Origin of the sequence: Salipiger thiooxidans (genome assembly GCF_900102075.1) — a bacterium.
Lineage (GTDB): Bacteria > Pseudomonadota > Alphaproteobacteria > Rhodobacterales > Rhodobacteraceae > Salipiger > Salipiger thiooxidans.
The window spans coordinates 1-45,166 of the sequence record NZ_FNAV01000027.1; the positions used below are offsets into that span (position 1 = coordinate 1).

General features: G+C 64.5%; 44 protein-coding genes and 2 tRNA genes. 22 read left to right on the forward strand and 24 right to left on the reverse strand.

Annotated elements, in window-relative coordinates; genetic code table 11:
• Positions 1 to 64: 64 nt before the first annotated feature.
• Positions 65 to 481, reverse strand: a complete 417-nt coding sequence (locus BLQ77_RS25285; protein ID WP_089963845.1) for a ribbon-helix-helix domain-containing protein — start codon at positions 479 to 481, stop codon at positions 65 to 67.
• An 849-nt stretch (positions 482 to 1,330) separates the two neighbouring features.
• Here BLQ77_RS25285 and BLQ77_RS28530 point away from each other — a divergent pair.
• From BLQ77_RS28530 to BLQ77_RS25330, 9 genes are all read left to right on the forward strand, one after another.
• Entirely contained in the window at positions 1,331 to 2,182 is an 852-nt protein-coding gene (locus BLQ77_RS28530) for a hypothetical protein (protein WP_131822059.1), read from the forward strand.
• A complete protein-coding gene (locus tag BLQ77_RS25295; protein ID WP_089963849.1) occupies positions 2,175 to 3,110 on the forward strand; it encodes a pentapeptide repeat-containing protein in 936 nt (311 codons plus the stop codon). Before BLQ77_RS28530 ends, BLQ77_RS25295 begins: the two co-directional genes overlap by 8 nt.
• 445 nt (positions 3,111 to 3,555) lie before the next feature.
• A complete protein-coding gene (locus BLQ77_RS25300) occupies positions 3,556 to 4,920 on the forward strand; it encodes a DUF3696 domain-containing protein (protein WP_089963852.1) in 1,365 nt (454 codons plus the stop codon).
• Positions 4,921 to 5,409, forward strand: a complete 489-nt coding sequence (locus BLQ77_RS25305) for a PIN domain-containing protein (RefSeq protein WP_089963854.1) — start codon at positions 4,921 to 4,923, stop codon at positions 5,407 to 5,409.
• Positions 5,410 to 5,873: 464 nt separating this feature from the next.
• The gene (locus BLQ77_RS25310) at positions 5,874 to 6,125 is read left to right on the forward strand and encodes a FitA-like ribbon-helix-helix domain-containing protein (RefSeq protein ID WP_375360217.1); all 252 of its coding nucleotides are present in this window, start codon (positions 5,874 to 5,876) and stop codon (positions 6,123 to 6,125) included.
• Positions 6,126 to 6,350: 225 nt separating this feature from the next.
• Positions 6,351 to 6,938 carry a tyrosine-type recombinase/integrase gene (locus BLQ77_RS25315; RefSeq protein WP_089963857.1) on the forward strand — a complete coding sequence of 196 codons (588 nt, stop codon included), beginning with the start codon at positions 6,351 to 6,353 and terminating at the stop codon, positions 6,936 to 6,938.
• A 31-nt stretch (positions 6,939 to 6,969) separates the two neighbouring features.
• On the forward strand, positions 6,970 to 7,311 hold the full coding sequence (locus BLQ77_RS28535) for a hypothetical protein (protein WP_131822060.1): 342 nt from the start codon (positions 6,970 to 6,972) through the stop codon (positions 7,309 to 7,311).
• A 4-nt stretch (positions 7,312 to 7,315) separates the two neighbouring features.
• A complete protein-coding gene (locus BLQ77_RS25320) occupies positions 7,316 to 9,211 on the forward strand; it encodes an AAA family ATPase (protein ID WP_165617210.1) in 1,896 nt (631 codons plus the stop codon).
• Positions 9,212 to 9,447: 236 nt separating this feature from the next.
• A complete protein-coding gene (locus BLQ77_RS25330) occupies positions 9,448 to 10,722 on the forward strand; it encodes a Shedu immune nuclease family protein (RefSeq protein WP_089963862.1) in 1,275 nt (424 codons plus the stop codon).
• A gap of 401 nt (positions 10,723 to 11,123) precedes the next feature.
• On the opposite strand, the gene BLQ77_RS25335 is transcribed toward BLQ77_RS25330, so the two are convergent.
• From BLQ77_RS25335 to BLQ77_RS25345, 3 genes are all read right to left on the reverse strand, one after another.
• The gene (locus BLQ77_RS25335) at positions 11,124 to 11,663 is read right to left on the reverse strand and encodes an AAA family ATPase (RefSeq protein ID WP_089963864.1); all 540 of its coding nucleotides are present in this window, start codon (positions 11,661 to 11,663) and stop codon (positions 11,124 to 11,126) included.
• A 169-nt stretch (positions 11,664 to 11,832) separates the two neighbouring features.
• Positions 11,833 to 11,908: transfer RNA gene (locus tag BLQ77_RS25340), tRNA-Ala, on the reverse strand.
• Positions 11,909 to 12,030: 122 nt separating this feature from the next.
• The gene (locus BLQ77_RS25345) at positions 12,031 to 12,351 is read right to left on the reverse strand and encodes a TIGR02300 family protein (protein ID WP_008884329.1); all 321 of its coding nucleotides are present in this window, start codon (positions 12,349 to 12,351) and stop codon (positions 12,031 to 12,033) included.
• Positions 12,352 to 12,458: 107 nt separating this feature from the next.
• On the opposite strand from BLQ77_RS25345, the gene BLQ77_RS25350 reads away from it, so the two are divergent.
• Positions 12,459 to 13,151 (forward strand): M48 family metallopeptidase, encoded by a 693-nt coding sequence (locus BLQ77_RS25350; RefSeq protein WP_008884230.1) that lies wholly within the window; start codon positions 12,459 to 12,461, stop codon positions 13,149 to 13,151.
• A gap of 33 nt (positions 13,152 to 13,184) precedes the next feature.
• Positions 13,185 to 13,835, forward strand: a complete 651-nt coding sequence (locus tag BLQ77_RS25355) for a GntR family transcriptional regulator (protein WP_008885758.1) — start codon at positions 13,185 to 13,187, stop codon at positions 13,833 to 13,835.
• A gap of 15 nt (positions 13,836 to 13,850) precedes the next feature.
• Here BLQ77_RS25355 and BLQ77_RS25360 read toward each other — a convergent pair whose 3' ends face one another.
• From BLQ77_RS25360 to BLQ77_RS25400, 9 genes are all read right to left on the reverse strand, one after another.
• Positions 13,851 to 15,083, reverse strand: a complete 1,233-nt coding sequence (locus BLQ77_RS25360; RefSeq protein WP_089963867.1) for an efflux RND transporter periplasmic adaptor subunit — start codon at positions 15,081 to 15,083, stop codon at positions 13,851 to 13,853.
• Between the two features lie 4 nt (positions 15,084 to 15,087).
• Positions 15,088 to 17,451, reverse strand: coding sequence for an ABC transporter permease (locus BLQ77_RS25365; RefSeq protein ID WP_089963869.1), 2,364 nt, complete (start codon positions 17,449 to 17,451; stop codon positions 15,088 to 15,090).
• Positions 17,445 to 18,152, reverse strand: a complete 708-nt coding sequence (locus BLQ77_RS25370; protein WP_089963872.1) for an ABC transporter ATP-binding protein — start codon at positions 18,150 to 18,152, stop codon at positions 17,445 to 17,447. The genes BLQ77_RS25365 and BLQ77_RS25370 overlap by 7 nt, the downstream gene beginning before the upstream one ends.
• Positions 18,153 to 18,211: 59 nt before the next feature.
• The gene (locus tag BLQ77_RS25375; RefSeq protein WP_089963874.1) at positions 18,212 to 18,436 is read right to left on the reverse strand and encodes a formate dehydrogenase subunit delta; all 225 of its coding nucleotides are present in this window, start codon (positions 18,434 to 18,436) and stop codon (positions 18,212 to 18,214) included.
• Positions 18,426 to 19,244 carry a formate dehydrogenase accessory sulfurtransferase FdhD gene (fdhD, locus tag BLQ77_RS25380; RefSeq protein WP_089963876.1) on the reverse strand — a complete coding sequence of 273 codons (819 nt, stop codon included), beginning with the start codon at positions 19,242 to 19,244 and terminating at the stop codon, positions 18,426 to 18,428. Before fdhD ends, BLQ77_RS25375 begins: the two co-directional genes overlap by 11 nt.
• Entirely contained in the window at positions 19,241 to 22,162 is a 2,922-nt protein-coding gene (gene fdhF, locus BLQ77_RS25385; protein WP_089963879.1) for a formate dehydrogenase subunit alpha, read from the reverse strand. Before fdhF ends, fdhD begins: the two co-directional genes overlap by 4 nt.
• Before the next feature lie 133 nt (positions 22,163 to 22,295).
• Complete coding sequence (locus BLQ77_RS25390) at positions 22,296 to 23,816, reverse strand: formate dehydrogenase beta subunit (protein ID WP_089963881.1); 1,521 nt, start codon at positions 23,814 to 23,816, stop codon at positions 22,296 to 22,298.
• Positions 23,813 to 24,280, reverse strand: coding sequence for a formate dehydrogenase subunit gamma (locus tag BLQ77_RS25395; RefSeq protein ID WP_008884820.1), 468 nt, complete (start codon positions 24,278 to 24,280; stop codon positions 23,813 to 23,815). The genes BLQ77_RS25390 and BLQ77_RS25395 overlap by 4 nt, the downstream gene beginning before the upstream one ends.
• A 93-nt stretch (positions 24,281 to 24,373) precedes the next feature.
• Positions 24,374 to 25,264, reverse strand: a complete 891-nt coding sequence (locus BLQ77_RS25400; protein WP_008884205.1) for a LysR family transcriptional regulator — start codon at positions 25,262 to 25,264, stop codon at positions 24,374 to 24,376.
• 243 nt (positions 25,265 to 25,507) lie between these two features.
• On the opposite strand from BLQ77_RS25400, the gene BLQ77_RS25405 reads away from it, so the two are divergent.
• From BLQ77_RS25405 to BLQ77_RS25430, 6 genes are read left to right on the forward strand one after another with little or no spacing between them, the layout of a single operon-like run.
• The gene (locus BLQ77_RS25405) at positions 25,508 to 28,393 is read left to right on the forward strand and encodes a monovalent cation/H+ antiporter subunit A (RefSeq protein WP_089963883.1); all 2,886 of its coding nucleotides are present in this window, start codon (positions 25,508 to 25,510) and stop codon (positions 28,391 to 28,393) included.
• 1 nt (position 28,394) lies between these two features.
• A complete protein-coding gene (locus tag BLQ77_RS25410; protein ID WP_008885815.1) occupies positions 28,395 to 28,742 on the forward strand; it encodes a Na+/H+ antiporter subunit C in 348 nt (115 codons plus the stop codon).
• Complete coding sequence (locus BLQ77_RS25415; RefSeq protein ID WP_089963885.1) at positions 28,739 to 30,310, forward strand: monovalent cation/H+ antiporter subunit D; 1,572 nt, start codon at positions 28,739 to 28,741, stop codon at positions 30,308 to 30,310. The genes BLQ77_RS25410 and BLQ77_RS25415 overlap by 4 nt, the downstream gene beginning before the upstream one ends.
• A gap of 4 nt (positions 30,311 to 30,314) precedes the next feature.
• On the forward strand, positions 30,315 to 30,806 hold the full coding sequence (locus BLQ77_RS25420; protein ID WP_008884442.1) for a Na+/H+ antiporter subunit E: 492 nt from the start codon (positions 30,315 to 30,317) through the stop codon (positions 30,804 to 30,806).
• Positions 30,803 to 31,072 (forward strand): K+/H+ antiporter subunit F, encoded by a 270-nt coding sequence (locus BLQ77_RS25425; protein ID WP_008885183.1) that lies wholly within the window; start codon positions 30,803 to 30,805, stop codon positions 31,070 to 31,072. Before BLQ77_RS25420 ends, BLQ77_RS25425 begins: the two co-directional genes overlap by 4 nt.
• A gap of 10 nt (positions 31,073 to 31,082) precedes the next feature.
• Positions 31,083 to 31,475, forward strand: coding sequence for a Na+/H+ antiporter subunit G (locus tag BLQ77_RS25430; protein WP_089963888.1), 393 nt, complete (start codon positions 31,083 to 31,085; stop codon positions 31,473 to 31,475).
• Positions 31,476 to 31,478: 3 nt separating this feature from the next.
• Here the strand turns inward: BLQ77_RS25430 and BLQ77_RS25435 are convergent, their stop codons facing one another.
• The 11 genes from BLQ77_RS25435 to rpmH all read right to left on the reverse strand — a co-directional run bounded on the left by BLQ77_RS25435 (position 31,479) and on the right by rpmH (position 40,457).
• Positions 31,479 to 31,979, reverse strand: coding sequence for a SixA phosphatase family protein (locus BLQ77_RS25435; protein ID WP_207545900.1), 501 nt, complete (start codon positions 31,977 to 31,979; stop codon positions 31,479 to 31,481).
• The gene (locus BLQ77_RS25440) at positions 31,976 to 32,689 is read right to left on the reverse strand and encodes a ferredoxin (RefSeq protein ID WP_089963890.1); all 714 of its coding nucleotides are present in this window, start codon (positions 32,687 to 32,689) and stop codon (positions 31,976 to 31,978) included. Before BLQ77_RS25440 ends, BLQ77_RS25435 begins: the two co-directional genes overlap by 4 nt.
• A complete protein-coding gene (gene argB / locus BLQ77_RS25445) occupies positions 32,686 to 33,579 on the reverse strand; it encodes an acetylglutamate kinase (protein WP_089963893.1) in 894 nt (297 codons plus the stop codon). The genes BLQ77_RS25440 and argB overlap by 4 nt, the downstream gene beginning before the upstream one ends.
• A 129-nt stretch (positions 33,580 to 33,708) precedes the next feature.
• The gene (gene yihA / locus BLQ77_RS25450; RefSeq protein WP_089963895.1) at positions 33,709 to 34,362 is read right to left on the reverse strand and encodes a ribosome biogenesis GTP-binding protein YihA/YsxC; all 654 of its coding nucleotides are present in this window, start codon (positions 34,360 to 34,362) and stop codon (positions 33,709 to 33,711) included.
• Entirely contained in the window at positions 34,359 to 35,099 is a 741-nt protein-coding gene (locus BLQ77_RS25455; protein ID WP_089963898.1) for an MOSC domain-containing protein, read from the reverse strand. The genes yihA and BLQ77_RS25455 overlap by 4 nt, the downstream gene beginning before the upstream one ends.
• Complete coding sequence (yidC, locus tag BLQ77_RS25460) at positions 35,096 to 36,919, reverse strand: membrane protein insertase YidC (RefSeq protein ID WP_008884990.1); 1,824 nt, start codon at positions 36,917 to 36,919, stop codon at positions 35,096 to 35,098. Before yidC ends, BLQ77_RS25455 begins: the two co-directional genes overlap by 4 nt.
• Before the next feature lie 174 nt (positions 36,920 to 37,093).
• Positions 37,094 to 38,623 carry a GGDEF domain-containing phosphodiesterase gene (locus BLQ77_RS25465; protein ID WP_242661867.1) on the reverse strand — a complete coding sequence of 510 codons (1,530 nt, stop codon included), beginning with the start codon at positions 38,621 to 38,623 and terminating at the stop codon, positions 37,094 to 37,096.
• 76 nt (positions 38,624 to 38,699) lie between these two features.
• Positions 38,700 to 39,560, reverse strand: a complete 861-nt coding sequence (ttcA, locus tag BLQ77_RS25470) for a tRNA 2-thiocytidine(32) synthetase TtcA (protein ID WP_089963905.1) — start codon at positions 39,558 to 39,560, stop codon at positions 38,700 to 38,702.
• 57 nt (positions 39,561 to 39,617) lie between these two features.
• Positions 39,618 to 39,854 (reverse strand): membrane protein insertion efficiency factor YidD, encoded by a 237-nt coding sequence (yidD, locus tag BLQ77_RS25475; RefSeq protein WP_008885350.1) that lies wholly within the window; start codon positions 39,852 to 39,854, stop codon positions 39,618 to 39,620.
• Positions 39,851 to 40,219: a ribonuclease P protein component gene (gene rnpA / locus BLQ77_RS25480; protein WP_242661868.1), complete on the reverse strand. Its 369-nt coding sequence runs from the start codon at positions 40,217 to 40,219 to the stop codon at positions 39,851 to 39,853. Before rnpA ends, yidD begins: the two co-directional genes overlap by 4 nt.
• A 103-nt stretch (positions 40,220 to 40,322) precedes the next feature.
• Complete coding sequence (gene rpmH, locus BLQ77_RS25485; RefSeq protein ID WP_008884025.1) at positions 40,323 to 40,457, reverse strand: 50S ribosomal protein L34; 135 nt, start codon at positions 40,455 to 40,457, stop codon at positions 40,323 to 40,325.
• A 257-nt stretch (positions 40,458 to 40,714) separates the two neighbouring features.
• Between rpmH and BLQ77_RS25490 the strand changes: the two genes are divergently transcribed.
• The 5 genes from BLQ77_RS25490 to BLQ77_RS25510 all read left to right on the forward strand — a co-directional run.
• On the forward strand, positions 40,715 to 41,479 hold the full coding sequence (locus tag BLQ77_RS25490; protein WP_242661869.1) for a TVP38/TMEM64 family protein: 765 nt from the start codon (positions 40,715 to 40,717) through the stop codon (positions 41,477 to 41,479).
• A gap of 3 nt (positions 41,480 to 41,482) precedes the next feature.
• Positions 41,483 to 42,901, forward strand: a complete 1,419-nt coding sequence (locus tag BLQ77_RS25495; RefSeq protein ID WP_089963911.1) for a dihydrolipoyl dehydrogenase family protein — start codon at positions 41,483 to 41,485, stop codon at positions 42,899 to 42,901.
• A 19-nt stretch (positions 42,902 to 42,920) separates the two neighbouring features.
• Entirely contained in the window at positions 42,921 to 44,303 is a 1,383-nt protein-coding gene (locus BLQ77_RS25500) for a sensor histidine kinase (RefSeq protein ID WP_089963913.1), read from the forward strand.
• Positions 44,304 to 44,378: 75 nt separating this feature from the next.
• Positions 44,379 to 44,455: transfer RNA gene (locus tag BLQ77_RS25505), tRNA-Arg, on the forward strand.
• Between the two features lie 155 nt (positions 44,456 to 44,610).
• A partial coding sequence (locus tag BLQ77_RS25510; protein ID WP_242661870.1) for a TniQ family protein occupies positions 44,611 to 45,166 on the forward strand: 556 nt, incomplete at its 3' end.

Sequence of the window (45,166 nt, forward strand, 5' to 3'; positions counted from 1 at the left end):
GTCGCCGTGCGCCATGCGCCGGCGTTGAGCTTGATCATCTGTTCCGTCCTTGTGAGAGCCGACGCTACAGGATGCGGTCGGCGAGGGCCTTCTTGATGTCCGCGGACGCCTGGAGGCTGCCGAGAACGGTGATCGAGCCGATGGTCGCCCGGGCGAGGTCGGGCGTGACGTCTGAGCCGATGCGGGCGAGGCCCACGACCTTGATATGCAGGACCTCGCCCGCCGCACGAAGCTGCTCAAGCTCCGTCCGACCGAAATCCCGAAGGCCGAGCTCCATGGTGTGGCGCTCGATGGAGCGGTCGACCGCCTCTCCATGCGTATCCAGTTGCTTACGGATCGCCGCGCGGATGAAATCGCTGCGGTTCGAGTAGAACCCCTCCTGCACCAGCAGATCGATGCGACCCAAGTCAACAAAGCCGAGATTGATGGTGATCTTCTCGTTGTCGGGCTGCTTGTCCCTGAGCTGTCTTATCTCGGCCATCTTCCATTCTCCATCTGTATGGATGGTATATGGATGTTATCTTGCGGAGCGCAAGGGTCCAGGACAGTCTGCCTGTCTGTGGAGCGCAACTTCGCCAGGAGCGTGGTGAAGCCCGCTTCCGAAAAAGGCGGGTGTGGCCTGAGTTTTCAGCCCTGACCTGACACTCGCCTGAGCGTCGATGCCGCGTCCTGAAATTGTCGTCGGCGCTGTCTCGCAGCATCTGCCGCACCTTCGAGATCTGCTATGCGGACGCAGATGCTATTGCGAACAGCGCGTTCTCCCCGTCTACCAAGCTTGCGTCGCCCCGGAATGCGCCTCATGGTCGGATCATAAATCTGGAGGGTTCGATGTCTGAGAATTTGTGTATTTGCGGCTGCGGTGAGGTCACACGCAGCGGACGCTTCCGCCCAGGTCATGACCAGAAGCTTCGCAAAGCGATTGAAGATGCCGCCGGCGGATTGGAAAGCCTGCGCTCACTCGTCGAAGCCCACGTCAAACGTCCAATAACGACCAACATGCCAGAGTAAAGGCCCCCTCTCGGCCCGAAGCCGACCTTGGCCAGGATCACCGTCGCCGCGCCGAAGCTTCCCCGAAGCGGCCGTTCGTGCGTCGCGCAGCATTTTCGGAGTGTGAAGGTCGGGAGAGCGGGACATTGCTGCCTCTCGCCGTGAAAGATTGGGCGGCCGCTGACTGCGCAAGTGCTGCCGATGGCAAGGCGGGAGCGTGGGGGTATATCCCGGATAATGTCTGCCGGGCCACTTTCGTTTTCTTGAGGAAGCGATCTTGAGCAAGTCAAGTCTTCCTGTAAACTATAGGACAGGTAGATCTTCTCGGCAGTGGTCGCTCACGATGGTATGGAAGAAGAACGAACGCGAGCCAATTGACTCCAAGGCCTTGGCTGAAACTGAAGTTGTGTTTTCGAATTTCTCAGCGGCGCAGGTCAATGCCGAAGGTTTCATTCTAGTAGGTACGATACATTTCAACCCAGGTGAAATTACTTTTGATGAGGGTCGCGCGGAATTCGCCCTTCGACAGGCACGAATTACAGCTCTTGGTCGGGGCTGCGCTTGTGACTACGAGAGCATCGCCTATATCGCACGCTCGACGGACGAAGTTAAACAAAAGGCGCAGGTTACGAAGACCGTCGACAACAAGAAAGGCGGAGAGGCACAAGCAGAAGGCCAAGCAGCGGTCAGCCTTACAAAGGGCATTGCAATTGGTGCAAGCATGCAAGGCAGACTTCGCCGGGCATTTGATGAACAAGAACTACATGTTGTTGGCAGCGAGTCCGAAGGAGCTAGAGCGCTCATCACTGCGATACCAAAGAAGCGCAGTGAGGGCCGGGCAGTACAGGTGGATTGGATTGTGCGCCCCGATCCGCTTATTCCCTTCGAGACGCCGCTGGGTACTTTTTCGGTATTAATTGGCGAACGAATGAGAGCTGCAAATCAAGGGGCCGGCCTCGCCGTCGTTCAAATGACGGAGCCTGGAGGGTATTTGGAGATGCGCCTCGATATTAGAGTAGCGGATATAGAGTGGACTGCTGTCGAGTTTTCCGAGACTAGTAAGTTGCATCAGTTCGGCAAACGTATCGTTGATGGCAAGGCGAAACGAGACATTGTGGGTCGGCTGGCACTCGGTAAGGCAATTGAAGGTTCTATGCAGCTGGGGCGCCTGCCGCGAGAGGCCAAGAATGAGTGATCCGGGAAACGTCCTAGCGGCGGTTGGTGCGCTGTATGCGCTATGTTCCGAATCCGACAGTCTGAGGCGCCTTGCAGAGGTAGCGCGGCTCGAGCCAGCAAAGGATTTTGAACAAGCTGATCTTCGAGAGTTGAACGTAGCGGGCGAAGATCTGACGCCCTTCAGCTTTCGAGGAGCCGACCTCCGCGATAGCGACTTGAGAGGTGCACAGCTTAGGCGTCGCGCTCTTGAAGGTGCTCTCCTCACAGGCGCGCAGCTGGAGGGGATCGTTTGGACGGGTCCGTTAGAAACAGACCGCCTTATTTTCGGTTCGGACAATGCGTGGTCAGTGATGTCGCGGCAGACCTTAGAACATTGGATGTCGAAGGTGGCTCCGGTTGATGGCAAGTACCGGATGAGCTGGGAGACCACGCGAGGTTTCCGGCGGGCTTTGCCATTCTATGCTGAAACGGTCGAGCTTTTAGCCTTCACGGACGAGAACTGGGTGAACAAGAATCTGGTCGTCTACTATTTGCAATATGAGGACGAATTGTTTCGGCTCAATGGTACAAGTCGGGCAATCCATGAATTGAATGGGAAGGCTCCATTAGAGCTAAGCGAGAAGAACATATTGGATTATCTGCGCTTCTATTGCCTTATGGTTCGAGGTCAAGAGGGACCATTCCTTGTTCTGGAAAGCGTTGAAGACTCTCTATTGCCGGAAGAGTTAGACGGAACCTCGCGACACACTATCGAACAGGCGGCGCAACCCGCCGTTTTTGAAGGACTCGATGACGAAGGTAATTTTTGCGTAGCTGCAGTTATTATGTACTCGAATGCTCTCTTCTTATCAAATTTTTCCATACAACCTTCTGGAATGGTTGAAATGTTTGATGATGAAACGATTGCGGTGGACATGTCGGTTCGTGTGAACGCCCCGATTGCTTGACCTATCAGGGATTTCAAAATCCGAGAGTCTCGCACTGATTACAACACAAGCTGGTCTGATGACCGGTCTGGCGGCTTCTTGCCATTAATTTGTCATGCAGCATCCGACCAGGTGGGCTCGTTCCCGACCTTCGCTGCGCCGCAGGTCCAAGCGCTTGGTCGGGCCTCGCGCGTCGTCGCCCTCGGCCCTATCCTGCCGTTCGGACCGCGCGCTGCGAATGACCGCTCCAAAAAGAGATCGCACCTTGACACGATCCACATATGCCAGCAGCCAAGAGTCTGCCAGCTTACACCGCTGAGTGATGGAAAGAGCTTGAAGGTTTCACGTAAGCCTCCGAAAAATCAGGGGTGTTTCCATACACTTGTGCGTTTACAGTACTGCTTCACCCTCATACTAATAATCGTCAGTCCGATAGGGACGGCTGGAAAGCAATGAGACCCCCCCAATGCTAAAGTCTATGCACATTCAGAACTTCAAGTCTTGGCGAAACGCAAAGGTGGATTTTGCGCCCATCACGGGGTTCTTCGGTACGAACTCATCGGGAAAGACAAGTCTCATTCAGTTTCTATTGATGCTCAAGCAGACAAAAGACGGAACTGATCGGGCGATTTCACTCGATCTCAACGGAGACTTAGTCCAACTGGGCACTATCTCCGATGCCATCCACAAACATGACGAGAGTGTGCCTCTCAAGTGGGATCTAGAGTTCGCCCTAGATTCGGAACTGGTCATCCGCGATGTCAGCAAAACAAATCCTACCGCAATCTCGAAGAGCAAGAGCCTGCAGATCAGTGCATCAAATATTGTACATGAAGGGGGGCCGCGCGCTAATAGGCTGTCATATCGCTTGGGCGGGGTAACGTTTTCTCTGAGTCCCAAAGATGAGCAAACATCTAAGTTCGACCTGAGAACCGAGAAGGTAGAAGGCGAAGCTCCAGATTTTCAATTTGTCCGGACCCAAGGCCGTGCATGGCAGCTACCGGGACCAATAAAATCTTACGCTTTTCCAGATCAGGCCAGGACCTACTTTCAAAACGCAGCTTTCCTCGCTGATTTGGAGTCCGCCTATGAATCCCAACTGGACAAGATGTATTACCTTGGCCCTCTGAGGCAATATCCACAACGCGACTACCTTTGGACACGGTCGAGACCAACGGATGTAGGTCAGCGGGGTGAGCGGGCAATCGATGCAATACTCGCCGCGACCACCGCAGGCGAGAAGAGGAATCTTAGACATAAAGCATTCTACAAAAGCTTTCAAGAAATGGTTGCATATTGGCTCAGGGAAATGGGGCTGATCGAAGAATTCTGGGTCGAAGAAATTGCACCTAACTCGAACCGTTGGCAGGCCCGCGTGAAGACGAAAAAGCAAGGCAGCGAAGTTCTTCTTACCGACGTTGGCTTCGGGATCTCGCAGGTTCTGCCAGTTGTAACTCTCCTCCAATACGTACCGGAGGGCTCAACGGTAATACTTGAACAACCGGAGATCCACTTGCATCCGCTCGCACAGGCCGCTTTGGCGGATGTGATCATTCAAGCTGCGACACATCGTAAGGTCCAAGTTCTTTTGGAAAGCCACTCAGAACATCTTCTTCTGCGGTTGCAGCGACGCATAGCTGAGGACAAAGTGTCCAGCGACGACGTGAGTTTGTATTTTTGCGATGCGCCAAGAGGAGAAAGCACGATCACCGAACTTGAGATAGATCTCCTTGGGAATATTAAGAACTGGCCGGACAAGTTCATGGGCGACGCTTTCAACGAGACCGCGCATGCTGAGCTTGCGCGACTAAGCCGCTCGAAAGCTTCCTGAATGCCTAAATATGTCATTGACACAAACGTTCCAATCATCGCCAACGGCGGTGATGATCCCGTCACTGTCGATTGTCGCAAAGCGGCCGTCGAGTTACTCATGGAAGCAACGGAGCGCGGGACGATTTTCCTCGACAGCGGAGGAGAGATCCAAGCTGAGTATCGACGGTACCTAGACCCAAAAGGGCAGCCAGGCGTCGGGGACCGGTTTTACCTTGAGGTGATCAATAGCAACCCTAAAAAGGTGGCGAGAGTGGACATTCAGCGCCGTGATGACGGCGAATACCGTGATTTGCCGCAGGAGATAATCGATGCTGGCTTCGACCCTAGCGATAGGAAATTCGTGGCCGTTGCCAGAAAAACTGGTGCGAAGGTGTACAACGCCGTTGATACGGACTGGGTAGAGCAGAGAGCTGTAATCGAAGGCGCTGGAATAGAAATCGTTTTCCTGTGTGGTTGCGACCCTGCACAATGGCGTGAAACAGATTAGGCATGCCGATATACATTACCTGTCGAAAATCGCATTGTCTGGTCTGCGTAATTATTTGTTGGAAACTAGAACACCGCTTTGATTTGTTCCGTGGGCAGTTTCTAGGCTTTGCAAATGTAGCTGCCTGCGCATCGCTGCCTTTCCTTCAGGACGCAGCGAAAGTCGGCTCCCCGCCCTATCTGCGGCGGCGTGCGCAGACGCTGCAAACATCGAGCACGCGCGACGAACGGCCGGAAAGCCCCGCACTGCGGCCCTTCGAATGATTGCCCTTGAAAGTCTGCTCCAAGCGAGGTTCGGACCAGATGGAATGCATGACTATGGCACCGGGCACGCTGCGAGCAAGGATGGTCCCTTGCTGCGTTTTGCCCTCCCCAAGAGGCTATCACTGTGCGAGACTTGAGGCTCTCGACGCCATGCCGTCCTCCAGGAAACCTAGCAGCAGCACAGAGTTCGCCTTGGCGAATATGACGATAAGGAACCTGCCGGACGAGCTTCACGAACGCCTTCGCGCACAAGCTGAAGCGAATAAACGGAGCCTTGAAGCCGAAGTGCGTTCGATCCTCATACAGGCGGTCGTTGCATCAAGCGACGGCGGCCTGGGCCATCGCATGCGCGCACGCTACGGCGATTATTTGGGTGATGACCTGTCGGTGGAACGAAATCATACGGCGAGCCAAGAAGGCGTCTTTACCGGATCATCCCCGAGACGAAAGTGATCTCGGCTACTCCAGAGATTGCGCTCACCGACGTCATGCTGGTCTGGTCCAGCCCATAAATACCCTCGAGCCACTCGTTCGGGACAGCCACCTAGTTTGATCTTGCAGTCGGCGAACTCAAACCACATCCCATTGCGCGCATACTCTTTACACTTCGTGTGTTTTGTTAAGAGTTGATCTCGGCCAAGCCTTGCCAGGCAGAGACTTGTGAGAGGCGACATAACCATGCCCAATCGGCGAAGTGTCAAGAGTGGGGATGACCGGGCGACCGACGCCCATGTGCGGAGCCGTGACTACCTTGGTCAGCCGGATATCGACCGGCTTCTCGCTGCCGCCAAAAAGGGCCGCCACGGGGTTCGCGACCACCTATTGATCCTGATGATGTTTCGGCATGGACTGCGCGTCTCCGAAGTGATCGCGCTTCGTCGGCAAGACGTGGATCTTGCGCAGTCGCGGATCTGGGTCGCACGGCTGAAGAACGGGCTCAGCGTCGAGCAGCCAGTCGCTGGCGAAGAGCTGCGGGCTATCAAGCGCTGGCTCGCGCGCAGGGAGGATGCGCTGCCTTGGCTCTTCGTCTCCGAGCGCAAGCAGCCGCTCACGCGGCAGGCCGTAAACTACATCCTCGGATCCGCCGGGACCCGTGCCGGGCTCGAGCGCGTCCACCCACATATGCTTCGCCATTCCTGCGGTTTCGCCTTGGCGAACAAGGGGCACGACTTGCGAGTCATTCAGGACTACCTCGGACACCGTGATCCCCGGCACACAGCGCATTACACGCGGACGGCTGCGCACCGGTTCAACGATCTGTGGTAGCCGGAAACTGCAGCGGCTGAGAAGAGGAAGAATGGGCGGAATGCAGACCTTCTCTGCAACTGCGAGCTCAACCTTGCCAGATCATGGAAGCGGACATTCAGTCAAGATCATGCCACCAAGAGCTGCACGATCTGCAACGGGCGCGGAAGAAAGAAATTCGCCGCGTGGCGCAAAGCAAAACTACGAAATTCAATCAGCGGTCGTTAGCGCCTCTGCTCTGCTGAACTTCATGGCAGCACGGTCAGACCACAACAGACGCGACCCGGGCGCTGGCTTCTCCCCGGAGGGCATGCAGCTGGTTGATTTTTACCTCAAACTGATGATTTCTGTGTTGCAAGAAGCCTCAATCAAACTTTTTTCTCTCACGTGGTGAACCCTTGAAAATTAAGTCCGTAAAAATTCAAAATTTCAGGTCAATAGCCGACGAGACTATTGATCTCTCGGCCTACAACTCTTTTGTAGGGCCGAACGGTGCCGGGAAATCAACTACATTGAACGCACTCAACGTTTTTTTCGGGGAGATAAACAACTTTTCTGACGAAGACTTCCACGCGAGGAATACTGAAGATCCGATCAAGATCACGGTCATATTTCATGAACTGGGTGAAGATGCAGTAGAAGAGTTCAAGCACTATGCACGCGCGGGCCAGCTTGTGGTGCATGCTGAAATTACGAAGACAGAAGATGGAATTTTCAAGAGGGTTACTCGAGGGGAGCGGCTAATATTTCCACCATTTAGGGAGTTCTTCGAGGCCAAAAGGGCACGTGATAGAGGGGAGATATTCAAGTCGCTTCGAGAAAGATACGAAGGAATCCAGAATGCTACCAACGACGGAGATCGCTCAGCAGCACTTACCGAATACGAGGAGGCGCTATCGGAGGATCAAAAAGAGCTGGTTCCCAGCGACGGAGAATTCTTTGGAATAAGTAAAGGTGTCCACAAGTTTCAGCGACATTTATGCTGGGTTTACGTGCCCGCAGTCAAAGATGCGTCAAGCGAGTCAGAAGAGGCCAAAAACTCACATCTGGGAAAACTTATCCAGCACACCATAAGAAGTAGAATGAACTATGACGCTGAGCTTGAGCGCATAAGAATAGAAGCTTTTGAAGCTTACTCTAAACTTCTCTTGGATCAAAGCTCACACTTGAAAGAACTGCAAGCTCGACTGTCGGAGCGATTGCAAGCAGCCGTTATGACAGAAGCAGATCTAAAGCTGGATTGGAAAAAGGATGAGCGCTCCGTTTCTGTTCAAGATCCAATCGCACAAGTACTTCTGTCGGAGCGAGGCTATATTGATCGGGTTGAAAAGTTCGGCCATGGACTGCAGAGATCATTTCTACTTGTTATTCTGCAAGAGTTGATGGCCGTCGACAGCGCTGTGAGCCCAACTCTCATTCTTGGATGCGAAGAACCGGAACTCTATCAGCATCCACCCCAAGCCCGGCACTTGGCAGAGATACTCATGGAATTGGCGGGTGGTGATGCTCAAATTCTCGTGACCACACACAGCCCATATTTTATCGATGTCGAGCACTTTGATGGAATAAAGGTATTTCGCAATTCGGCCGGCGCAGCCACCATAACGTCATCATCGTTTCTGAAAATCTTGGAGAGCTACAATGCTGCATTTGCAAATCAGCCTCTGAGGAACGAAGATCAAGCGCGCACCAAGCTTGCAATACAAACTCAACCGAAATTCAATGAAATATTCTTCGCTGAGCGTGTAGTTGTTGTTGAGGGTGTATCTGATATGGCCTGCATTGAAGCGTATATGCGGCTATCCGGGATGAGGTCAGGATTTCAAAAATCTGGCGCGACAATTGTTGTTTGCGAGGGGAAGAGCTCTCTTGCGCTCATGATTCTTGTAATGAACAGCTTCAGAATTCCATATCACGCGGTTTTCGATTGCGACTCCGAGTACGATGAAAAATTCAAACGGAACCCCGACAGATTTAGAGAGCCATATAATGAACACATTCGAGACAATGATGCAATATTGTCTCTATCAGGGCACGAAAAAATTGGGAAATTTCCAGAAAACCACATCTTCCTGTCAAATGTAACAGGTTGGCGCTTTAATATCGAGAAGATGCTTGAAGAAGAGTTCGGCGAGGACAAGGAGGCGTGCCTGCAGGCAGGTCGAGACGCCGTTGGCAACCTGCGAAACTCCAAAAAGCATCCACTTTTCGTCGCCGCTTCCATGTCAACGGCATGGAGTAAAGGGAAGAGGTTTGCTGTACTTCAAAACGTCGTGGAGCGAATATTGGCATAAGGCAGAGATACGGCATTTGGTTAAAGCGATCGCGCCGTTCATCACTGACTCGGGTGATGCTGCTCCCCGCCGCAGCCAGAAAAGCACGCGCCCCCTGGCACCGAAGCCCTCAAGATCGGGATGCCCCGCGGGGCTATCGGCCCCACATACTTCCGATCTTGCTGTTCGACTTCAACGTCATGTGTTGAAAGTTTCAACCCGAAGTCCGTAACCAAAATTCATATCAGGGAACTCAATTGATTACCTTCGAAAACCGAAAATCCCGGGTTATTCTCGAATATACACCTGAGTTTCGCAGCAATGCATGGATCCTCGGTGACTTACGAACGTCTGGTCGTGTTCGCATCAGTCGAGTATTCCGTTTCGAGCGAAATGACCTAATCGATGCTGATCGGCTCCTCGGCCGAGACGCCGCGAGAGATTTCGAAACCGATGATACAGACCTATTGAGATTCAGGTTCGCAAGAACTCGTGACGGTTATCATCGAATCTTGGGTCGCCTGTTTGGTATTCGCAACGATGTCTGGCTACAACAGGACGCGGTCGAACTTGAGCGCAAAACATTTGTTGCAGAGCGTAACATCAATATTTTCGGGCGGATTGCGAAGCTCAAAGAGGATGACAGCCCAATCGTCGTAGGCGACCCTCGGAAGATCGATGGGGCGATCTCCGCGGAAATGTTCGACGAACTTCTGAGGAAATTCCCGAGTTCCGGCGAGATGGACCGCTACGCGCTGGCCCGCGTCGAGGCGGTCGTTGGGGAGGCGATCCAGCCAATGAAAAGCGCACGAGAGGCCTACGAGCGCTACCTCGATCGTCGCGTCTCGATCGTCACCGACACTCCGTTGGAACAGAAGGTTCTCATCGAGGCCGAAATCCAGAAATACGCATATCTTCGCGATCTCATCGCGCAATGGCTCAGAGAAGAGAAAGATCGTAGCGAAGCGGACTGGCAGCGCATGGTCGCGAAGATCATATTGCTTCTCTTTCCGAAATACATTGCTGTTCTCGAGAGCGTTCCAGTCAGCGATGTCTATTCCGATCCATTACGCCCCACGACCCGTCAGATCGATCTCTGCCTTGTGGATGCCAGCGGAGCGCTCGACGTTATCGAGATCAAGAAACCTTCCGCGGCAGCGGTCCTCGGCCGCACACTCTACCGAGACAACTTTGTGCCTACTCGTGAATTGACTGGTGCTGTAATCCAGACCGAGAAGTATCTCTTTCATCTCTCGAAGTGGGGTCGCAAGGGCGAGCAAAAACTCACGGAAGAATTTCAAGCCAATCTTCCAGTCGGGCTTTCAATCCGCATTGCCAACCCCAAAGGGCTAATTATCATGGGGCGCTCGCCCCAAGCCCGCGTTATCGGGGGACGTGAGCGCAATCATCAGCTCGATTTGGAGGTCATTAAACGGCAATACGCGAATATGGTCGACATCCTGACCTACGACGACCTGCTTTCTCGCTTAGAGAACGTGATCGCTTCTCTACAGCGTCGTAAGTCCACTTAGAAACCGAATACGGCCGCACGGTAATCGACGAAGCTGACCATCGTCGATCATGTAGCATCCGGAGAATTGGCTCGGTGGAGCTGATTTCTGCGCTCTGCCTGAACGGAGGCGTTCATGAAGTGAAATGGGTAGAGCAATGTTCGCGATCTGCGCATCGCCGACCTTCGGGCATACAGATTCCGCAGATTCAGCGAACGGCAGTAAGGTCCCGCCTACCTGCCTTTGACGGCCGTGCCGATGCTACAGAGCGCGCGAAGGGCCGCTTTGGCGAAGCTGCGCCGCAGCGACCAACTCAGGTGTGAAAGGCAGCACAGGGCCGTGAGTGTCAGGCAGCGGGAGGCCGGAGGGACCATGCGGTTTGTCCGTTTCAGCAGTTTCGTCATGGCATCTCGCGATTACGGTCAGTTGACCCGCTGCGCACAGACAAAGTCGGCACGTGATGCAATGTCGGCGCGCGGCAACTCCGTGATTTGGTATCCAAGCGCGGTGTAGGTCTCCCGCATGACGCCACAGGTCGCTTCGGCTTCGGCGCGAGTCTGCTTGCGTTCGCTGTCTTGCGTGAAGATCTCATACCAGAACGGCGCCAAGAAGACGCGACGGTTGTAGCGGGCTGCCTTGGCTGCTGCGGCGACGTGGAGCGGCACGGGGAGGCTGCATAGGGTCAGGTAGCCCATTATGTCGGGAATGCCCCGGTCGAAGATCACGGGGCCTGAGAGTGCCTGAGCGTCCTCGTAGGCGCGAAGGTCGCGCTCAAGCATCCGTTCGGCATAGGCCATGCGGTCCGCCCAAGGGAGGGCGTCTCCGCCGCGCGCCATCTCATCGCGAATGATCGCGCGGCCGGATTCGGGAATGTTCTGAAAGCCACGGCGGGCAAGCTCGGTGATCAGGCTGGTTTTGCCCGCACCGGGACCGCCCGTCACGACGAAGAAATGGTCGCTCATGGGCCATCCTCGGATTTGACAGGGGAAAGCGCTGCGAAGCGATCGACACGCCAGGAGCGGCGATCAAGGCAGCATGGATTTTCGTAGGGAAAACAGCACCGGTCTGCGTGACAGAGGCAAATCCTCTGACGATAAAGGCAGAACTATCTGGTGCTTTTCAAGAGGTATTTGGTGGAGCCTAGGGGGATCGAACCCCTGACCTCTTGCATGCCATGCAAGCGCTCTCCCAGCTGAGCTAAGGCCCCATATGTTGCCGTTTCCGGCGGTGGGCGATGCCGTTTCCGGCGTCGTGCGGCGTGATCTACGCAAAGCCGCGGGCGGGTTCAAGGGAAAAAATCGCCGCCCGTGGCAGAAAGTTTCGACAAGCTCAGTTGTCGTCGTCCTCACCCGCGACATCGGTGATGTCGTCGAGCGAAACGTTGTCGTCGTCCTCGTCCTCGAGCACGTCGTCGTCGTCGAGATCGACCTCGACGTCGTCTTCCAGCAGATCGACGTCTTCCACGTCGTCCTCGGAGGCTCGACGCTTGGCGCCGTCGGCGGAGTCGGCAACGAGCATCGCACGCTTGCCGGTATCCAGTTGCAGGACCTCGCCCGTGTAGGGGCTGACGATCGGGTCTTTGTTCAGGTCATAAAAACGCTTGCCAGTGGTCGGGCACACGCGTTTCGTACCCCATTCTTCCTTGGGCATGGGTGATCCCCTTCAGCTTGTCCGGTCAGGTCGACAATCCGCGCCCTCTGACATATCACAGGAGCGGTGTCAAAGGCTTTGGCCATATCGGTTCCGAGGCGAGGGATATGGGGCAGATTACTCTTCCTGGCAACCCGCCAATCGCGGTGAACCTGCGTCGCTCCGCGCAGGCACGGCGACTTTCGTTGCGCCTCAGCCAGATCGACGGCCGGGTGACGCTGACAATGCCGCGCCGGCTGCCCGAACGCGAGGCCCTGGGCTTCCTGCGCGAGAAGGAAGCCTGGCTGCGCAGCCATCTCGAGGCGCGGGGCGAGGACGTGAGAATCGGCCCCGGGGCGCGGCTGCCGGTCGAGGGGGCCGAGCGCGAGATCCGTGTCGGGACCGGGCGCGCGGTGCGGCTGGGCGAGGGCTGGATCGAGGTGCCGGGCTCCGAGGACCGGACGGCCGCACGGTTGCAGGGCTGGCTGCGGACGCTGGCCCGGGACCGGCTGGCCGAAGCCTCGGACCGGTACGCCTTCGCGCTGGGGCGGCCCTACACGCGGCTGACGCTGCGCGACACGCGGTCGCGCTGGGGCTCGTGCACCGCGGACGGGGCGCTGATGTATTCGTGGCGGCTGGTGCTCGCACCGCCCGAGGTGCTCGGCTACGTTGCCGCCCACGAGGTCGCGCACCTGGCCGAGATGAATCACTCGCGGGCGTTCTGGGCGGTGGTCGAGCGGCTCTACGGCGACTGGCGGGCGCCCCGGCGCTGGCTGCGCGACGAGGGCGGGGCGCTGCACCGGTACCGTTTCGGCGATTGACCTGCGGGAAATTCGTGATCACATGTCGCAATCATGAACGCCGCACCCCGCTCCACAGACATTGCCTCCTCTGCCCATGACCGCGTCTACCGCGGTCTGCGCACGCGCATCATGCTCGGGCAGATCCCGCCGGGCGAGGCGCTGACCCTGCGTGGCATCGGCAAGGAGTTCGAGGTCTCGATGACTCCGGCCCGCGAGGCGGTGCGCCGGCTGGTGGCGGAGGGCGCGCTCAGCATGTCCTCGTCGGGGCGGGTCTCGACCCCGGAGCTGTCCAACGAGCGCATCGAGGAGCTGGCCGCGCTGCGGGCGCTGATCGAGGTGGAGCTTGCCTCGCGGGCGCTGCCGCGGGCGCACATGGCGCTGATCGACCGGCTGCAGACGATCAACGGCACCATCGCCGAGATGATCCGCAACCGCGATTCGGTGGGCTACATCCGGTCGAACCTCGAGTTCCACCGCACGCTCTACCTGCGGGCGCAGGCGCCGGCGATGCTGGCCATGTGCGAGACGGTCTGGCTGCAGCTCGGGCCCACCATGCGGGCGCTCTACGGGCGGCTGCGGCGCACCGAGGCACCGCAGTACCACCGCCTGATCATCGCGGCGCTCAAGGCCGGGGACGAGCCGGGGCTGCGGCTTGCGGTGCGCTCGGACGTGACGCAGGGCCTGCGGATGCTGGCGAGCTAGATCTTCACTGGCACGCTACTCGGTCCCGCGCGCCGCGATCAGGTCGCCCTCGGCCAGATCCGCGGGCGGGTAGAGCACCACGTGGTCCCCCGCGGTCAGCCCCTCCACCACCTGCGCAGCGACGCCATTGCCCGGCCCGATCGCAACCGGCACCTGCCGGGCGCGCCCATCCTCGGCCCGGAACACCGCCCAGCTGCCACCGGCGCGGAAGAGCGCGCTCTGCGGCACCTGAAGGGCGTCGTCTGCCTCCCATGTCACGATGCGCACCACGACCCGGTAGCCGTGCCCGAGCGACGCACGCGCCTCGAGCGGGCTGGTGAAGCGCACAGTGACGTCGACGCGCTGCTCCTCGACCCCGAGCGCCGAGACCTTGGTGCGCCCCAGCGGCGCGATGCGGGTGACCGCGCCATCGAGTGGCGCGTCGCCGCCCCAGTCGTCGATCAGCACCCGGTCGCCCAGCGAGACCTGCACCGCGTCCGAGGAAATCAGCTCGACCACCACCTCGAGATCGTTGGCGATGTCGCCCAGCTCGACCACTGCGGTGCCGGCGGCCACGATGGTCTCGCTCTGCTGCAGCACCCGCAGGATGCGCCCGGCAATCGGCGCCACCAGCGGGATGTCGGCGGAATGATTGCCCGCGACGGCGGCGGCAAGCCCGAGGTCGTCGAAGCTGATGAGCTGGGCGCGGGCGTTGGCGAGCTCGGCCTGCCGCATCAGCACTGCCGCCCGCGCGGTCTCGAGCCGGGCTGCCGCCGCGCGGGCCTCGGAGCGGAACCGGTCGAGCGCGGCGGAGCTGATCGTGCCGCGTTCGGCAAGGGTCTGGCTGCGGGTGTATTCCGAAGCGGCGAGATCGGCGTCGGCGGCGGCGGCGTTGACCTCGGCCTCGGCCACCTTGAGCGCGGCGGCGGCGGCGTCGGTCGCGGCCATCGCCTGTTCGCGGGTGCGGATGTCGAGCGCGTCGGGGTTGGTCGGGCGCATGTGAGCCACCGGCGCGCCCTGTTCCATCTCGTCGCCCGCGATCACCTGCACCCGCAGGAGCCTCCCGGCCACCGGTGTCGAGACCACGTAGACGTCGTGAACCTGTGTCTTGCCCTCTTCGTCGATGGTGACGGTCAGCGGGCCCTGCGTGACCTCGCCGAGATCGACGAGCGTCGCACGCGGCCAGAAGGCGGCCACCAGCGCGCCGCCCAGCAGCAGCGCGAGCAGGGTCCAGAGGATCAGGCGGGTGCGGTTGCGTCGGTCGGCCATGTCGTCAGTCCCGTGTCTTGAGCGCCGCGACCAGGTCGGCCCGGTCGACGTCGCGTTTCACCAGCAGGCCCGAGATCGCGGCGCCCGCGATCACCACCAGCGCGGCGCTGCCGAAGGTGGTGGGCAGGAAGACCACCGGAATGGTGTAGAGCTCCGAGGAATAGGCTGCCGCCAGCACCTGTGCGAAGCCCGCGCCCAGCACCGCGCCGAGCGGAAGGGCCAGCAGCGTCACCAGCCCCAGCTCGCCCAGAAGCACGTAGGCGGCCTCGGCCCTGGAAAAGCCGATGACCCGCAGCGAGGCAAGGTCGCGGGCGCGCTCGGCCAGCGCGATGCGGGCGGCGTTGTAGATGATGCCGAAGGTGATGACGAAGGCCATGCCGGACATGATGAACCGGGTCCAGCCGGCGCCCTGGTTCATCACCGTGACGAAGGCGTCGCGGGCCTCGTGCTTGAGGCTGACGCCCGCCACCGTCGGCAGGCCCTTGAGCCAGGCGTAGATCTCGGGGGCGCGGGCCTCGTCGAGCCGGAGGGCGGCGGCGCTGACCCGGCCGGGCTCGCCCAGGGCGCGGTTGAGGCCGTCCATCGCCATGTAGGCGGGGGCGCCCAGCACCGAGTCTGCCACCGCCGCCACCGGCAGCGTAAGCACCGGCCGCGCGCCTTCGCGCACCTCGACAGTCAGGGTCTGGCCGACCTCGAGCTTCAGCTTGGCGGCCAGCGCGCCGGACAGCACCAGCCCCTCGGAGCGCATGGGGATCGGCGCCAGCGCAGGCGTGAGCGCGCGGTTGAGCTCGGGCGCGGCGGGCAGGCCTGTGATGCTGCCACGGTGGCTCTGGCGGCCGTTGCGCAGGATCACGGCGACGTCGCGCCGCCCCTCGACCCGCTCGACCCCGGGAATCCGGGCAAGCTCGTGCAGCGCCTTGTCCGAGACGGCGCTGGTGAAGGTCACCGAGGCCTCGGAGCGGTCGATCACGTCGAAACTGAGCGCCACGGCCTGCGAGAAGCCGGCGTGGATCGTCAGCATGCCCACCGACAGCGCCATGCCGCAGGTGATACCGAGCACCGCGCCCGCCATGCGGAACGGCGTGCGGGAGAAGCGGCGCAGCACCATGCGGGTGGGCTGGTCGAGCCAGCGCGTCAGGCCGCGCCAGCGCCCGGCCGAGGCATAGTCGGCAGGGGCAGGGGGGCGCATCGCCTCGGCGGGCTGCAGCGCGAAGATGCGGCGCAGAACGATGGCGCCGCCGGCGGTCGCGGCCAGCACGCTGACACCGATGCCGGTGGCAAAGGCCGCGGGCTCGAGCCGGAACACGAGGAAAGGGAACTTGAAGAAGGCGAGGTAGAGCTGGACCATGCCCCGCCCCGCCGCCACCCCGGCAAGGCAGCCCAGCAGCGCCCCGGCCAGGGCGATGGCCAGCACCAGCTTCAGGTAATGCACGCCGATCTCGGCAGAGCGGTAGCCGAAGGCCTTGAGCAGCCCGATCTCCTCGCGCTCGGCCTGCACCATGCGGGCGATGACGATGTTGAGCAGAAAGGCCGCGACGGCCATGAACATCGGCGGCACGGCGCGGGCGGACTCGCGCAGCCCGTCGATCTCTTCCGACACGAAGCGGTTCGAGAACATGTCCTCGCGCCCATAGGCGCCGATGCCGCCGTAGGGCTCGAGCACCCGGTCGACCGCGTCGAGCACCAGCTGTTCGTTTGCGCCGCGGCCGAGGCCGATCAGCGCCTCGCTGAAGGCGCCGTCCATGTCGAAGGCGGCAGCCATGGCTGCGGGCGAGAGCCACAGCACGCCGAAGCGGCTGTCGTCGGGCACCATCTCACCGGGGGCTGCGCTGTAGAGGAACTCGGGCGAGCGGGCGAGACCCACGATCCGGAAGCTTCGCCGCGCGCCGTTCGTGGTCGCTGCCAGCGTGTCGCCGGGGCGCAGCCCGTGGGCGGCGGCGAAACTGTCGAGCACCACCACCTCGTCGGGGCGGCCGCGCTCGAAGAGCCGCCCGGCCTCGATCCGGATGGCGTTGAGCGCGGGCGCGTCGTCATAGGGCAGGGACAGCGCCTGCGCCTGCAGCGGCACGTCGCGGTCGGGCAGGTCGATCAGCGCGGCGCCACCGATGCGCCCCTCGACCGCGCCGACGCCCTCGAGCGCCGCCAGCGCGTGCAGGACCTGCTCCGGCGCGCGGGTGACCGGGGCGATCACGTCGGCCAGCCGGTAGCGCTCGTAATAGCCGCGCCGCGTCTCGTCGAGCGAGGACACCAGCCCGGACATCATCACCTGCATCGTCACGCCAAGCGCCATGACAACGGCGATGGCCAGCGCCTGGCCCTTCATCCGCCACAGGTCGCGCAGGAGCTTGCGGTCGAGCGGGCCTACCATTCGATCTCCTCCGCGCGCAGCTTGCTGGCGTTCCGCTCTTCCGAACGGATCGCGCCGTCGGCGAAGCGGATCACCCGGTCGGCCATGGCGGCGGTCGCGGCGGCATGGGTGACGATGAGCACCGTGGTGCCAAGGCTCTGGTTCAGATGCTGCAGCACCCCCAGCACCTCGCGCCCGGTGGTGCTGTCGAGCGCGCCGGTTGGCTCGTCGCAGAGCAGCACGTCGGGCTGCTTGGCCACGGCGCGCGCGATGGCGACGCGCTGCTGCTCGCCGCCGGACAGCTGGCTGGGGAAATGGCCGCGCCGCGCGCCCAGCCCCACCAGCGCCAGCGCCTCGTGCGGGGGCATCGGGTCGCGGGCGATCTCGGTCACCAGCTCGACGTTTTCTTCGGCGGTGAGCGAGGGCATGAGGTTGTAGAACTGGAAGATGAAGCCGAGATGGTCACGCCGGTAGCGCGTGAGCTGCCGGTCGGTCATCGCGGTCAGCTCGCGGTCGCGGAACCATGCCCGCCCCGAGCTCGGCCGGTCGAGACCGCCGAGGATGTTCAGAAGCGTCGACTTGCCGCTGCCCGAGGGCCCGAGAAGCACCACGATTTCGCCCGCTGGCAATTGCAGGTCGACCCCGCGAAGCGCGTGAACCGCCGAGGCGCCCTCACCGTAGGTGCGGGTCAGGGCTTCGGCCCGATAGGCGAGTTCGGCCATGGCGTTCCCTCCATGGCCGCGAGTCTAGCGGTATTGTCGCGCGCTTGTCTTGTGCGGGATCAATCCTGCGCGGCGGGCGCGCGGATATGACCCAACGACTGGATCACCAGCGGGTGCAGGCCCTCGCCGCCCGCCTCGATGAAGGCGATGAGCTGGCTGCGCATCCGCGGTTCCCAGAAGTCGTTGATGTGAGCGGCCACATCCTCGGCGCCGTGATCGCCGGGCTGGCTGGCAAAGAAGGTGGCGATCTGGTTGGCCATCATGACCATTTTCTCAGGCGACATGGCTCTCTCCATCCACGATGCGCTCGGGGGCGGCATAAAGGTCGAATCCGCCGCCCCGGGCGAAGGCGGCGAGCGTCAGGCCGGCGGCCTGCGCGGTCTCGAGCGCCAGCGCGGTCGGGGCGGATACGGCGATGAGGATCGGGCAGCGGGCGAGCACGGTCTTCTGGACCATGTCGACCGAAACCCGGCTGGTGAGCACGAAGGCGCCCTCGGCCGGGTCGAGCCCCTGCCGCACCATCGCGCCGATGAGCTTGTCGAGCGCGTTGTGCCGCCCCACGTCCTCGCGTGCCATGACGATGCCCTCGCCGGGGCGCAGGAAGCCCGCGGCATGGACGGCGCGGGTCTGGTCATGCAGCGGCTGGTGGGCGCGCAGAAGGTCGGTCGCCTGCGCCACCTCGGCACGGCCGAGCCTCGGCCCGCCGGCGGGCAGTCGGGGCAGGGGGCGCAGCGCCTGCTCGAGCGAGTCGATGCCGCAGAGCCCGCAGCCGGTGGGCCCCATCAGGCTGCGCTGGCGCTCCTTCAGGGCCGAGCCGCGCTCGGTCCGGAGCCAGATCCGCGCCTCGATGCCGCGCGCATGGGTCACCGTCTCGAACTCGGCCACGTCGGAGAGCTCGGAGATGATCCCCTCGCTCAGGGCGAAGCCGTAGGCGAAATCGGCGATGTCGTCCGGCGTCGCCATCATCACCGCCTGCGTCGAGCCGTCGAAGACCAGCGCGACAGGCACCTCTTCGGGCAGGGCGCGCGTCACCGGGCGCACGGCGCCGCGATGCACCGCCAGGCCTGGCCGGCTGATGCAGCGCGCACTCATTCCGCCGCCGGTAGGATACGCCGCGAGCGTTCGGCCTGCGCGGCGTAGTCCTCTTGCCAGTCGCTCGGCCCGTTGCTGGGCGAGACCTGAACGGCGGTCACCTTGTATTCCGGGCAGTTGGTGGCCCAGTCCGAGTAATCGGTGGTGACCACGTTGGCCTGCGTGTCCGGGTGGTGGAAGGTGGTGTAGACCACGCCGGGGCTCACCCGGTCGGTGATCGTCGCCACCAGCGTCGTCTCGCCCGAGCGGCTGGCCAGCTTGACCCAGTCGCCGTTCTTGAGGCCGCGGTTTTCGGCGTCATGCGGATGGATCTCGAGCATGTCCTGCTCGTGCCAGACGCTGTTGGCGGTGCGCCGGGTCTGGGCGCCCACGTTGTACTGCGACAGGATCCGGCCGGTGGTCAGCAGCAGCGGGAAGCGCGGCCCGGAGCGTTCGGCGGTGGCCACGTACTCGGTCACGATGAACCGGCCCTTGCCGCGCACGAAGCCGTCTACGTGCATGAGCGGCGTGCCCTCCGGGTGCTCGCCGTTGCAGGGCCACTGGACCGAGCCCTTCTCGTCGAGCAGGTCGTAGGTGACGTTGGCGAAGCTCGGCGTGGTGGCGGCGATCTCGGCCATGATCTGCTCGGGGTGGGTATAGGCCCAGCCCGCGCCCATGGCATTGGCGAGCATCTGCGTCACTTCCCAGTCCTCGTAGCCGTTCTTCGGGGCCATCACCTTGCGCACGCGGTTGATACGACGCTCGGCGTTGGTGAAGGTCCCGTTCTTCTCGAGGAAGGACGAGCCCGGCAGGAAGACATGCGCGTAGTTGGCGGTCTCGTTGAGGAAGAGGTCATGCACGATGACGCATTCCATCGCGGCAAGCCCCGCGGCCACGTGCCGGGTGTCCGGGTCCGACTGCAGGATGTCCTCGCCCTGGCAGTAGAGCCCCTTGAAGGTGCCCTCGACCGCGGCGTCGAGCATGTTGGGGATGCGCAGGCCGGGTTCGGGGTCGATGGTCACGCCCCACGCGTCCTCGAAGACCTTGCGGACCTCGGGCAGCTTCACGTGGCGATACCCCGGCAGCTCGTGCGGGAAGGAGCCCATGTCGCAGGAGCCCTGCACGTTGTTCTGGCCCCGCAGCGGGTTCACGCCCACGCCCTCGCGGCCGATGTTGCCGGTCATCATGGCGAGGTTCGCCAGCGCCATGACCGTGGTCGAGCCCTGGCTGTGCTCGGTGACGCCGAGGCCGTAGTAGATCGCCGCGTTGCCGCCCTTGGCGTAGAGCCGTGCCGCCGCGCGAAGCTCCTGCGCGTTGACGCCGGTGAGCAGCGCGGTGCTTTCGGGGGCGTGGCGCTTGTCCGAGACGAACTCGACGAAGGCCTGGAACTCGTCCCAGTCGCAGCGCTCGCGGATGAAGGCCTCGTCATAGAGCCCTTCGGTCGCGATCACATGCGCCAGCGCGGTGACCACGGCGACGTTGGTGCCCGGGGTCAGCGGCAGGTGATGCGCGGCCTCGATGTGGGCCGATTTCACCATGTCGATGCGGCGCGGGTCGATGACGATGAGCTTCGCTCCCTGGCGCAGCCGCTTCTTCAGCCGCGAGGCGAAAACCGGGTGCCCGTCCGTCGGGTTGGCGCCGATCACCAGCGCCACGTCCACCTGCTCGACCGAGTCGAAATCCTGCGTGCCGGCGGAGGTGCCGAAGGTCTGGCCGAGCCCGTAGCCGGTGGGCGAGTGGCAGACCCGTGCGCAGGTGTCTGTGTTGTTGTTCATGAAGACCGCGCGGGTGAGCTTCTGCACGAGGTAGGTTTCCTCGTTGGTGCAGCGGCTCGAGGTGATCACGCCCAGGCTCTTGCGCCCGTGCTTCTCGCGGATCGCCTGCATCCGTCCGGCGGCGAAGGCCAGCGCCTCGGACCAGGAGACCTCGCGCCATGGCATGTCGATGCTGTCGCGGATCATCGGGTTGAGGATGCGGTCCGGATGCTCGGCGTAGCCGTAGGCGAAGCGGCCCTTGACGCAGCTGTGGCCGCGGTTGGCCTTGCCGTGCTTCCACGGAGTCATGCGCACCAGCTGATCGCCGTTGAGCTCGGCCTTGAACGAGCAGCCGACGCCGCAATAGGCGCAGGTGGTCACCACCTCGCGGTCGGGGGTGCCAAGCTCGGCCACGCTCTTTTCCTGCAGGGTCGCGGTGGGGCAAGCCTGCACGCAGGCGCCGCAGCTCACGCAATCCGAGGCCAGGAAATCGTCACCGGCGGCGCCCGCCGAAACGCGGCTGTCGAAGCCTCGGCCCTCGATGGTCAGCGCGAAGGTGCCCTGCACCTCTTCGCAGGCCCGCACGCAGCGCGAGCAGACGATGCACTTGGAGGGGTCGTAGGTGAAATAGGGGTTGCTCTGGTCCTTCGGCATATACAGCGGGTTGGCCTCGCCCTCGGGCATCCGCAGCCGAGCCTCGGATTGCGACCGTGCGCCGGTGCCGGAGGGGTCGAAGTGATTGTCGCCGGGGGTGTAGCGCACGTCCCGCAGGCCGACCATGCCGGCCATGTCCTGCAGCTCGCAATCGCCGTTGGCGGCGCAGGTCAGGCAGTCGAGCGGGTGGTCCGAGACGTAGAGCTCCATCACCCCTCGCCGGATCTTCTTCACCTTCGAGGACTGGGTGTGCACCACCATGCCCGCGTGCACCGGCGTGGTGCAGGAGGCGGGGGTGCCGCGCCGGCCCTCGATCTCGACCACGCAGAGCCGGCAGGAGCCGAAGGCCTCAACCGAGTCGGTGGCGCAGAGCTTCGGCACCTTGATGCCGGCTTCCATCGCTGCCCGCATCACCGAGGTGCCCGCGGGCACCGTGACCTCGATGCCGTCGATCGTCAGGTGAACAGGTTTGCCCGCCTTGGCCGGCGTTCCCATGTCCCGGTCGTCCCAGGGAATGATGAAATCCTTCATCGCGCATCCTCCCGCGGTTTTGTCTCGCCGCAAATGTTCCGGGTAAGCCCGCGCCCCGCGCGGACGGGGGCAGCGCCCCCGGCCCGGTTGCCCCGCGTCGGCGAGGCCAAGTTCGTCACGGTCCCCGTGCCGCTCATTCTGCCGCTTCCCGGACTGCCCCGAATTCCTCGGGGAACAGCCGCAGCGCCGACATCACCGGGTAGGGGGTGAACCCACCCAGCGCGCAGAGCGAGCCGTCCTTCATGGTCTCGCAGAGGTCGGTCAGCAGCGGCACGGCCTCGGCGTCGCCCGCGGCGATCCGGTCGAGCGTCTCGACGCCGCGCACCGCGCCTATGCGGCAGGGCGTGCACTTGCCGCAGCTCTCGACGGCGCAGAACTCCATTGCGAAGCGCGCCATGCCGAGCATGTCGGCGGTGTCGTCGAAGACCACGAGACCGGCGTGGCCGATCAGCGCGCCCTCGCCGTCGAACTCCTCGTAGCCGAAGGGCGTGTCGAACTGGTCGGTGCCCAGGTAGGCGCCCAGCGGGCCGCCGACCTGCACGGCCTTCACCGCGCGGCCCGAGGCGGTGCCGCCGCCAAGATCCTCGACGATCTGGCCAAGCTTCATGCCGAAGGCGGTCTCGAAGAGGCCGCCGTGCCGGACGTTGCCGGCGATCTGCAGCGGGATCGTGCCCTTCGACCGGCCGAGGCCGAAGTTCGCGTAGAACTCGGCGCCCTTCTCGAAGATCACCGGCACGGTGGCGAGCGAGATCACGTTATTCACCACTGTGGGCTTGCCGAAGGCGCCTTCGAGCGCCGGCAGCGGCGGTTTGGCACGCACCACGCCGCGCTTGCCCTCGAGCGAGTTCAGCAGGGAAGTCTCTTCACCGCAGACATAGGCGCCGGCACCGACGCGGACCTCGAGCTCGAAGGCCTTGCCCGAGCCCAGCACGTCGGGGCCCAGCACGCCGGCGGCGCGGGCGATGTCGATGGCGCGGCGCATCACCGCCACCGCGTCGGGATATTCCGAGCGGGTGTAGACGAAGCCCTTGGTGGCGCCGCAGCCGATGCCTCCGATGGTCATGCCCTCGATCAGGCAGAACGGGTCGCCCTCCATGATCATGCGGTCGGCGAAGGTGCCGCTGTCGCCCTCGTCGGCGTTGCAGACGATGTACTTGCGGTCGGCATGCGCCATGCGCACCGTGTCCCACTTGATGCCGGTGGGGAAGCCTGCGCCGCCACGGCCACGCAAGCCCGAGAGCTTCACCTCGTCGGTGATCTGCTCGCCGGTCATGCCAAGCGCGCGGCGCAGGCCGACGAGGCCACCGAGGGCCTCGTACTGTTCCAGCGAGAACGGGTCGGTGATGCCGCAGCGCGCGAAGGTGAGGCGGGTCTGCCGCTTCATCCAGTCGAGCTCGTCGGTCAGGCCGAGCGCCTTCTCGTGGCCGTCCTCGAACAGCGCGGAGACATCTTCGGGGGTCATCGGGCCAAAGGCCATGCGGCCCGCGGGCGTCTCGACCTCGACCAGCGGCTCCAGCCAGATCATTCCGCGCGAGCCGTTGCGCGCGATCTCGATCTCGACGCCGCGCCTCAAGGCCTCGGCGCGGATCGCCGCGACCACCTCTTCGGCGCCAAGTGCCTTGGCGGCGCTGTCCATGGGAACCCAGATCTTCATGCTGCGCCCTCCAGAGCCTTCTCGAGCCGCGCCGCGTCGGCGCGAGCGATCAGCCGGTCATCCACCATCGCGGCGGGGGCGCAGGCGCAGAGCCCGAGGCAGTAAACCGCCTCGACCGTTACCAATCCGTCAGAAGTGGTGCCGCCCCACCCGATGCCGAGCTTCTCGAGCACCGCGTCGGACAGCGCGTTCGCGCCCATCGACTGGCAGGCCTCGGCGCGGCAGATCTTGACCACGTGCCGACCGGCGGGGGCTTTGCGGAAATCATGGTAGAAGGACATCACCCCGTGCACCTCGGCCTTGGTGAGGTTCAGGGTCTCGGCGATCATCCCGAGCGCCGCTTCCGGCACGTGATCATAGGCCTCCTGCAGCGCGTGCAGGATCGGCAGCAGAGGCCCCTCGAGGTGCATCTGTCCGTCGATGAGGGCCTGGATCTCGTCGGCCGTCGGCTTTGAGTGGCGCATAAGGGCTTCTCCTCCTACGGTGGTCCCCTGTTCTGCCAGATCCTTCATTACCGATTCAATATCGTTATTCCGTTAAACGATAGTCAAATCCTATCAACGGGCCGGTCGGGAGAGCCCCTCGGTTTCGCGCAGAAGTGCCTGCAGCACGGGGGTATAGGGCTCCTGGTGCGGGGCGATGAGGCCCACGGTGGGGGCAGTGCCGCGCTCGCGCAGGGGGACCACCGCCAGCGGCTTGCCTTCGCAGAGGAAGCGGGCGAGATCGTCGGGCAGGATCGTCACCCAGTCGCCGTGCAGCACGTTGGCCACCAGCACCACGGTGGAGTTCGATTCGATCAGCGCCGCAGGGCCGACGCCGGCCTCCATGAAGTGCCGGTTGATGATACGCCGGTTCTGCATGTCCGGGGTCAGCAGGCAAAGCCGCGCCTCCCCCAGCGCGTCCCAGCTCAGCGGCCCGCCCTTGGCGAGCGCGTGGTCGGGGCGGCAGACCAGCGTGTAGGCCTCGCGGTAGAGCGGCCGGGTGGTGACCCGCCCCAGGGGCTCGTTGTCGAGGTAGGAGATGCCGACGTCGATCTCGAGATCGTCGAGCATCGACAGGATTTCTGCCGAGGCCCGCGACAGGACGGTGAAGCTCACGTTGGGGTGGCGGTCGGTGAAACCGGTGACCAGCCGCGACGCCCAGGTGAGCGCGGTCGGGATCACCGCAAGCCGCAGGTGCCCGGCAAGCCCCTCGCGAGAGGCGCGCATCTCTTCGCGCAGGCGGCGGGTATCGCCGACGATCTGCCGGGCCCGGATCAGGGCGCGCTGGCCCTCGGGGGTCAGCCCGCCGAAGCGCGAGCCGCGGATCACCAGCTTCACGCCGAGCTGCTCCTCGAGCTGGCGGATGCCGGTGGACAGCGTCGGCTGGGTGATGCCGAGGCTCTCGGCGGCGCGACCGAAGTGCTTCTCCCGGGCGAGGGCGATGAGCATTTCAAGCTTGGGGATCATGTCTGTCTATCGAAACTGGGCATGACGATCCGTAGCAGACATTACTCTGATCGGGCAATCTGTCGCAGTCAGGGTGCCTATAACCCTATGGACTTCGAAAATCAGCACAATGAATGCATGTTTTCAGAGCCGAAATATTGAATAATGTTTCGGAGCACATAGTAAAAATAGGGCAAAGATTAACGACAAGCCTCACCCGCCGCTTCCTGCGCGGAGCTGGGCGGACAAGACGAAGGAACAGGGATGGTTTCAGCCAGCGGACTTCTGCCCGTTATGGTTCTATTGCCTTTTATCGGCGCGCTCGTGCCGGGGCTGATGATCCGTGCGGGGCGCAATGCCTGCGCAACGTTCACTGCCATTCCGACCCTGCTTGCGCTGATCCTGCTTGGCGTGATGGCCCCCGACGTGATGAACGGCGGGACCGTCACCGCGCGGATCGACTGGTTGCCGGGGCTCGGGCTCAACGCCAACTTCATGCTCGACGGGCTCGGCCTGCTGTTCGCGGGCATGATCCTCGGCGTGGGGCTGCTGATCATCCTCTACGCGCGGTTCTACCTCTCGGGCGATGACCCGATGGGGCAGTTCTACACCTACCTGCTGCTGTTCCAGGGCGCGATGCTGGGAATCTCGGTCTCGGACAACATCCTGCTGCTTCTGGTGTTCTGGGAGCTGACCTCGCTCTCGTCCTTCCTGCTCATCGGCTACTGGAAGCACCTGCCCGAGGGCCGCCAAGGCGCCCGCATGGCGCTGACAGTGACCGGAGCGGGGGGACTCGCGATGATCGCGGGGATGCTGATCCTCGGCAATATCGCGGGGAGCTACGACCTGTCGGTGATCCTCCAGCACGGCGACGAGATCCGTGCCTCGGAATACTACCTGCCGGCGCTGATCCTGATCCTGCTGGGCGCCTTCACCAAGTCGGCGCAGTTCCCCTTCCACTTCTGGCTGCCGCACGCCATGGCCGCACCGACCCCGGTCTCGGCCTACCTGCACTCGGCGACCATGGTGAAGGCGGGGGTCTTCCTGATGGCCCGCATGTGGCCGGTGCTCGCGGGCACCGAGGCGTGGTTCTACATCGTCTCGACCGTGGGGCTGATCACCATGGTGCTCGGCGCGCTGATCGCGCTCTTCAAGGACGATCTGAAGGCGCTGCTGGCGTTCTCGACCGTCAGCCACCTCGGCCTGCTGACGATGTTGCTGGGCTTCGGCACACCGATGGCTGCGACGGTGGCGGTGTTCCACATCATCAACCACCTGACCTTCAAGGCCACGCTCTTCATGTGCGCGGGCATCGTCGATCACGAGACCCACACCCGCGACATCAAGCGCCTCGGCGGGCTCGCGAGCCTGATGCCGATCACCGCGCTCATCGCGGTGGTGGCGGCGCTCTCGATGGCGGGGATCCCGCCGCTCAACGGCTTCATGTCCAAGGAAATGATGCTCGAGGAAGTGGCACACACCCACTGGTGGGGCGGCACCTGGCCGATCATCATCGTGGCCACCGTCGGCGCAATGCTTTCAGTCGCCTACTGCTTCCGCTTCATCGGCCATACCTTCTTCGGCCCGGTGCGCGACGACTATCCGCACCACCCGCATGATCCGCCCGCGGGCATGCTGGCTGCGCCCGCCTTCCTTGCGGTGATGGTGGTGGCCATCGGCCTCTTCCCGTCGCTGATCGCGGGGCCCATCGTCGACGTGGCCAGCGCCGCGGTCACCGGGGACACTGCCGAGCACGTGCACCTGAAGCTCTGGCACGGGGTCACACCGGCGCTCATCATGTCCATCGTCGCGACCCTCGGCGGTGCCTTCCTGCTGTGGCTGCACCGACCGCTCGACCGCGTCTGGCTGAGCACGCCGCGGCCCGAGGCCAAGGCGATCTTCGAGCGGCTCGTGGCCGTGGTCGAGCGCGCCTCGCTGCGCTTTACCGAGATCACTCACAACGGCGCCATCTCGCGCTACCTTGCGATCTTCACCGTGGCGACCATCGTTCTGGGCTTCGCGGCCTACAGCGGAGGCGGCATGGCGCCGCCGACGCGCGGGCTGCTGCCGGTGCCGCCGCTCGTGGCCGTGGGCTTCGTGCTGCTGATGGTGGCCACCGCGGCCATCGTCACCATGCACCGAAACCGCTTCCGCGCGCTGATGCTGACCAGTGTGATCGGGCTCATGGTCTCGGCCGGCTTCGTCTACCTCTCGGCGCCGGACCTCGCGCTGACGCAGATCACCGTGGACACGGTGACCGTGCTGCTGATGCTGGTGGCACTGCACTTCCTGCCCAAGGACACCCCGAGCGAGAGCCCGACGATCCTCAAGGTCCGCGACGGCGCCATCGCGGTCGCGGCGGGTGCGGCGGTGGCACTGCTGGCCTACAGCTTCCTGCTGCGCGACGTCTCGACGATCTCGGACTACCACCTCGCCAACTCCTACAAGGGCGGCGGCGGCACCAATGTGGTGAACGTGATCCTCGTGGACTTCCGGGGCTACGACACCTACGGCGAGATCATCGTGCTCGGCATCGCGGGGCTGACGCTCTACGCGCTGATGGAGGCGCTGCTGAACGGGCCCGCCTCGCGCACCCTGCGCAACTGGACCTTCCCGCCCGACCGCTCGCAGGACCGGCACCCGGTGATGATGGTGGTCGCGACGCGCGTGATGATGCCCATCGCGGTGCTGGTCGGGGTCTACATCTTCCTGCGCGGCCACAACCTTCCGGGCGGCGGCTTCGTGGCGGGGCTGGTGATGTCGATCGCACTGCTGATGCAGTACATGGCCTCGGGCTTCGGCTGGACGCAGGAGCGCAAGCGGTTCGAATACCACTCGATGATCGGCTGGGGCGTGGTCGTGGCGGGGCTCACCGGGGCGGGTGCATGGCTCGCCGGGGCGCCGTTCCTCACCAGCGCCTTCGGCTACTTCACCATTCCGCCGTTCGAGGAATTCGAACTCGCAACCGCGATGCTCTTCGACCTCGGGGTCTTCCTGACGGTGCTCGGAGCGGTGATGCTGATGCTCTACTCGCTGTCCCGGCTGGCGCGCTACGCCGGCGAGACGGTGAACCTGGAGCCCATGGACTACGACCCGTCGCGCCGCTTCGAGGCGGCCGCCGAGGTCAATGACAAGAAGGACGGGCACTGACATGGAACTGGTCGTGGCAACCTCGATCGGCGGGCTGACCGCCGCCGGGATATACCTGATCCTGCGCCTGCGTGCCTTCCCGGTGATCCTGGGGGTGACGCTGCTCTCCTACGCGACGAACGTCTTCGTCTTCGCCTCCGGGCGGCTGGCCGTGGGCCTGCCGCCGGTGCTGACCGATGACGCGACCGCCTACACCGACCCGCTGCCACAGGCGCTGGTGCTGACCGCCATCGTGATCTCGTTCGGGATGACGGCCGTTCTGGTGCTGATCGCGCTGGGCGCCTTCCTCGAGAACGGCAACGACCGCGTCAACGTCGAGGACGAGCGGGCCGGGGAGGGCGACGCGTGAACCACTGGATCATCGCTCCCGTCGTGCTGCCGGCCCTGCTGGCGCCGCTCATCGCCTATGTGATGCGCTACGACATCACGCTGCAGCGGGTGGCCTCGATCACCGGCGCGGTGCTGCTCTGCGCCATCGCCTTCGGGCTCTTCATGCTCTCCGCCGACGGCAGCGTGCATGTCTACCGGCTTGGCCACTGGCCCGCGCCCTTCGGCATCGTGCTGGTGCTCGACCGGCTGTCGGCGCTGCTTATCCTGCTGACCTCGGTGCTGGGACTGATCGTGGTGATCCACTCCGCGGCGAGCGGCTGGGACCAGCGCGGGCGGCATTTCCACGCTCTGATGCAGTTCCAGCTCATGGGCATCTGCGGTGCCTTCCTCACCGGCGACGCCTTCAACCTCTTCGTGCTGTTCGAGATCCTGCTCATCGCTTCCTATGCGCTGACGATCCACGGCGGCGGCAAGGCGCGGCTCAAGGCCGGCCTGCAATACGTGATCATGAACCTCGCGGGTTCGAGCCTGTTCCTGATCGCGCTCGGCACGATCTACGCCACCACCGGCACGCTCAACATCGCCGACCTGTCGCTGAAAGTGCGAGAGATCCCGGTCGAGGAGGCAGGCCTGGTCCGGGTCGCCGCGATGCTCCTGATGATCGTCTTCGGGGTAAAGGCGGCGCTCTTCCCTGTGCAGTTCTGGCTGCCGGGCACCTACGCCATGGCGCCCGCGCCGGTGGCCGCGCTCTTCGCCATCATGACCAAGGTCGGCGCCTACGCGATCCTGCGCATGCACACCATCGTCTTCGGTCCCGACGCGGCGCCCATCGGGTCGCTGTCGCAGGACTGGCTGATGCCGGCGGCTCTGATCACCATCGCCGTGGGGGCCATCGGCGTCATGGGCGCGCGCAGGCTGATGCCGCTCATCGCCTTCTCGGTGCTCGGCTCCACCGCGACGCTGATGCTGGCGATCTCGGGCTTCTCGCCGCATACCACGGCGACGGCGCTCTACTACCTCGTGCACTCGACCTTCGCCGCGGCGGCCATGTTCCTCATCGCCGACCTGCTGCTGTCCCGTCGCGAGGGCGGAGACCTGCTGAAGGCCGTGCCCGCGACGGTGCAGAACGGTTTCATCGCGGCGCTGTTCTTCGCGGGCGCCATCGCCATCGCCGGGATGCCGCCGCTGAGCGGGTTCCTCGGCAAGCTGCTTGTGCTCGACGCGCTGCGCTTTGCCGACTACGCTTGGCTGGTCTGGGCGGTGGTGCTGGCGGGCTCGCTGCTGACCATCGTCGGCTTCGTCCGCGCGGGCAGCGTGCTGTTCTGGAAGTCCACCTCGGCCGAGTTGATGCCGCCCGAGGAGGAGACGCCCGAGGAGGAGACGCCCCCGGCCAACCGCATCGGCCCGGCGCTGGCCGCGCCGTCGGTGGCCTCGCTCGCCTGCCTTGCGCTGCTGACGGTCTTCGCAGGCCCGGTGATGCGCCACATGGAATCCACCGCGGCCCAGCTCTACGATCCGGGCGACTACGTGGCGGCCGTGCTGGAAGACCAGCACGACACCAAGAAACTCAAGGAGGAGGAGCACTAGCCCCATGCTGTCGAGACTCTTCCCTCACCCCGTCCTGTCGCTGACCCTCACCATCGTCTGGCTGGCGCTGGTCAACAAGGTCACCCTCGGGAACCTGTTCCTGGGCGCCGTGTTCGGCGTCACCATCCCGGTGCTGACGGCGCCCTACTGGCCGAACCGGCCCACGCTGCGGGCGCCGCTGATGGCGCTGGAATACGTCTTCATCGTGCTCTGGGACATCATCGTGGCCAACGTGGTGGTGGCGGCCATCGTGCTCTTCAAGCGCAACGACGCCATCCATTCGCGCTGGGTCGTGGTGCCGCTCGACCTGACCTCGGCCGAGGCGATCACCGTGCTCGCGGGGACCGTCACCATGACGCCGGGCACCGTTTCGACAACGCTTGCCGCCGATGGCAGCGCGTTGCTCGTGCATGCGCTGCACACCGACGATCCGGACGAGGTCCGGGACCATATCAAATCGCGCTACGAACGGCGGCTGAAGGAGATCTTCGGATGATCACTTACGCAATCGTCTTCGCCTTCGCCTGCTTCGGCTTCGGCCTGCTCGGGACGCTCTGGCGGATGCTGGCGGGGCCTACGGTGGCGGACCGCATCCTCGCGCTCGACACCATGGTCATCAACTTCATCGCGCTCATCATCCTCTACGGGATCTGGCAGGGCACGGCGATCTACTTCGAGGCCTCCATGCTGATCGCGATGGTGGGCTTCGTCTCGACCGTCGCCTTCTGCCGCTTCATCCTGCGCGGCGACATCATCGAATGAGGGGGACGCAATGGACCACGACCTGACCCTGCTGCCGGAGATCCTCGTGTCGGTCTTCCTCGTCATCGGAGGGCTGTTCGGCCTGGTGGGATCCATCGGCTTCCTGCGGCTGCGGGACACGATGCAGCGCCTGCACGCGCCCACCAAGGCAACGACGCTCGGGGTCGGCGGGGTGCTGATCGGCTCGATGCTCTACTTCGTGATGGTCGAGGGGCGCGTGTCGTTCCACGAACTGCTGATCACGCTGTTCCTGTTCCTGACCGCGCCGATCACCGCGAACTTCATCGCCAAGACCCATATGCAGGCCAAGCTGCAGGAAAAGGACCTGCCGCCCTCGGGTGGCAAGTACGGCTGGGCGGTCTACGACGCGCCGCCGGGCGAAGAGAACGACCCGGGGCGCTGAGCCTCAGGCCTCGCTCTCTTCCAGCAGCTCGCGGGGGATGACGAAGCCCATCGCCTCGCCGGTGCCGGGACGCAGCTCGGACCAGTCGGCGATGTCGAACTCGGCCACCAGCGTGGCGCCGGTCGGGTAATCCTCGAAGCGGGGGTGATGATAGGGACGCGTCAGCAGCTCATGGGCAAAGCCCGAGATGCCGGGGTTGTGGCCCACCATGACCACGCACGCGCCCTCGGCCTCGCTGAGGCTCTTGGTCATGGCGACGGGCCCGGCGTGGTAGAGCCGGTCTTCGTAGGTGACCGGCACGTCGAAGCCCAGAAGGTCGAGCGTCTCGCGGGTGCGGGTGGCGGTTGAACAAAGCCCGTGGTCCGGAACGTGGCCCTGCGCGCGCAGCCAGTCGCCGAGCGCCTTCGCGCTCTTGCGGCCGCGCTTGTTCAGGGGGCGTTGGTGATCGGCCCCGCCCGTCGTCCAGTCAGACTTGGCATGGCGCATCAGGATCAGGCGTTTCACGCTGGCTCTCCCTTTTTGCCCGCCCGGTCGGTTTCGGGCGCGGTCCCTGTCGGCCAGTCTTCCATGAAGGCGGCCATGTGAAAAGCGCTCTGTTCGTCCTGCCGCGGCAGCGTGGCCGAGATCGGGCAGGCGCGGCGGGCGAGGCACCCCCGCTCGCGGCAGTCGCGCCCCGCCTCGGTGCGCAGGTAGGACTGGCAGCGGGCGATGTCGTAGGGGGCACCTGTGCTGAGCGCACCCACGGGGCAGGCACTGGCGCAGGGATGGCCCGCGCAGGCAGGGCAGGGCGGCGCTGAGGGCTGAGGCAGCTCGAGGCGGCCGGGCAGGGCCACGGCGCCGCGATAGCTGATCCAGAGCCCGGCCCTTGCGTGCACGTACAATCCGATGGGCGAGGGGAAGGCCTGCCCGCTGCGCGCCGCCCACGACAGGAACGGCGGCCATGGCGGGCCGTCGGCCGGAATGACCGCCATGCTGCCCCAGCGCGCTGCCAGTGCCCCGATCACCCGCCGCGACCAGCGGTCGAGCGGGTGGGGCGCGTCATCGCTATATTCGGGAGACCTGCGGAACTCCGGCCAGAAGCCCGGCTCGTCGGGTCCGAGGAGGATCAGCGTCCCCGCGCCCTCGGGAACGGCGTCCCCGGGGGCCGGGTGAAAGGCGCCACGGATCGCAAGGCCCGTGGCGCGCGCGTCGCGGTCGAGCGCCGCGAGGCTCACGTCCGGGCGCGCACCGGCTCCAGGTCCGGCGAGCGGATCAGCGAGCCCGCGCCATGCTCGGTGAAGAGCTCCAGCAGGCAGGCATTGGGCACCCGGCCGTCAAGGATCACCACGGCGCGCACGCCTTCCTCGATCGCCTTCAGCGCGGTCTCGGTCTTGGGGATCATGCCGCCCGCGATGGTGCCGTCCGCGATCATCGCGCGCACGTCTTCCGGTGTCATGGCCGTGACCACCTGGCCCTCGGCGTTCTTGACGCCGGTGACATCGGTGAGCAGCAGCAGCCGGTCGGCCTTGAGCGCGCCGGCAATAGCGCCGGCGGCGGTGTCGCCGTTGACGTTGTAGGTCTCGGTAACCTCGGTGCCGGTGGCGACGGGGGCCACGACGGGGATGATCCCGGCGGCGAAGAGATCGCGCAGCACCTGCACGTTCATCTCGATCGGGCGGCCCACGAAGCCCAGTTCCGGATCGTCGGGCTCGCACACGATGAGATCGTCATCCTTGCCCGAGAGACCCACGGCGCGGCCGCCCTCGTCCATGATCGCCTGCACGATGCGCTTGTTGACGAGGCCGGTCAGCACCATCTCGACGACCTCGACGGTGGCCTTGTCGGTGACGCGCTTGCCGCGGACGAAGCTGCTTTCGATGTTCAGCCGCTTGAGCATGTCGTTGATCATCGGGCCGCCGCCATGCACGACGACCGGGTTCACGCCGACCTGCCGCATGAGCACGATGTCGCGGGCGAATTCCGCCATCGCGTCGTCGTCACCCATGGCGTTGCCCCCGAATTTCACCACCACCACAGCGCCGGTGTAGCGCTGCATGTAGGGGAGGGCTTCGTTGAGGGTGCGGGCGGTTGCGATCCAGTCTCGGTTCATCTTCTGCTGCTTCATGTCTGGGTGGCATCCCTTCGATGCGGTCGGGTTCGTTCCCTGTGTCCGGGATGCCCGCGCAGGACGCAAGAATTTTCGTGGATCCGGTGCCCCGGTCGGGGCACCGCGCGGCAGCCGGCGGGGTGCCGCTCAGTCGAGCCCGGCGATTATGGCGCGCAGCGTGGCGATGCCATCGCCCTTCTCGGAACTCGTCAGCACCAGCTCGGGATAGGCAGCGGGGTGCTTCGAGAGCTTCTCGCGGACCTGGTCCAGCACCTTCTCGCGTTCCTTGTCGCGGATCTTGTCGGACTTGGTGAGCACCGCCTGGAAGGTCACCGCGGAGCGGTCGAGCAGGGTCATGATCTCCTCGTCCACCGCCTTCACGCCATGGCGCGAATCGATCAGCACGAAGGCCCGTCGGAGCGAGGCGCGACCCGAGAGATACTGCTTGAGCAGCCGCTGCCACTTCTCGACCACCGCCACCGGGGCGTTGGCAAAGCCGTAGCCCGGAAGGTCGACGAGATAACGCTCTTCGCCCAGCGTGAAGAAGTTGATCTCCTGCGTCCGGCCCGGCGTGTTCGACGCGCGGGCCAGCGCCTTGCGCCCGGTGAGCGCGTTGATCAGGCTCGACTTGCCGACGTTCGAGCGTCCGGCAAAGCAGACCTCGGTGCGGTCGTCCGGCGGCAGGCCGTCCATGGCCACCACGCCCTTGAGGAAGTCGACCTCGCCGGCGAAGAGCTTGCGCGCGGATTCGCGGGCGGCGTCATCGGGTTCTTCGGCGAGCGGGAAGGGAAGCTGTGTCATGCGGGCGAGACCTCATTGCCGACGGCGATCATGCCAGTTTGGACGACGCGGGCATAGACGCCGAAATCCCGGTGATGGAAGGCGCCGTAAAGCGCGCGCACCGGCTCGGCGTCGCGTTCGCCGGTCACCGGGTTGGCCTCGGTGGCGCGGCAGCGTTCGATGCGCCCGGTGACCTCGAGCAGGGCGGAGCCGATGCGCAGGGTCGTCCCGCACCAGTCGAATTCCTGCCACGGCGCGAGATCGTCGAGCACGAGATTGCCGCGGAACCGCTCGATTTCGAGCGGCTTTCCGATCCGCTCCGAGAGGTCACGCAGGCTCGCGAGGCTGAGGATCGAGACCTCGGCCGCGCCATTGTCGCCCATGCCCTGCGGCGGCGCCTTGACCAGCGCCCGCGGGGCGGGAGCGGTCTCGGGCCAGAGCGGGCGGACCCACTCGGCGAACGCGGCGCCCTCGGTCTCGGGCGCGAAGCTGAGGGCAGGGCGGTCCGGGTGCGACAGGGCGATGCGCCCCGTCTCTTCGGTCTTCGCCGTCACCTGCGCCAGTTTCGGGCCGTTGGCGACGACGAGGAAGTTGCGGCGCGGCTGCCAGCCCGGCTCATCCGGGGCACCCTCGTGCTGAAACGCCCATGCCCGGTCTCCGGGCATGGGCGCATCGGCATTCAGGGTGACCGCGTCAAGGGGTTCGCGACCGATCCCCTTGACCGGATGCCGCCAGATCTGGGCCAGGCGCGCGGTCATTTCGCCGGCTTGTCGTCCTTGGGCGTCTTCTTGAACCCGGACTTGATGTTGCCGAACACGTCGGGCGTGTAGCCCTGGCTCCGCATGATCAGGTACTGTTGGGTGAAGGTGATCGTGTTGTTGGTGATCCAGTACACGACCAGGCCGCTGGCGAAGCCGCCGAGCATGAACATGAACACCCAGGGCATCCACGCGAAGATCATCTTCTGCGTCGGATCGGCGGGGGCCGGGTTCAGCTTCTGCTGCAGGAACATCGAGATGCCCAGCAGGATCGGCAGGATGCCCACGAAGATCAGCGCCAGCGTGCTGCCCGGCTCGGGTGCCGCCCAGGGCAGCAGGCCGAACAGGTTGTAGAGCGAGGTCGGATCGGGCGTGGAGAGATCCTGGAAGGGACCGAACCAGGGCGCCTGCCGCAGCTCGAAGGCCACGAAGATCACCTTGTAGAGCGAGAAGAAGATCGGGATCTGCAGAAGGATGGGCAGGCAGCCCGAGGCCGGGTTGACCTTTTCCTTCTTGTAGAGCTGCATCATCTCCTGCTGGAGCTTCTGGCGGTCGTCGCCGGCACGCTCCTTGAGCTTCTCCATCTCCGGCTGCAGTTCCTTCATCTTTGCCATCGAGACGTAGGACTTGAACGCCAGCGGGAAGAGGATCGCCTTGAGGGTGATGGTCAGCGCGATGATCGACCAGCCCATGTTGCCGATCAGACCGTGCAGGTGGTGCAGCAGCCAGAAGATCGGCTTGGTCAGGAAGAAGAACCAGCCCCAGTCGATGCTGTCGATGAAGCGGTCGACGCCGGCATCCTCGTAGCCGCGGATGGTCTCGTATTCCTTCGCGCCGGCATAGAGCTGGGTGGTGACCTGCTGGGTCTCGCCGGGGGCGAGGGTCACGGTCGGCAGCACCGCCTCGGTCTGGTAGATGTCGCGGCCCTCGTCGTATTTCGCCACCTGCTTGAAGGCGGTGCCCTGCGACGGGATCAGCGTGGTCATCCAGTAGTGGTCGGTGAAGCCGATCCATCCGTTCTCGGCAACCTGGGTGACGTCGGCGCGCGCGCCCTCGCTGGCGACCATGTCCATGTCGGGCATGTCGGAGTAGTCGATCTCGTTGAGCTTGCCGTCGGCCATGGCGACGACGCCCTCGTGGAGCACGAAGAACTTCTTGCGGCCGACGGGCTCACCGTGGCGCGCGACGATGCCGTAGGGCGCGGCCGAGACGCTGGCCTCGCCGGTGTTCTCGACTGACTGGGTGACGGTGAACATGAAGTTCTTGTCGACCGCGACTGTGCGGCGGAAGGTCAGGCCGGCGGGGCTGTCCCAGCGCAAGGTGACGGGGCTGTCGACGGTCAGGCTTGAGCCGGACTCGACCTGCCATTCGGTGTTCGCACCCGGCACGTCGGCGGGCTCGAGCCCGTTGCCCGGAGCCCAGCCGTAGAGCGCGTAATAGGCGTGGCCGGTACCGACCGGCTCGAGGATCTGCACCTTGGGCGAGTCCTCGTCGATGGTGACGGTGTAGTCTTTGAGGATCAGCTCGTCGATGCGGCCGCCGGTGAGCGAGATCGAGCCGCCGAGACGGGCGGTGTCGATGGGCAGGCGCGGCGCGTCGGCGGTCTCGGCCTGGGGCGCGGTGGCGGTGCCCTCGGTCCCCTCGGTCGGGGTCGCGGTGGACGGAGTCGTCGCCGCATCGCCTTCAACCGGAGCGGTCGCGACCGGCTCCTGCTGATCCACGGCCGGCTCTTCCGGCGGCGGGAACAGCAGGAACCAGATAAGGATCACCACGAAGCTCAGACCGGTTGCGATGAGCAGGTTCTTGTTCTGATCGTCCATGCGAGACCGACGCCCTGTCCTTGAAAAGTCACCGCCGGGTTCAACAGGCAGGGCCCCCAAAGGTCAAGCCGATTCCGGGGGACTCGCGGCTTTTGTGACCAATGGCAGCAGGCAGGACAGCGGTTCCGGTCGTGGTCGGGGCAGGTGCCGGGGCTGCCGCCGGGGCAGGGGGACTCAGCCGGCGCTGCGCCCGATCTGCTGGGCGGCATGCACCCGCTCGGCGTGCGCGCGGGCCCAGGTGGCGAGCTGGTCGGGCGGCATCGGCCGGGCGATGCCGAAGCCCTGCACGTGGTCGCAGCCGAGCTGGGCGAGCAGCGCGTGCTCGGAGACGCTCTCGACCCCTTCGGCCACGGTCTCGAGCCCGAGCCGGTCGGCAAGGCCCAGCACCGCCGCCAACATGCGCCGCTGCTCCTCGTCCCGGTCGACGCGGGTCACGAAGCTGCGGTCGATCTTGAGCCGGTGCACGGTGAAGCGGCGCAGCGCAGTGATCGAGGCATGGCCGGTCCCGAAGTCGTCGAGATCGACCTGGCAGCCAAGCCGCGACAAACCCGTGATGTTTTTCGCAACCACCCCCTCGGGCGACTCCGCGATCACGGTCTCGAGCACCTCGACCCCGAGCCGCGATGCGGGAAGGTTGAAGCGGTCGAGCTCCCACTTGATGCGTTCGACCAGTTGCGGGCTGCGCAGCTCGACATCGGAGAAATTGACGCTGACCCGGGGAATCTCGATCCCCGTGGCGTCCCAGCCGCGCAGGGCGGTGAGGCTGTGCTGTAGCATGACCTCGCTCAGCCGGTCGAGCTGGCCAGATTCCTCGAGCGCGTTGAGGAATTCCATCGGCGGCACGATCCCGCGCTCGGGATGGAGCCAGCGGGCCAGCGCCTCGACCCCGCTGATACGCCCGGTGGAGGTGCAGAGCTGCGGCTGGAACCACGGTTGGATCTGTCCCTTGGCAAGCGCGCGCTCGACCTCTGCCAGCAGAGATTTTCGCGCCCGCCGCTCGGCCCGCATGCTGTCGGACCAGGCACGAATCGCGGAAGGGCTGTTCGAGAGCGCCTCGGCCAGCGCAGTCTGCGCAGCCTCGACGAATTGCGCGCCATCGGGCGTGCCGGGCAGCCGGCTGGAGCCGCAGAAGCCAATGGCCACAGACAGATAATGCGTGCCCACGTCGCTTTCGACCGGCTCTTCGAGGGCGCGCTGCATGCGGTCGGCGAGAGTGAGCAGCGCTTCGAGATCAAGACGCAGCGACGGGCTGAGCAGCACGAGATAGCGGGAATCCCCGATCCGGGCGGCGCAGTCGCCCCGCCGCATCAGCGCCCGCAGGCGCCGCAGGAGCATGTTGCGCAGGTCCTGCACGGTGTCGTCGCCGACCCGCCTGCGGATGCTGTCGAGCCCCTCGGCCTCGAGCATGAAGCAAGCGGTGGCGAGGTTCGAGCTGCCGGCGCGGGCGAGCATCTGGTCGGCGAGATCGCTGGCGGCGGCACCATCCACCAGATCGGGCAACGGTCGGTCGGGATCGAGCGGGCCGGTGGTGCCGTCGGAGGAGAGCGCGTAGAGCGCGGGAAGCCCGAGCGCGATGGCGATGAGGGCCATTTCCCCCCCGATCCAGAAGCCTGCGAGCGTGAGCGCCGGCAGGAACGCGAGCATGTGGGCCCCGTGCAGCCATTTCGAGAGACGCCCGCGGCGTCGAATCAGGCCTGCCAGCATCCGCGCTTTCATGGCCCCAGCCCTTTCATCCGTCAGAAGACGGGAACAGGACTAGAACAAGGAAGTAACCCGAGACTTAACGAAGGTCGGGAATATCCGGGCGTTCACGCTCCGGATCGCGCATCAGCCCCGCAAAATCAAAGAGTTTGGGGTCGAGCATATGCGAGGGGCGAATGTTGGTCAGCGCCTTGAACATCACCTGCCGGCGGCCGGGGCTGTTCTTTTCCCACTGGTCGAGGATCGCCTTCACCTGCATCCGCTGCAGCCCGTCCTGCGAGCCGCAGAGGTCGCAGGGAATGATCGGGTAGTTCATGGCGCGGGCGAACTTCTCGCAATCGGCCTCGGCCACGTGCGCGAGCGGGCGATAGACGAAGAGATCGCCCTCTTCATTGACAAGCTTCGGCGGCATCGTCGCCAGCCGTCCGCCGTGGAAGAGGTTCATGAAGAAGGTCTCGAGGATGTCGTCGCGATGGTGGCCGAGCACCACGGCGGAACAGCCCTCCTCACGGGCGATGCGGTAGAGGTTGCCGCGCCGCAGACGCGAGCAGAGCGCGCAATAGGTGCGCCCCTGCGGGACCTTGTCGACGACGACGGAATAGGTGTCCTGGTACTCGATACGGTGCGGGACGCCCATCTTTTCGAGGAATTCCGGCAGGACCGTCGAGGGAAAGCCCGGCTGGCCCTGGTCGAGGTTGCAGGCCAGGAGCTCGACCGGCAGCAGCCCGCGCCATTTCAGCTCGTGCAGCACTGCGAGCAGCGTGTAGCTGTCCTTGCCGCCCGAGAGACAGACAAGCCAGCGCGCGCCGGGCTCGATCATCCGGTACTGGTCCACTGCCTCGCGCACGTTCTGCACGATGCGCTTGCGCAGCTTCTTGAACTCGGTGCTCTTGGGCGCGCCGTGGAAGAGCGGGTGGATGTCGTCGGCGTTGTCGAACATGAGCTGCCAGTGTTGCTGTGCCGCGCGGTCAGGCAGGCGGCGTGAAGGGGGCGTTGGTCAGGTCTTGGAGCGGGGCTCGGGCACATTGTCGATGCCATGCCCACCCCAGGGATGACAGCGCAGGATGCGCCGGGCGGCAAGCCAGCATCCCCTGAGGGCGCCGTGCTTTTCAAGCGCCTCGAGCGCATAGGCCGAGCAGGTGGGCTGATAGCGGCAGCCATGCCCGACCCAGGGCGAGAACACGAGGCGATAGAAGCGCACGGGCAGGGCGGCGACATGTGCGAGGGGGCTCATGTCGCGGCACCGTGGATCTTGCGCAACGCGTATTCGAGATCCTTGCGCAGAAGCTCGAAGGGCCGCTCTGCGGTGGCGTCGCGGCGGCCGATCAGCACGTAATCCCATCCCGGCTGCCCGAGTCCGGGCAGGGTAAGCCGCGCGATCTCGCGCAGGCGGCGCTTGGCGCGGTTGCGGGCCACGGCATTGCCGACCTTCTTCGAGCAGGTGAACCCCACGCGAATGGTCGTATTGCCGTCGTCGCGCAGACGCGCCTGCAACAGGAAAGACCCGACGGGTTGACGTCGGGCGCGGGCCGCAGACAGGAAGTCGGGACGCTTGCGCAGCGTCTCGAGCCTCGGTGCCGAATCGTCTTGGACAGGCATCAGGGCCTGCTGATCGGCATGAGGAAAAGCCGCCACGGTTTGGTCCGGGGCGGCTTTTCTATCCATGGATGCGTCTCGCTCCGCCATGGGCAGAGCGACCGGCTCAGGCGCTGAGGCGCTTGCGGCCGCGTGCACGGCGCGCGTTGAGAACCGCGCGGCCGCCTTTGGTGGCCATGCGGGCGCGGAAGCCATGACGGCGCTTGCGAACCAGGTTCGACGGCTGGAAGGTGCGTTTCATCGCGCTCTACTCCGTTTTTCGGTCAGCCCAGGACGGATTCGCCGGGCCGGTGTCATTCGAAGCCCGTGCTATAGGGAGGCGACGATCCCGTGTCAAACCTCTATCGCGCAAAAGCTGCAACATTTCACCCGCCCTCACGGGGGCCAATTGTTACAGCCACGGTCCTCCGGGGCCGATCCCGGGGGGCCAGCGTCACCGTGGATCAAGGCGGCGTGATGGGGCTGTTGTGAAGGCACGACCTGCCGCATCTTGTAACGATGACAGAGATACCCACCGACTCCGCCCGGGCCAAGCCCCGGACATCATCCCGCCGCAGCGAGGGATTCGGGCGGCACCTGCCGTTTGCCCTGATCCTCGTCGCCGCCGTGGCGGGCTTCTTCCTGCTGCGCGACTACATCAGCTTCGACACGCTGCGCGAGCACCGCGAGTCGCTGCTGGCGTTGAGGGATGCGCATTACGTGGTGGTCGCGGGGGCCTTCCTGCTGGCCTACGTGGCGATCGTGGCGCTGTCTCTGCCGGGGGCGGCGGTGGCCTCGGTCACCGGCGGGTTCCTCTTCGGGCTGGTCGCCGGCACCGCACTCAACGTCGCGGCGGCGACCGTGGGCGCGCTGCTGATCTTCCTTGCCGCACGCGCGGGGCTCGGCCAGACGCTGGCGGCACGGATGGAGGCTTCGGAGGGCACGCTCGGCAAGGTGAAGGCCGGGCTGCGCGAGAACGAGGTCAGCGTGCTGTTCCTGCTGCGGCTGATTCCCGTGGTGCCGTTCTTCGTGGCCAACCTGCTGCCCGCGCTGGTGGGGGTGAAGCTGCGCAACTTCGTCTGGACCACGGCGCTGGGAATCATCCCCGGTGCGATCGTCTTCACCTCCATCGGCGTCGGCGTTGGCGAGGTCTTCGACCGCGGCGAGAACCCGGACCTGAGCCTGCTCTGGGCGCCGCAGGTGATCGGCCCTCTGCTGGGCCTCGCGGCGCTGGCGGCGCTTCCCATCGTGATCCGCGCCCTGCGCGGGCGAAAGGACATCTGACCCATGCAGCGGCTGAAGACGGATCTCCTGGTGATCGGCGCGGGCTCGGGCGGGCTCTCGGTTGCCGCCGGTGCGGCGCAGATGGGCGCCGACGTGGTGCTGCTCGAGCGCGGCGAGATGGGCGGCGATTGCCTCAACTACGGCTGCGTCCCGTCGAAGGCGCTGATCGCCAGCGCCGGGCGAGCGCATGGCATGGCGGGCGCGGGGCCGTTCGGCGTCGCCTCCGTCGCGCCGCAGGTCGATTACGCCGCGGCGCAGGCGCATGTGGCGGAGACGATCTCGCGCATCGCTCCCATGGACAGCCAGGAGCGGTTCGAGGGCTTCGGCGTGCGTGTCATCCGTGAGCACGGGCGCTTCATCTCGAAGACCGAGGTGCAGGCTGGCGAGCATGTCGTCACCGCGCGGCGAATCGTGGTGGCGGCGGGCTCCTCGCCTTTCGTGCCGCCGATCCCCGGGCTTTCCGAGGTGCCCTTCCTCACCAACGAGACGCTGTGGCAGCTGCGTGAGCGCCCGGCGCACCTTCTGGTGATCGGCGGCGGGCCCATCGGGCTCGAGATGGCGCAGGCGCACCGGCGGCTCGGCTGCGAGGTCACGGTGATCGAGGCGGAGCGCGCGCTCGGCCGCGAGGATCCCGAGCTTGCCGCCATCGTGCTCGAGGACCTGCGGGCCGAGGGCGTCACCATCCTCGAAGAGACGCAGGCCGCGGCGGTGCGTGGCCGCGACGGTGCGCTCGAGGTCGAGACCGTGGGCGGCCGGGTGCTGCGCGGCACGCATCTGCTGGTGGCCGTGGGGCGGCGGGCGAATCTCGACGGGCTGGACCTTGAGAAAGCCGGGATCGACACCACCCGCAGCGGCATCGCCGTGGACGAGGGGCTGCGCACCAGCAACCGCCGCGTCTATGCCATAGGCGACATCGCGGGCGGCGCACAGTTCACCCATGTGGCGGGCTATCACGCAGGCCTCGTGGTGCGGAACGCGCTTTTCGGCCTGCCGGTGCGGGTGAAGCCGCAGATTTTGCCGCGCGCCACCTACACCGCCCCGGAGCTGGCACAGGTCGGCCTGACGGAGGCCGAGGCGCGGGCGAAATACGGCGACCGGCTCGAAGTGGTGCGATTTCCCTACCAGCACAACGACCGCGCCATCGCTCTGCGCCAGACCACCGGGCTGCTCAAGGTCATGGTGGTGAAGGGCCGTCCAGTGGGTGCCTCAATCGCCGGTGCGCAGGCGGGTGAACTCATCGGAACCTGGGCGCTGGCGCTGTCGGCGGGGCTCAGAATGAGCGATCTCGCAGGGATGGTTGTGCCTTATCCCACCATCGGGGAGCTTAACAAACGCGTCGCGGGAACCTATTTCTCTCCCCGTCTGTTTGAAAACGAAACAGTGAAAAGAATTGTAAGACTGGTGCAGCGCTGGCTGCCCTGACGGGACAAGACGACACTTCATGCTCAACTCGCTCTCCGGCCGTTTCCTCATTCTCACGACGGTGTTCGTGATGCTGGCCGAGGTGCTGATCTTCGTGCCCTCCGTCGCGCGCTATCGCGAGGACTACCTGGTGGACCGGCTGGAGCGGGCGCAGATCGCGTCGCTGGCGCTGCTGGCGGACGACATGATCGACCCGGATCTCGAGCGCGAGCTTCTCGCCAATGCCGGCGTCTACAACGTTGCCCTGCAGCGCAACGCCACGCGCGAGCTGATGCTTTCCTCGCCGGTGCCGGGCCCGGTCTCCAAGACCTACGACCTGCGCGAGGCGGGTCCCGTGGTGCTGATGCGCGACGCGATCCTGCGACTCGTCGATCCGGCGCCGCGGCTGATCCGGGTGCTTGGCTACCCCTCGCGCGAGGCAGGCCAGCTCATCGAGGTCACCATGGACAGCGCGCCGTTGCGCCATGCCATGCTCGAATACGGGTTGCGGATCCTCGCACTCTCGGCGGTGATCTCGGTGATCACCGCGCTGCTGCTCTTCCTCGCGGTCCGGCGCCTGCTGGTGAAGCCGATCAAGCGCGTGGTCGGCCACATGCAGCGCTATGCCGAGGCGCCCGAGGATGCCCGCAGGATCATCCGTCCCTCCGCCGGCGTGCGCGAGCTTCGCGAGGCCGAAGAGGCCCTGCAGTCCCTGCAGACGCAGCTTTCCGCCTCGCTTCGGCAGAAGGAGCGGCTGGCGCAGCTCGGGGGCGCCGTGGCCCGGGTGAGCCACGACCTGCGCAACATCCTGACCTCGGCGCAGCTCTTCACCGACCGCATCGAGATGTCCGAGGACCCTTCGGTCAAGCGCATGGCGCCCAAGCTCGTGGGCTCCATCGCCCGCGCCGTGTCGCTCTGCGAGAACACGCTGGCCTTCGGCAAGGCCGAGGAGCCGGCGCCGGTGCTCACCCAGTTCAACCTCGCCGAGCTCGTCAACGAGGTGCTCGAGGCCGAGCGGCTGGCCATCGGTGAGCATGAGGTGAGCCTCTCCGAGGACATCCCCGGAACCATGCAGATTCGCGGCGACCCCGAGCAGATCTACCGCGTGGTCAGCAATCTCGTGCGCAACGCCCGGCAGGCGATCACCGGCACCGGGCAGGAGGGCGAAATCAGCGTCGCCGCCCGCGAGGAGGATGACGCCTGGATCATCGAGGTCACCGACACCGGCCCCGGACTGCCCAAGAAAGCCCGCGAGCACCTGTTCCAGCCGTTCCAGGGCGGGGCCCGGAAAGGCGGGGCGGGGCTCGGCCTCGCCATCGTGGCGGAGCTGGTGCGCAACCACGGAGGAACCCTGCGTCTGGCACGCTCCGGCGCGGACGGAACCTGCTTCGAAATCCGCCTTCCGATGGGTGACGTCGGGTGATGTTCGAGAGAATTTGAAAAACTTCAAAAACACCTCTTGCGCATCTCTGCGGCTAAGTCTAAACCCCGCCTCCACGGACCGATAGCTCAGCTGGATAGAGTACTTGACTACGAATCAAGGGGTCGGGGGTTCGAATCCTCCTCGGTCCGCCACTTCCACTCTGTGGGGTGTCAGGCAAAACTGACTTTCATGTCAGATGCCTGACCCCGCAGGCGGAACTTCCAGAATGCGGAGTGGCGTTGCCCAGTTGAGTTCGCGATCGTAAAGTCAGGACATTCCTGCCTTTGTCTGATCCCGGAAGTCTCGTTTGGCCAAGAGCCTCCCCGCCATCCCCGGAAACGCCTTTCCTCAGTTGCCGCTGACTGTGCCGCATGCCGCGTTCGAGCCGGCATCGTCTTTGCTCTCCCGACTCGCGGCGAGGGGCGGCGCAAGCTCCATGCAAAGATTCTGCGGCGACATTGCCTTTCCGATCGATCCCCTGTTCCGCGGGGAGAAGATCGCGATAGAGCAATTGGCGCAGCTGGCCGGGTGCGACGCAGCTGCGTTGGAGCGGGTGTCTGTCCGCCATCTTGGCAAAGGGCATTTCCGTCTGCGAGACGAATTTGCCTCCCTCCAGAGCTTTCAACGCTTGCGCGTCCGTGTCTGTCCCGAGTGTGTAAGGGCAGAGGCGCCGTCTGCAGCTGAATCGTGGTGTGTTCCGCGCCGCCTGCAGCGGAAACTCTCGTCGATCAGAAGCTGCCCCGAGCACGGCTGCATGCTGGTGAACCTCCCGCCAGAGAAATTTAGCAAAGATGCCAGGGACTTTTCGGCGCAGCTTCGGAAGCACTACGGGTGGATCTTGGATCAGCCGATGATCCCCGCAG

Bases quoted from the DNA above. Each gene is read 5' to 3' on its own strand.
- BLQ77_RS25285 (WP_089963845.1), bottom strand. From the start codon at position 481: ATGGCCGAGATAAGACAGCTCAGGGACAAGCAGCCCGACAACGAGAAG.
- BLQ77_RS28530 (WP_131822059.1), top strand. From the start codon at position 1,331: ATGGTATGGAAGAAGAACGAACGCGAGCCAATTGACTCCAAGGCCTTG.
- BLQ77_RS25295 (WP_089963849.1), top strand. From the start codon at position 2,175: ATGAGTGATCCGGGAAACGTCCTAGCGGCGGTTGGTGCGCTGTATGCG.
- BLQ77_RS25300 (WP_089963852.1), top strand. From the start codon at position 3,556: ATGCTAAAGTCTATGCACATTCAGAACTTCAAGTCTTGGCGAAACGCA.
- BLQ77_RS25305 (WP_089963854.1), top strand. From the start codon at position 4,921: ATGCCTAAATATGTCATTGACACAAACGTTCCAATCATCGCCAACGGC.
- BLQ77_RS25310 (WP_375360217.1), top strand. From the start codon at position 5,874: ATGACGATAAGGAACCTGCCGGACGAGCTTCACGAACGCCTTCGCGCA.
- BLQ77_RS25315 (WP_089963857.1), top strand. From the start codon at position 6,351: ATGCCCAATCGGCGAAGTGTCAAGAGTGGGGATGACCGGGCGACCGAC.
- BLQ77_RS28535 (WP_131822060.1), top strand. From the start codon at position 6,970: ATGGGCGGAATGCAGACCTTCTCTGCAACTGCGAGCTCAACCTTGCCA.
- BLQ77_RS25335 (WP_089963864.1), bottom strand. From the start codon at position 11,663: ATGAGCGACCATTTCTTCGTCGTGACGGGCGGTCCCGGTGCGGGCAAA.
- BLQ77_RS25345 (WP_008884329.1), bottom strand. From the start codon at position 12,351: ATGCCCAAGGAAGAATGGGGTACGAAACGCGTGTGCCCGACCACTGGC.
- BLQ77_RS25350 (WP_008884230.1), top strand. From the start codon at position 12,459: ATGGGGCAGATTACTCTTCCTGGCAACCCGCCAATCGCGGTGAACCTG.
- BLQ77_RS25355 (WP_008885758.1), top strand. From the start codon at position 13,185: ATGAACGCCGCACCCCGCTCCACAGACATTGCCTCCTCTGCCCATGAC.
- BLQ77_RS25360 (WP_089963867.1), bottom strand. From the start codon at position 15,083: ATGGCCGACCGACGCAACCGCACCCGCCTGATCCTCTGGACCCTGCTC.
- BLQ77_RS25365 (WP_089963869.1), bottom strand. From the start codon at position 17,451: ATGGTAGGCCCGCTCGACCGCAAGCTCCTGCGCGACCTGTGGCGGATG.
- BLQ77_RS25370 (WP_089963872.1), bottom strand. From the start codon at position 18,152: ATGGCCGAACTCGCCTATCGGGCCGAAGCCCTGACCCGCACCTACGGT.
- BLQ77_RS25375 (WP_089963874.1), bottom strand. From the start codon at position 18,436: ATGTCGCCTGAGAAAATGGTCATGATGGCCAACCAGATCGCCACCTTC.
- fdhD (WP_089963876.1), bottom strand. From the start codon at position 19,244: ATGAGTGCGCGCTGCATCAGCCGGCCAGGCCTGGCGGTGCATCGCGGC.
- fdhF (WP_089963879.1), bottom strand. From the start codon at position 22,162: ATGAAGGATTTCATCATTCCCTGGGACGACCGGGACATGGGAACGCCG.
- BLQ77_RS25390 (WP_089963881.1), bottom strand. From the start codon at position 23,816: ATGAAGATCTGGGTTCCCATGGACAGCGCCGCCAAGGCACTTGGCGCC.
- BLQ77_RS25395 (WP_008884820.1), bottom strand. From the start codon at position 24,280: ATGCGCCACTCAAAGCCGACGGCCGACGAGATCCAGGCCCTCATCGAC.
- BLQ77_RS25400 (WP_008884205.1), bottom strand. From the start codon at position 25,264: ATGATCCCCAAGCTTGAAATGCTCATCGCCCTCGCCCGGGAGAAGCAC.
- BLQ77_RS25405 (WP_089963883.1), top strand. From the start codon at position 25,508: ATGGTTTCAGCCAGCGGACTTCTGCCCGTTATGGTTCTATTGCCTTTT.
- BLQ77_RS25410 (WP_008885815.1), top strand. From the start codon at position 28,395: ATGGAACTGGTCGTGGCAACCTCGATCGGCGGGCTGACCGCCGCCGGG.
- BLQ77_RS25420 (WP_008884442.1), top strand. From the start codon at position 30,315: ATGCTGTCGAGACTCTTCCCTCACCCCGTCCTGTCGCTGACCCTCACC.
- BLQ77_RS25425 (WP_008885183.1), top strand. From the start codon at position 30,803: ATGATCACTTACGCAATCGTCTTCGCCTTCGCCTGCTTCGGCTTCGGC.
- BLQ77_RS25430 (WP_089963888.1), top strand. From the start codon at position 31,083: ATGGACCACGACCTGACCCTGCTGCCGGAGATCCTCGTGTCGGTCTTC.
- argB (WP_089963893.1), bottom strand. From the start codon at position 33,579: ATGAAGCAGCAGAAGATGAACCGAGACTGGATCGCAACCGCCCGCACC.
- yihA (WP_089963895.1), bottom strand. From the start codon at position 34,362: ATGACACAGCTTCCCTTCCCGCTCGCCGAAGAACCCGATGACGCCGCC.
- BLQ77_RS25455 (WP_089963898.1), bottom strand. From the start codon at position 35,099: ATGACCGCGCGCCTGGCCCAGATCTGGCGGCATCCGGTCAAGGGGATC.
- yidC (WP_008884990.1), bottom strand. From the start codon at position 36,919: ATGGACGATCAGAACAAGAACCTGCTCATCGCAACCGGTCTGAGCTTC.
- BLQ77_RS25465 (WP_242661867.1), bottom strand. From the start codon at position 38,623: ATGCTGGCAGGCCTGATTCGACGCCGCGGGCGTCTCTCGAAATGGCTG.
- ttcA (WP_089963905.1), bottom strand. From the start codon at position 39,560: ATGTTCGACAACGCCGACGACATCCACCCGCTCTTCCACGGCGCGCCC.
- yidD (WP_008885350.1), bottom strand. From the start codon at position 39,854: ATGAGCCCCCTCGCACATGTCGCCGCCCTGCCCGTGCGCTTCTATCGC.
- rnpA (WP_242661868.1), bottom strand. From the start codon at position 40,219: ATGCCTGTCCAAGACGATTCGGCACCGAGGCTCGAGACGCTGCGCAAG.
- rpmH (WP_008884025.1), bottom strand. From the start codon at position 40,457: ATGAAACGCACCTTCCAGCCGTCGAACCTGGTTCGCAAGCGCCGTCAT.
- BLQ77_RS25490 (WP_242661869.1), top strand. From the start codon at position 40,715: ATGACAGAGATACCCACCGACTCCGCCCGGGCCAAGCCCCGGACATCA.
- BLQ77_RS25495 (WP_089963911.1), top strand. From the start codon at position 41,483: ATGCAGCGGCTGAAGACGGATCTCCTGGTGATCGGCGCGGGCTCGGGC.
- BLQ77_RS25500 (WP_089963913.1), top strand. From the start codon at position 42,921: ATGCTCAACTCGCTCTCCGGCCGTTTCCTCATTCTCACGACGGTGTTC.